Below are 57,671 nucleotides of genomic sequence, written 5' to 3'. Positions count from 1 at the left end.
CACCGCGGACCAGATCTCCGCAGTCGCCTGGCTGGCAACCGTGATGAACGCCTTCAACCGCGTCGCGATCACCAGCCGGTACCCCGTCGGCAGCTGACCTCGACGACGCAACCGGCGGGAATGGAGGCTGCCGAAGCTTCCACCGTCGTGAAGGTGCTGACGGAATCAGCCGGGGCGGCTTGTGCGAGCTGCCCCGGCTCACACACACGCGGAGAGGTCCGACGACGTACGTGCACCGGGAACGGCCAGGGAACCAGGTCGAATCCCGGCTTGCAGGGACGGCACCGACGATTCGGCTTGCTCCTTGTACGCCGCTGATCGGCCGGAAGCTCCACCTCTCATACAGCGTCTCCGGCGCCACGCGGCTTGTTGCACCGCGTGGCCCACAGCGTGCAGACGCCCGCCCGGCCCGCAGTTGAACGCGATGAGGCCGCAATCACCGCATGGCGGGAGGTGCCTGGCAGGAGGAGACCCTCCCGGGCGGCGACCGGTGCCTTCATTTGCCTCGAGGACGAATCGGGTACCAGCGGCCGTCCGCTCAAGGGCCGAACCTGGGGCTGACCCGGCAACCACCCCGACCGTGAAGATGCCCGGCCGCAGCCGGCTGTCGGCGGCCGGGCTGCTTTGCGTCAAACCGGGCCTGCCCGCCCGTCGCCCGCCCGTGCTGCCGGCTGCGCCGGCAGACAGGCCGCAAGGGCGAGCGCCGCTCTCGCGGCGAGAGCGACTACATCCACCGCATCCGCCTGCTGGACGGCGCCCACCATCCGCTGAAGGCCCCGCCGATCGTAGTGTGGGACCGACGCAGCACCCACCTGTCCAAGACGATGAAGGCCCCGCTGGCCGAGCGAGAGTGACTGACGGGTGGTCCTCCTTCGGCGTTACGCGCCCGGACTGAATCCGGTGAAGGGACTTGTGGAGAGGGCATATCAAGTGGAATCCGGCCACCCTGGCCACCCGCACCCTCACCGAGCTGAAGGCGCTGCTGCACCGACGACTCAAGGCGCTGCCATACCGTCACAGCGTCCTCGGTGGCGTCCTCACAGACCGGCCTTACCCTCGACAGACCTGGCTGATCCCGCGATACCCGGAGGGAGGCAGTGATGAAGGTGCTGGCCGTGGGCGTTCAGGGCGTGGTCCACCGGCTCGCTGAGGGCTTGCTCGCCAAGGTGTTTCACCGGGTTCCTCCGAGGATGCCCCCGGCCTGGCCGGGGAGGAATCGGACTCCTGCGGAGGAGGGCAGGGATAGCCGGATCGCCGTCAGGGCGATCCGGCGTCCACTCCGCACGGCGGTGATGCCGCCCACGATGATCGAGGGCTCTCAACTGCCAGTCGGCTCGGGTGGGTTCGGATGCATGACGACAGAGGCGACCACGAAGGACACCGGGCATGCCCGGTACACCTTCCGTGTGCGCGTGTCGAACGCGGCCAGACGCCAGCTCGAAGCCGAGTGGGATCACGAGATCGCCGCAGCCGTCGCGTGATTGCTGGGGCGTGATGCCCGGGCGGATCAACGGAAGGCGTATTCAGACGAGTTCGAGGCCTCCGTCGATCGTGAGGATCTGGCCCGTCAGCCAGGTTGCGGTGGGATCTGCGAAGCGGACGATCCAGGCCGCGACTTCCTCCGGTTCTCCCCTCCTCCCCAGAGGGATCCGGGATGCCTGCTCCTGCTTGACCTTCATCACCTCCTCCTCCGTGAGCCCGCTGACGTACAGAGCCTCACTCTCGGTCGGACCGGGGGCGACGGCATTCACTCTGATCCCGTCCTTGGCCAGTTCGACCGCCCAGGTACGCGTCAGCTGTTCCAGGGCGGCCTTGGTGGCCCCGTAGTGGGCACCGCCCGGGTGGGGGCGATGGCCGTAGGTGCTGGAGACGTTGATGATCGAGCCCTTGCTGCGGCGCAGGTGAGGCAGCGCTGCCTGGGCGAGCATGGTGGGTGCTGTGACGTTGAGGTCGAACAGGTCGGTGATGCGCGAGCGGGTCACCTCGTCCAACGAGACACGTGCGGTGGCGCCGGCGTTGTTCACGAGCACGTCAAGCTGCTTCCACCGGTCGATGGCTGTACTGATGATCAGCTCAGGGGCATGCTCCGAGCGCACGTCCGTGGCGAGAGTCGCGATGCCGGGGTGCACGGCGGCGGTCTCCTCCAGGGCCTTCTGACGCCGTCCGACACCGAGGACGTGCGCCCCCGCCTCGGCCATCGCGACCGCCGTTGCCCGGCCGATCCCTGAACCGGCTCCGGTGACAATGACGACGCGGTCATGAAGGGGTCGGGCGTGCTGGTGTTCCATGATGAGTCTTCCTCTTACTCTACGGCTGCCGTTCGGACACGACCGGCCGGCGAACATCAGCACAGTCGGGCGTCCATGAAAGGCACGCTATCGAATATCGTCGATTATCGATGTACAGTATCGTGCGTGCCCAAGGAAGTACGCCACCCCGACCTCGAAGAGGTCACCCTCGCCGCGGTGCTCTCGGCTCTGGGTGATCCCGTCCGCCTGCACATCATGGGCGTCCTCGCGGACGGCAACGAGCATGTGCGCACAGACTTCACCGTTCGCATTGCTCAGTCCACTTTCAGCCACCACATGAAGACGCTTCGTGAGGCGGGACTCGCTTGGCAACGGATGGAGGGCACACGCTGCTACGTGCGCCTGAGAGAAGAGGCACTGCAACGGTTTCCCGGCGTACTGGAAAGCGTCCTCGCTGCGGAACGAGCCGAGCGCATGAGCGCCCTTCCCTAGAGTTCCTGCGCGTGGCCGCGGAGCGTGGCGGCATCCCGGGATCCACTGGCGCACCGGTGCCGGATCCGACGCGAAGGTTCTGATCATCGCTGTCACCTGCGAGGCCACGGCCTGGATGGACTTGCGGCGACCGTTTGGCCAGGCGACGGTCCGCTACGTTGCCGGCACGCTCAAGCGACCCTGCCAAGAGCTGCGCGAGCGCATAGAGCGCGAGGTGAAGCGGCGGTGGCAGCCGCAGGTGCGGGCGAGAGCGAAGAAGAAGGCCGCGACCACCGACAGCCGGTGACGGCGCCGATCATGGCCTCGGTGGTGACCCGCACTTGTACTTCCGCCACGATCGAGCGCCCTCGACGTAGTGCTTATCCAGCCGCTTCAGGCACAGGCCTTCCACCCTGGCCGCCGTCCACTCCAGCCACCCTCGCGCCACAGGCGGGTCGGTGTCGAGGGGCACAGCGTCAACGGCGCCTCCAGGCCGTGGTCCGTGAACAGCGCCTCAAGCGCTGCCCGCCGCCGCCCATACGGCCAGCCGGTCAGGTCCGCCCCCACCGTGGACCAAGTCGTGGACACGTGCCCGCGCCCGGTACGGGAACCCTGCTACCGACGGGTACGAGTCCGGCGGCCGAGCGCAGGATAGCTGGCGCCACCAGCACCGGTACGCGCTCGTGGGTGTGGATATCGCTGCAAGCCCGGCGGAGTGGTCTCAGTCGGTGGCGGTTGGTGCAGGCGCGGTCGGCTGCGCCGTGAGGGCGACGAGGAGCGGGCGGGAGCAGGACGTTGTTGGTAAGACGGCGCCGTGGATCGACGCAAAGGAGACGGACGACGACGCGACAAGGGAAAGGCGCGGATCGATGCAAGACGTAGCACCAGTGATGACGGTGGCTCGTGGGAGTAGAACCCTCCGGCTGGCATTCTCATCTGCGGTGGTGTCCCTGGTGGCCTCGTTCGCCGCGTTGGTCACGCCGATTCCCCTGTTCAACACCTATCGGGCCGAGGACGGGTTCACCAACGCCGACATCGCGCTGGCCGTCGTCGCCAACTCCGTCGGCACTATCGCCGCACTGTTGGTGCTGGGACGGCTGTCCAATCATCTGGGCCGACGGCTCACCGCGATCGCCAGCCTCGGCCTGCTCGTGCTGGGCTGTCTGCTGCTGCTCAACGTGCGGGGCATCGGCATTCTGCTGGCCGCTCGGCTGCTGATGGGCGTCGGTACGGGGTTGGCCAGCAGCAGCCTTACCTCCTACATCGTCGACGCCGCGCCCAGCAGGCCGACCTGGTTGGCCTCTGTCGCGTCGAGCCAGGGACCGATGCTCGGCCTCTCTCTCGGCGCGATCGCCTCAGGCGCTCTGGTCCAGTTCGGCCCTTGGCCACGCCACCTCGTCTACCTGGTTTCCGCGGGTCTCCTCGTGCTGTCCGCCGTACTCATCGTCATCAGCCCCGAGACCGCGAAGCCGACGCCCGGCGCTTGGCGATCACTGGTGCCCCGGGTTCGCGTACCGGCCCGGGTCAGGCATCTGCTTCCCGTCGCGACCGCGGTGTTCGTGGCTACCTGGACGACCGGGGCTTTCTACCAGGCCTTCATGCCTGCGCTCGTCGAAGAACAACTCCATACCCGCAGCTCGCTCATCCTCGGTCTGGTGTTCGCCGCCTATATGGCCCCCAGTGTTCTCGGTGCCCCCCTCGGCGGCGGGTTCACATCCGCGGCGGCTCAACGCGTCGGCATGCTCATCTTCCTGGCCGGATGGATCGGCATCGTCGCAGCAACCGACGTAGGCACACTGGCGTTGTTCATCACCGCAACCATCGTGGCAGGCGCCGGGCAAGGCATCGCCATCAGTGCCGCCACCCGCGGCCTGCTGTACGGCAGCACGCTCGCCGACCGGGCACCGATCTTCAGCGCGATCTACCTCCTCTGCTACGTCGGCGCCGCCCTCCTCAGCTTCATCTCCGGGCAACTGTCCAACAGCCTCTCGCTACCGCAGATCGCCCTCGGGTACGGGTCACTCGCCCTCATTGCCACCATGATCACTGTCCTCGCAGCACACGACCCGCACACGGATCCGACCGGGAACACCCGGCATGATGGGTAATCATCACGCTCACCGTCAGATCCGCGGTGACGTGGCGTCCCACACGCGCACCCGCTCGGTGTCAGCCGGCCAGATCCGCCTCGAGTGCCGGTCGAACGGGAATCTCCTTCGGATGAGCGCGGCAACGCCTCCCGGCAGCGCCGACACGACTCGACGCCCACCAGCACCCCGACACGGCCCAGGTGTGCCCTGCCTCCCACCGTGCATGCTGCGGGCCGCCCTCGGCGTGGTCGCAGCATGGCGGTTGCGCCTGTTTGATCCGATGAGCAAGACCCCCGAGAGAGTGCCCTCCTGAAAGCAGCCAGATGCTCCAACCACCGGACGAGTCGCTCCACTGGCAGCCCGGCTTCCCCGTCGACGCACGACTGACGCTGGCCGCCCTGTGCCGCGGCCGGCACGATCCCACCCACCGCGTCACACCCGATGGCAACCTGTGGCGCACCGCGCTCACTTCCACAGGACCGGTCACCTATCGCATCCGGCAACGGCGGCTCGACGACCTGACCATCGACGCCTGGGGCCCCGGGGCCCGGGAACTGGTGGAGACCATCCCGACCGAACTCGGCGCTGGGGATCACCCCGAGCTGTTCCGGCCCGGCCACCCCTTTCTCCAGCGCGCGCTGCGCCGGATGCCCGGCCTGCGTGTGCCATGCACCGGGCGGCTGTTCGAAGCGCTGGTCCCGGCGATCATCGAGCAGCGCGTCGTCGGTCTGGACGCCCGCGCCGCCTTCACCCGCCTCGTGCGGGCGTACGGCAGCGAACCACCCGGCCCCGCCCCGGAGGGCATGCGCGTGCCACCAACCCCGAAAGCGTTGGCGTCCGTTCCCAGCTGGGAGTGGCGCCAGGCCGGCGTTGACTTGCACCGCTCCCGTACGGTGATCCAGGCCGCCCGCCACGCCGCTCGCATCGACCAGACCGCGGGCGATCCTGAGCGTGCGTACGCGCTCCTGACACAGCTACCGGGCATCGGGCCTTGGACCGCCGCCCAGGTAGGCCACCGCGCCCTCGGCGACGCCGACGCTCTCCCTCTCGGCGATTACCACCTAGGCCGGATGACGGGTGACGCGCTGCTCGGCCGTCACTTGGACGACAGCGAGATCGAGGCGTTCTACGAGCCGTTCCGCCCGCACCGCTACCGGGTCCTTCGCCTGATCGAACTCAGTCCCGGATCGGCCCCCCGCCGCACGCCCCGGGCACCGCGCGCGGGGCCCCTGCACTGAACGCACATCCCAGCCGCAGTGGGTCTCAGCTGGTGAGCTGACGGAGCTGGGATCTTCGGGCCGGAGGGGGCGGTCTGGACCAGGTAGGGCCGGGAGGTGAGGGGGTGGCCGTCGTCGGTGATGCCGTTCATGTCGCCGAGGAGGGCCACGCCTGCTCGTGTCGCCGTGGCGTCAGCCCGAAGCGATGAGATGTCCGCCGGCTATCAGCTGAGCTCGCAGTTTCTTGCGGACGTCGAACATCGTCTTGTAGAGCGCGTTGCGGTTCGTCTCCAGCTCCCTGGCGAGCGTGTCGAGGGCGATTCCGTTGACGACGGCGGTGAAGACCCGCCGCTGGCGGGCGCTCAGTGCTGTCTCCACTGCGTCGCACGCGGCTTCGACCAGTTCTCGCGCCTGGTAGTGGCTGACGGGGTCGCTACCGGAGCGGTCGGGCACTTGCATCCCTTCGCCCAGGTCCAACCGGGCATGTGGAACACGCCAGAAATGGCGGCTGAGTTTGCTGGACACTTCAAGTACCACAAATCGGAACGCCCAGGTGGTGAACCTGGCGTCACCTCGAAATTCCTGGATCTTACGCGTGATCCTCATCAGCGCGTCGGCGGCCGCCTGGTGAGCGAGATCGCTCAGCTCGGGCCCGGCAATTCCGTAACGAGGACCCCGGCGGAACACTTCACCCACGGCGATCCGCACCAGTAGTTCGTACAGCTGTGTGCAGGCCTGTTCGTACCGCGGTCCACGACCGCCGTCGAGCGCGTCCACCCAGGCGGCGGACTCCGGGTCGAGCTTCCCTCGGTCCCAGGCGGCTCCTGCTGCCGGGGCGTTGCCGCTGATTTCGGCATGTCCCTCCGGAGCCGGGCGACACGTTCTTCTAACATCCGCAGAGTGCATGGTTCTCAATCCCCAGGCCAATTCGTGCGGACCAGCCAATCACCAGACCATCTACACGACGTCTACGCGAAGTCGCTGCCCTTCTTCGGCGTGCGCGCATCCGAGTTTTCACGGACGGAATTTCCGGCGTATTGCGACGAGGGGCTCGAGCGCGGCGCGGGGCACGCGCCGATCGTGTGGGCCAGCCCGTCACGCTCGGCTGATGCATTGACTTCCGGCGCCCCTTGGCTGAGCCGATGCGCGAAGTCCTCGTGAGAGGTTCCCTGGCCCAAGTCGACGAGCAACTGCGTTGGTAATTGCCGTCTGCCATGAGCCCGCCGTCGACGCTGAGGACGGCACCGGCGGTCCGACTCAAGGCCGACGCGAGGAGGAAGGAAGACGACCGCGGAGGCCGGGTCCAGCGGGGCGCCGCCTTCTCTGCCCAGCAGTGCAGGCCGCTCACCTGCTCCGCCGCGCCGTCTGTGGCACACACACCGTCAAGGCAGTGTGGGTGCTGAGCGGGGAACGCTGCCGTCCGCAGGCTGCGATGGTCGCCGGGCGGATGCCGCAGCGACCCTGGCCGTGTACGGCGATGCCATCGTGGTCCGTCGGTGGTCACACGATGGCAAGAGGACCGCAAGGAGCAATGGAGCCGATCCACCGCCAGTGGACAAGCGAGTGTTCAACCCTTGAGCTCCCGGCAGGACGCTGCGCCCCCGAGCCGGCGGAGACCGGCGAGCTCGTCGGCGGCGTCGCGATCCTTCCGCTGTCCCGGACAGGGTGCCGATGGCAACGCCATGGATGCCGGCCCCGACTCGCTCTACCAACGGCCTGGTTCGCCCTGGTCGGGGACCCCCTGCCCCGCCTGCTCCACTGCGTAGGCGGCCACAAGCCGGTTCCAGCTGTATCGCCCTGGGCCGATCTCCGACACGAGGTGGGTTCGAGTGAGGCGCGACAGGACCTGGCGGACCTGGTGCTCGGGCCGTCCTGCCAGCTCCGCAACCTGCTGTGCCGCGAACATGGGGGCTGGGCAGGCGCTCAGGGCGCGGAAGAGTGCGGCTGCTTCCGAGTCGAGGAGGCGGTAGGAGCGGGTGATGGACTCGCGGACGTCGAGCGCCTGGTCATCATCGCTGGCGAAGGCGTCCAGAGTGCTGCGCTGCGGCGCCTCGTACTCGTCGGCCACGCTTGCCAGGCGCAGCTGCGGTCGATAAGCCGCACGGGCGGCGACATTGGCCAGGGCCAAGGGGAGCTGCCCGGTCAGACGGATGATGCGGTCGACGGCCTCTGGTTCAGCTGCTGTCCTTGCTGCACCGAGTCGGCGTGCGAGGAGGCTGCGTGCGTCCGTCTGGCTCAGGGGCATGAGTGTCAGCGGAAGCGCCTGGTAGGCAGCGACGAGTGAGGGCAGTTGCATGCGGCTGGTGACCAGGGCCATGGAGCCGGGGCCTCCGGGGAGGAGATGCCTTAGCTGGTCCGTGTTCCATGCGTTGTCGAGCACGACGAGCACTCGGCGGTTGGCCAGCAAGCCGCGGAACATGAGCCCTCGTGCCTGCGCGGTCTCCGGCATGTCCTCGCAGCGAGTCCCCAGGGACTGCAGGAAGTCCTCAAGCACGTGCACGGGGTCCCGCGGCTCGGCCTCCGGTCCGGCTCCCTGCAGATCCGCAAAGAGCTGGCCGTCCGGAAATCGGTCAGCCAGGCGGTGGGCGACGCTGGTGGCGAAAGCCGACTTGCCGACGCCGGCCAGTCCACCGACCATGCAGATGGCCACAGAGGACGTCGCCTCAGCATCGGCGACCAAGCGCTCGACCTGCTCCTGCTCTCTCTCGCGGCCGACGAGGCTCGGCAGGGCGGCTGGGAGCTGAGCGGGAACGTGGGGCGGGGCCGTGCGTGGCGCGCCCTTCGGGCGGTCGGCGCCGCGCGGGAGCCGGAGTCGTCCGGAGAGGATGCACTCATGGACGTGCTGGAGTTCGGGCGACGGGCTGACGCCAAGGCGTTGACGCAGCAGATGACTGGTCGTGTGATAGATCGTCAGGGCCTCGGACTGCCGCCCGGCACCGTAGAGCGCGGTGATGAGGAGGCTGCATGTGCGCTCCCGAAGCGGATGCTCGGCAAGCAGAGCAGACAGTTCTGCAGCGGCTTCGGTGTAGCGCCCTCTCTCGACTTCACAGGTGAGCTGCTCCTCCGCACAGGCCAGGCGCAGTTCACCGAGCACATGGCGCTGCTGCTCCGCGAACGGCCCCGGGACCCCGGCGAGGGCCACTCCTTTCCACATGTCGAGGCCCTCGCGCAGCAGTCTCGCCGCGGACGCCAGGTCGCCGGAGCCGCGGGCTTCCCTCGCCCTTGCCGTCGTCTCCTTGAATCTGTTCAGGTCCAGAGCGTCCGGTTGCATGCGCAGCCGGTAGCCCCCGTCGACCAGGCTCACGGAACTGTCACTCTGCTCTCCCAGTGCCTGCCTGAGCCTGTAGACGTACGTGCGCACCGAGCCTACGGCCGATGGTGGGGCCTCATCGCCCCACACGTCCTCCACCAGTTTCGAGAGGCTTACAGGCCGGCCTGCCCTGAGCAACAGCGAAGCGAGCACGGCGCACTGCCTCGGCTGACCGGCTCCAGCCCCGCCCCCCTGCCTGTGCAGCTTGACTGGGCCGAGCACGGAGAATCGGACACGCCCATCCATGGTGCCCACCGCCTTGCGGATCCTCGTGACGCTTGCTTGATTGGCTGTCCGCAACGGACCGCTTTCCTCAAACGTACCGCAAACCGGCCCAACTTTCAGGACTAAATAGTCCCCTTTTTGTGTGGCCAAGCACTGGTGCCTCGCGTTGCGCGGCCGCCATGACGCTCCGCTGGCACGCCACGACGGCGACATCCCGGCCGCGGTCGAGCAACTTGGCGCAACCGGCCGGCACACACCGCCGAGAATCCGGCGGGCGGCTGTGCGCGCTTGCGCAGCCGTGACTGTGGACGTCGCCGAACCGCTCGCTGACCTCCCGCATGGAGGAAGGTAGGTGTGGCGGTGAGTGGACGTCCTGACCCGCCTATCGGTCGGGCGGAGAACTCGGCGGAAAGTGCCTCCGCCCGTACGCAGGGCCGCCGGATTTCGGTGGGTCAGGCGCCGCGCGCGGGCAGGGGAACCTGCAGACGAGCGTGTCGTCCCACTGTGACAGTCAACTCGTCCGCCTGGTGGACGGTGAAGTCCAACTGGCAGGAAGGCCACGCAGCCGCCTGTGGCACCGCGCCGGGACTTGGCCGTGCCGCCTCGTCCGGGGGGGATCAGCTCCCGGCGGTGCCGCCTTCGAGCGACTTGCCGTCCTCGGGCGGAACGGCATGGGCCTTGACGTGGTCGATCGCCATGTCGAGAGCGATCCTCATGGGTTTGACGTCCCGGGCCGTCTGGGCAAGGAGGTAGCCGCCTTGAAGGGCGGCCATGAGGCCAGTGGCGAGCGCTCCGGCGTCCGCGTCGGCGCGAAGGACCCCCGAGTCCTTCATCCGCGCGAGCCCGGCCTCGAGAAGTCCTTCCCAGGTCTCAAAGTGCCGGGCGATCGCCTGGCGCGCCTCTTCGTCCTGATCCGCCAGTTCGCCTGCAAGGGAGCCGAGCCTGCAGCCATATGCTCCATTTCGGAGGGCATTGTTTTCGATCACCGCGTCCCGCCAGCGCTCCAGCCCGCGGATGGAGTTCAGTCGCCGCAATAGCTGGTGCTGGCGTTCGAGCACTTCTACAGCCTGCAGCGCGACAACGTCCCGCACCAACGCATCCTTGTCGGGGTAGTGGCGGTAGAGCTGGGATTTACTCGTGCCGCTGGCCGCCCTGACGTCATCGAGGGTCGTGGCATTCACGCCCTTGACGTACATCATGTCGGCGGCGGCCCTCAATATGCGCTCTCGAGTCGCCCGCCCGCGCTCAGTCAACCGGGAGCCGTTTTCGTCGCTCGCCTGTTCCGCCATATTGACCAGATTACCGGTGCGAACGTTAGCAGGATTCTGAATGGACCTCAAGGTCCTTTTTCCTCGGCTCTCGGTCCGCCAACCGTGGAGCCGTCGCCCGGGCCTCGCCGCCCCGACGAGACCGCGACCGGAGAGCAGAAACCCGGCATCCAGTCGACGCGACAGACGGGCCGCGGCCATGCCGGGTACCCGACCAAGCAGGGAAACGGCCCATTGGACGACCCGACGGGCACCCACGTGAACCAGGGAAAAGCCACAGGGGATCCCGCCCGACATCGCAGGTCAGCGACCCTGTGGGCCAGGTGCCGACGACGCGATCTTCCAAACGCGGTGAGGCCAGGGGCGCCGTCACGTGCGTCGGATGATCAGCACGGCCACATCGTCGAGGTGGTCCCCTTCGACCGCGGCGTCGAGGATGCGGTCGGCGGTCTCCTCGGCGGTCAGTCCGTCGTGGACGGCTTGGGCGGCCAGCGTTCCAGCTCGTTCCAGTCCGTCGTCCAGTGGCAGGGCCGGCCCTTCGACCAGGCCGTCGGTGACCATGACCAGCGCGGCGTCCTTGTCCAGTGTGAAGGTCTCTTCGAGGTAGTCGGCCTCGGGCAGGACTCCCAGCACCGGGCCGCCCGGCATTTCACGGATGCTGTGGCTGCCGTCGCCGCGTGCGTACAGCAACGGCACATGGCCGGCGCTGGCACCGGTGACCCGTCCGTCGACCGGGTCGATGCGCAGCATGGCGCAGCTGGCGAATCGTGCCGAGCCCATCGTGACGAGCAGCTCGTTGGTGCGCGTCAGCACGGTTGCGGGATCCGGTTCGCGGGCAGCGATGGCGCGCATGGAGGCGCGCACCTGTCCCATGGCCGCGGCAGCGTTCACGTCATGCCCTTGGGCGTCGCCGATCTCCACGGCAATGGCGCCGTCGGGCATGACGAAGGCGTCGTACCAGTCTCCGCCGATGTCGAGCCCGTCGCGGCTCGGTTGGTAGCGGGCGGCGACCTCCAGACCCGGCAGGTGCTCGGGCAGCGTGGGGAGCATAGTCTGCTGGAGCACCGTGGCCAGCTCGACCCGTGCCTCTTGCAACCTGACGCGTTTTAGCGCCTGACCTGCGAGGTCGGCAAGAGTCCCCATGAGGGCCCGCTCATCCGGGGACGAGTGGTGTTCGCTGTCGTAGGTCACCAACCAGGCACCGAGCGACTGATCGCCGGCCGGGCTGAGGGAGGTGATCGAGATGGCATAGCCGGAGTCGAGCTGGTCGAAGTACGGCACCATGATCCCGTGCGGCCAGCGGCGGACGTACTCCTCTCGGGAGCAGATGAACTGCGGCTCGCCAGTGCGGATCGCAGAGGGCAGCGCGCTGGGTGCGTCCAGCGGCATGCCGTGCAGGGCGGCCACCGGTATCGGGATCCCGGCATCGGAGGAAACGCGCAGGCGGCCTTTTGTGACGAGCGCCAGCGCGGCGCCGGTACCACCGAAGGTGGCGGCGAGCCGGGTCAGGACGACCTGCTGTACTTCTTGCTCCGTGACTGCGGTCATCAGGGCGGAGGAGAAGGCCGCGATCTCGGCGGCTCGCTGCCGCTCAGCACTCAGCGCGACCAACGCCCTGCGACGGCGCGCTTCCCCCTTGGTGTCATCGCAGATCACTCCGATGCCCCACTCAGCGCCGCCATAGCCCAGCACGATCCGGCGGGCCTGGCAGATCAGATGGTGGCAGCCATCACGCTCGGTGAGGAACCGCAACCTGATCCAGGGGGACCGGGCAGCTGGCGAATTCACGAGCCGCCGCAGAGCCCCGCGGTCATCGGGGTGGACTCGCCGAACCACCTCGGACAAGGCCATGGAGGCCCGCGGAAACAGCGCTGCCAAGGTGGGAGCGCCACCCAACCACTCCAGCTCGCGCGACGGGGGCGAATACATGCACAGACCGAGGCTGGCAGCCTCGGCCGCCAACCGGAACGGGATCACCAGACCGCCCAGGTCGTTTCCCGCGTCCAACGAGTGCATCCACACCAGCCGCCCGCCGCCTAAGGGATCGTTCACTGGCCGCGCCTCGATGAGGCAGACGACAGGCGCTGCACCCGGCCCGGGGAACTCCAGCACCCGCATCGCAACCGTCTTCGTCGTAGCTGCGTGGGTCACGAGGCTCTCGACCGCAGTCGACTGGCTTGCGGGCAACAGCTCACCGAAGCGACGACCCAGGCACTGTTCGATTGAGCTGCCCAGTGTCCTGGCCATCGCCGTGTTCAGGCTGCGGATAGCTCCGTCCAGAGTCAAGAGAGCCGACGCTTTCGGCACCTGAAGAAGTTCGTCCGAGGCATCCATTCGCCGCTCACTACCCATCGTCGAGCGATGTGACCTCGTCGTCCTTCAGTATCTGCCGCAGAACAGGTCGCGTCCACCAGCAGTGGCACAACAGCGGATTCTCGGTAAGACGGTGCGAAGGAACGACGCTCATCAGATAGGCGAAGAGGAAGTCGGGGAGGCCATCTCACTCATCGAAGTCGCGTGGTGTTCCACGGGGGCGAGGGAGGGCCCATCCCACACACCGCGTTGAAAGGAACACTGATGCATGACAGCTGGGCTCGTTGGCGAGACCGTACTGATTCACTGCCTCTGATCACGGCATTGGCACTGCGATCACGACTGGACTTGCCCAGGCCGGAGCCGATGTCATCCTTCTCGCCCGAGCCGCCGACCAACTCGCCGAAACCGCCAACGTCGGCTGAGCAAGTGCGTCGAGTGCTGAGGTTCGCATCGTGACTTCTGATCTGATCAACGACAACCAACGCACCACTGCCATCGACGACCTGCTGTCCGGCGGCCCGGTCGATGTTCCTGTCAACACTGCGGCCTCTGCTGAGCCTCTCGGCGCCTGTGCCGTGATCAGTCCAGCGCAGCTACGGCATGCCTTGGGGAATGATCTGCCACAAGCTGGACGTGGTGTGCGCCGTGCGCTGGCCGAAGCTTTGCGCGAAGCTGTCCGCAGCGGCCACCTGGCCCCGGGAACACGGCTGCCTTCGTCCCGCCGGCTCGCCGCCGAGCTCCGCCTTGCCCGCAACACCGTGGCTGACGCCTATGCCGACCTCGTTGCCGAGGGATGGCTGACCGGCCGCAGAGGCTCGGGCACCCTCGTGACAGACAGGATGATCACTCAGCCGGTTTTGGTGCGCCGGGCCGCCGAGCCGTCCGCTGGCCCTTGCTACGACCTGATCCCAGGCAACCCCGACCTCACCACCTTTCCCCGTGCAGCTTGGCTGAAAGCCGCCCGCCGTGCCCTGGCCACCGCCTCCGATGACGCGCTCGGCTACGGCGACCCCCGCGGTCGGCCGGAGCTACGGGCCGCACTCGCAGACCATCTCGCTCGAGCCCGGGGCGTGCACGTGAGTCCGGAGCACATACTGATCTGTGCTGGCGTCTTCCACGGCCTGCAGATCCTGAGCGGAGTCCTGGCCGGGCGGGGGGCGAGGAACGTCGCCGTCGAGTCCTACGGCCTGAACAGCTACTGGGGCCTACTGGAGGCTGCTGGGCTCCAGACCCTCCCGCTTCCGTTGGATGCCCACGGGACCGTGCCGGTGCCGCCCGTCGGCACCGATGCGGTCCTACTCACACCGGCTCACCAGTTCCCTGTGGGCACGGCGCTGCAGCGTGATCGCCGGACGGCCGTCGTGGACTGGGCCAGACGGACCGGCGGGCTGATCCTGGAGGATGACTACGACGGTGAGTTCCGGTTCGACCGCCAGTCTGTCGGGGCGCTCCAAGGACTCGACCCCGACTGCGTGGTCTACCTGGGTTCCGCCAGCCAGACCCTTGCTCCCGGCCTGCGGCTCGCCTGGATGGCGCTGCCTCCCCGGCTGGCTGAGGAGGCCATGGCGGCCAAGGGGCAGATCGACTCGTGCGAGGCGTTCAGCCAGCTGACGATGGCGGAATTCATCACCTCCGGTGCCTACGACCGTCACGTACGTGCCGTCCGTCGGCGCTACCGCGATCGACGAGACGCTCTGGTCACAGCCCTGGCCCAGCACGCCCCGAAGGTGTGCGCCGTCGGGACAGCGGCGGGCCTGCACACCGTGCTCGGTTTGCCGCCCGGGACCGAGCAGCGGGTCCTTCAGTCGGCCACCCTGGAGGGCCTCAAAGTGGCCAGCCTGTCTCGATACCGCCATGCACGGTCCCTGAGCGCCGTGGCCGATGCCCTCGTCGTTGGATACGGGGTGCCCTCCGACACTGCATGGCCCGAGGCGCTCTCGGCACTCGTGCGGATCCTTTCCTGACGCAGCCCGAGTAGCCGGGGACCCGGACTGATCTCTTTGCGGGTACGGCGTCACCTCACGGCGCAGAGGGTGTGCTACGGGCGGTTGCGGACCAACATCGGTGACGTGCGAGCCACGACAACGTGGTCGCAGCCCTCAACTGAACCGAGCGACACAACGGGAAGACGGTCATCGAAAAAGGAATGGCTGGAAGCACGACGCGACACCAGTGATCAACGTGGTTCGCCGAGACAGAACCATCCTTCTGGCAGTGTCATCCGCGGTGATCTACCTGGTGGCTTCGATTGCTGCGTCGGCTGCATCGACCCTCATCTGGCCAGCCCACAGCGATCTCGCTGTGCACGACGTCAAGGTCCGCATCCTCAGTGACGTTGCTCTGATCCACGGCCGTGCCATTTACACCGTGCTCTCCAACGGAGCGGATCAGGAGGCTCTGCACACGGTCGCGTACCAGAAGCGCAAGGCCACCTGGGTCTGCGTCTCGCCTTGCGTGATCGCTCCGGGCGCCTGACCGATCACGCGCGCGAAGCTGCGGTCCGCGACGCAAACCCTGCGCCCAGGCAGGAGACCATCCCGAAGCGCAAGTCGGACACGGCAACAAGCCGAGACCGGCCCGCGGCCGCGCTCCAGCCCTCACCCCAGACGAGAAGGGCCTCGCCTGGCCGTCGGAAGACGGGCACGAGGTGCTGGCGGTTCTGGCCGCACCTTCGTGGTTCGGGCCCAAGGGCCGGTCAGTGTTCTGCACGATCTCGACCTGGGAGCCGAGGGTGTCGGCGAAACACACCGCCTCAACGCCGCGCTCGCCGGTGATGCTGGCCGGCTCGCGGCGGCATCCCGAGGAGTTCAGCCCAGGGCGGGATAGTCGCCGGCGGCGAGGTCGTCGATCAGGCTGGGGTGGGTGGGCTGCCAGCCGAACCGTTCCTGGGTCAGTGCACTCGACGATGGCATGTCGAGGGCGAACACGCGGCCGATGACGCCGAAGCGCTCAGGCGGCACTGACTCGACCGGCACCGCGAGAACGCCGCCGATGGCCTCGGCCAGCGTCTTCATGGTGTCGCCCTCGTCGGCTACCGCGTGCAGGACCGTGCCCGGCGCGGCGTCCTCGAATGCGGTGCGGAACAGCCGGGCGGCGTCAAGCCGGTTGACCGCCGGCCATCGCTGTGTGCCGTCGCCGACGTACGCTGACACGCCGGTTTTCTGCGCGGCGGCGATGAGGACGGAGCAGAAGCCGTACTGCGACCCGCGCTGGTGCACGGAGCGCGGCAGCCGCACGACCGAGGAGCGGATGCCCTGGTCGGCCAGGTCCAGCACCATCTGGGAAGTGCGGCCGCGGCCGCCGACCGGACCGTCGGTGGTGTCGGGGTCGTCCTCGGTGGAGGTGTGCCCTGGCATCATCGGCGTGAGGCCGGCGTGCACGAACGGCTTTCCGCTGCCTGAGAGTGCATCGGCGAGGGTCTGCACAGCGCGCGCTTCCTCGTCGATGCCTGCTTCCAGGTTGTTCCAGTCGTTGCTGAAGGCGAGGTTGATGACGCCGTCGGCCTGTGTGGCGCCGGTGCGGAGGCTGTCGAGGTCGCTGAGGTCGCCGCGGAGCGGCGTCCCGCCGGCGGCGGTGACGGCCGTCGCCGCGGCATCGGAGCGGACGAGGCCGAGGACCTCGTGGCCGGCGGCGATGAGCTCGGGAACGACAACTGAGCCGATGCTGCCGCTGGCGCCGGTGACGAACACGCGCATGGGGGCTCCGGATGAGGGCTGCGACGCTGCGTCGCAGGGTGGGCATGGGAGGGTCAGGCGTGGCGGTTGTGGGTGTCTGGATCCACGGGTTGCTTGGACTTGGGAAGCCCGCCGACGACGAGACGGTAGGAGTCGGTCACGAGCTCCTTCACCAGCTTGTCGTCGATGGTGTCTCCGCCTTCCATTGTGATCCAGTGTCTTTTGTTCATGTGGTAGCCGGGCGTGATGTCTGCGTACTTCTGACGCAGGGCTGTGGCGTCGTCCGGGGCGGCTTTGAGGATCACGACGGGGCGTCCCGGCATGTCGGTCATGAGCATGAAGACCTTGCCGCCCACCTTGTGGAGCTCCCAGTCGGGGTCGAAACGATGCTCCTGGTCGGTGCCGGGAAGTTCCGCGGTGTGGTCGCGCGCGATCTTCTGCAGTTCCTGTCCGTCCAAGGTGATCAACTCCTGGGTGGGTTCGAGGGCCTGGCGTGTGCCGTTTCGGGCCCTTGGCGCCGGTCGGTGGCCGGCACTGGACGGCCACCGACCGACGGGCAGGTCATGGTCCTGCTCTCCGGCACGGCCGTCTACGGCAGGACTCGGATGATCGTCTTGCCGCGGCGTCGCGTGGTCGGGTTGAGGGCGCCGATGGCGTCGTCGAGGCTGGCGATGTCACCGATGTTGGGCCGCAGCCGTCCGTCGCGCACCCGCTGGACGATCTCACCCAGTTGGGCGCGGTCGGTTTCGACGACGAAGTCGACGGCCAGGCCGTCGGCGGGCCGTGCTTCGACCGGGCCGACGACGGACACCAGGGTTCCTCCGGCCTTGATCAGGGCGGCGGACTGCTTTTGCACGTCGCCGCCGATGACATCGAAGACCAGATCGACACTCCCGACGTCTTTGAGCGTGTCGTTCTCGAGGTCGACGAACTCGTGCGCGCCGAAGTCGAGTGCCTTCTCGCGGTCGGCTGCGCGTCCGGTGCCGATGACGTAGGCGCCGGCTTCCCGTGCGAGCTGGGTGACCATCGTGCCGACTGCCCCGGCTGCGCCGTGGGCGAGGACGGTCTGGCCGGTCTGGAGGCGGCCGTGCTGGAACAGCCCCTGCCACGCGGTCAGGCCTGAGATGGGCAGGGACGCGCCTACGGTGAAGTCGACGTCGCCGGGCAGGGGTGCGAGGTTGCGTGCTTCGATCGCCACGTACTGGGCGAGGGTGCCGTCGCGGTGCCAGTCGGCGAGGCCGAACACCCGCTGCCCGACCGAGAGCCCCGTCGTGCCGTAGCCGAGGGCGGTGACCACTCCGGCCAGCTCGTGGCCGGGGATCGATGGTGTCTTGTCACGGCCGGCGCGATCGGTCCAGGTCGACGGCCACTCCATCTCTGTGGGGACGAAGCCCGATGCATGGATCTGCACGATGACGTCGTTGATCGCTGCGAGTGGCTCGGGCCGTTCCGTCAGCTTCATCCCGGCCATTCCCGCGGCCTGGTCGGTGACCACAATGGCTTTCATCGAAATGCCTCTTCCTCGTATGAATGGTGGGTTTCCGGTGTGTCTTAGACGAAGGTGAACAGCTGGTCGGTGTCGAAACGGGAGATCGGGGTGGTGTACACCCTCTCCGGGTCGGGGTAGCCGAGGGCCAGCAGCACCGTCGTGGTGTGTCCGCTCTCGCGGATCTTGAAGGCCTTGTCGACACTGGTCGGGTCGAACCCCTCCAGCGGCGTGGCCTCGACACCGAGCTCGGCGGCCGCCATCATGGTCAGACCCATCGCCAGGTAGGTCTGCTTCTCCATCCAGTGGCCGAGGTCCTTGTAGCCGTAGGTGCGCAGGCTGAGGAAGTCCCGGGTCATGGATTCCCACAGCTCCTGCTTCGCCGGGTCGGGGAACCGGCCGTCGGCCCTCTCCTTCGCGAACACCGCCTCCAGGTGGGTGTCGGGCAGATCGGCCCGGGTGGTGAGGATGATGGTGTGCGAGGCATTCAGGATCTTCTCGGCGTTGTCCCGGAATCGTTCGCCCAGGTTGTTGGCCAGCCGCTCCTTGCCTTCGGGCGTGGCGAGAACGTAGAAGTGGTTCGGCTGGACGTTCACCGATGACGGCGTGGAGCGCAGGAACTTCAGCAGTTGCTGAAGGGTTTCCTCCGGAATGGTCTTGCTGGGGTCGAAGTACCTGGTCAGGTGCTTGTTCATGAGCTGGTCGAGGTTCATGTCGATCTGCCTTCTTCTTGTGATGAGCGGGTGAGAAGCGGTGGTTCGGGTTCGGGCTAGTTCGCGCCGCGGGCGAGCAGGTCGTTGATGCGCTCGAAGCTGATTCCTGTCGTCGCGGTGGTGAGGTCGCCGGCGACGAGAGCCTTGGTGGCCTGCTGCAGTGCCCCCATCGCGTGCGTGTAGAGCGCTGGACCCAAGCTGATGCGCTTGACGCCGGCCTGCTGCAGCTCAGCGACGGTCAGCACCTTGTCCGCCGGCGAGATGAGGACGTTGACCGGCGTCGGCGCAACGGCCGTGACGATCGCGACGAGTGCGTCGAGGTCGGGTGGGTAGGGGGCGTAGAGCACGTCCGCGCCGGCCTCGGCGAAGGCCGTCAGACGCCGGATGGTGTCGTCGAGATCGGGCCGGCCCTGGAGGAAGTTGTCGGTGCGGCCGGTGACGACGATGCGCCCCTTGGCCGCCTCGACGGCGGCGCGTATGCGGTTGACTGCCTCGTCGAAGCCGCGGATCGGTTGATCGGGATCGCCTGAGGTGTCTTCGATCCCGATACCGGCCAGGCCGGCCTCGACGGCGGCTTCCACGGTCGCCGCGACGTCTTCGGGCGTGTCGCCGTAGCCGTCCTCGAAGTCTCCGTTGACGGGCAGCCCGGTGAGCCGGCCGAGCAGCCGTGCATGCGCGAGGTGCTCGTCGCGGGTGACTTCGTGACGCCCGTCGGCCCGGCCGAGTGTGGCGGCGAGTGCCGCCGACGACGTGGCGATCGCCTCGAAACCGGCATCGGCCAGCAGCAGCGCCGAGAGGCCGTCCCAGGCGTTCGGCATGACGAGGCCGCCGTCGCGGGTGTGCAGTGCCATGAACGTCTCATAGAGTTCGGAGCTCGGCATGGCGAACCTTCCCGAATGGTCGTTGTGGTGCGGTGAGAGATGTGACGGCCGTGAGCGCGGCCTCGACGGGGGTTGCAGCGATCAGCCGGACGTGCCGGCCGCGCTCACGGCGGGGATGTCGACGTCGGTCTGGTTGACGTTGTTGATGAAGTTGGTCAGCAGGACCTGCACCGCCACCGTGACGATCGCCAGGATCTGCGGGTCGGTGAACCCGGCGCCTCGTACGGCCGCGAGGTCGGCGTCGCTCACCCGACCGCGGCTCTCCACCACCTGCTGAGCGAAACGAGCGGCCGCCGCGCGCTTGGGATCGACCGAGCTCCCGGCCCGGGCCAGGTCGATGTCGTCGCTCGACATGCCGCCGAGCTTGGATGACACGTAGGTGTGCATCGCCAGGCAGTAGTCGCAGCCGTTGGCCTGCGAGACGGCGAGCGCGATGGTGTGCCGCGTCTTCGCGTCCAGAACCCGGCTCAAGCTGCCCTGCAGCGTCATGACGACGTCGAGCACGGTCGGGTTCGACGCCAGAGTGCCGAACATGTTCGGGACGAACCCGAACTGCGCGCCGATGGTGTCGAGGACGCCCTTCGCGCCGTCGGTGACGTCGTCGGGCGAGGGAACGCTCAGGCGTGACATTGCGGATCAACCTCCGGTGAGTGTGTGAACAGTCAGCGTCGAAGCCCAGGCCGGTTCTTACTGCTTCAGGGGTTCAGTCCCTGTTCGGAATGTGAACCCTGGCAATTCTGGGCTGCCCGGCCCATTTCTCAGAGTGAACACCCTCGGTTCTGGGCTGTCAAGCCCAATCCGGGGTATCCTTGAGGCATGACCACCACTACGGCAGCTCCGGCGCCTCACAAGCTCACGTCAAAGGGGCAGGCCACGCGGGCCCGCATCCTTGAGCACGCCGCGGAACTGATCTACACAAACGGAGTCCACGCGACGAACAACGAGCAGCTCCGTCGCGCCGCCGGCGTCAGCGGATCGCAGCTGAACCACTACTTCCCGAGCAAGGAGAGTCTCGTTCTGGCCGTGATCGCCTGGCAGGCCGAACGCGTCCTGACCTTCCACCGCGATGAGCGATTCGCCGGCTTCGAAACTCTCGACGCGCTCCGGGCGTGGGCGGACTTCTACATCGGCTATGAGCGCGCCTACCAGGAGGGCTGCACCCTCGGCTCCCTGGCGAGCGAGATCATCAAGACGGACCTCGACGTGCACGACGAGCTCGCCAGTGCGTTCGATCAGTGGAGGGGGATCTTCCGCGAGGGAATCGAGCGCATGCAGCAACTCGGCCGCATCAGCGCCGAGGCAGATCCCACGCAACTGGCAAATCTGCTCCTTGCCGCCTTCCAGGGCGGCATGCTCCTCGCCCAGGTCGCGCGGGACATCGCTCCGCTGAAAGACGCGTTGCATGCGGCCATCGACCACCTGCAGACCTTCGCCACGTCTCCCGACGCCGGCGTACGCCAAGCTCGAGGCGCATGACGTACGGCGCATGCGGGGTCGTGTGCTCCAGGCCTGGACCCCGCCGACGCGGCCCCCGTGAACCTGGCCGATGCCGCTGCCATGCCCGCGAGCCCGTCAGCCTGTCAAACGACCCACGGCCGACGCACCGGCGTTCCGTCCGCACGCTGGTCAGCCAGGCCTCGAACGAGAATCTGACCCATGTCCCCTGAAGCAGAGGCCTACACCGGCCAGACGCTGTGCGGCAGCGGATCGCGTTCCCCGCTGCGTGCCTTCCTGCGCACCGAGACCGGCGGTGCCGCCGTCCTGGTCGCCGCCGCGCTCGCCGCGCTCCTCTGGGCGAACGCGGCGCCCTCGGCCTACACGTCGTTCTGGCACACCCGCCTGTCTGTCCGCTTCGGCACCTACGGGGTCTCGCTCGGCCTGCGGGAGTGGGTCAACAGCGGCCTGATGACGTTCTTCTTCTTCGTCGTCGGTCTGGAGGCACGCCGGGAGTTCGACATGGGGGAACTGCGCGAGCGCAAGCGGCTCACGCTGCCGCTCGTCGCAGGGCTCAGCGGCATGATCGTGCCCATCGCCCTGTACCTCGCCGTCAACGCCGGCCACGGCAGCGAGCAGGGCTGGGGTGCGGCGATGTCCACCGACACCGCGTTCGCCCTGGGTGTGCTGGCCGTCGCGGGCCGCGGCATGCCGCCCGGACTGCGGGTCTTCATTCTCCTGCTGAGCGTGGTCGACGACTTCCTCTCCCTCGGCGTCATCGCCTTCGCCTACAGCGACCGCATCGCCGTGCCCGCACTCGCCGTGGCCATCGCAACCTTCGCGCTCGTCCTGCTCAGCCTGAGACTCGGCGTACGCCACGGCAGCGTGTACGCGCTGCTGGGCGTCGTCGCCTGGGTCGCCCTGCTCGAGTCGGGTGTGGACCCGGTCGTGACCGGTCTCGCCCTGGGGCTGCTCACCTATGCCTACCCTGCCTCGCGCGCCGACCTGGAACACGCCAGCGGCCTGTTCCGGCTGTTCCGCGAGCAGCCCACCCCGGAACTGGAACGGTCCGTCCGCGCCGGCATCGCCTCGGCGATCTCCCCCAACGACCGCCTGCAACGCATCTACCACCCCTGGACCAGCTACACGGTGGTCCCGCTGTTCGCCCTCGCCAACACCGGCATCGAAATCAGCGGCGGCCAACTGGCACGAGCCTTCACCTCGCCCGTCACCCTGGGCATCCTCATCGCCTACGTCCTGGGCAAGCCGCTGGGCATCGTCGGAGCCTGCGCGCTCACCACGCTCGCCTCCCGCGGGCGGCTGCGCCTCCCGGTCGGCTGGGGCGCTGCAACCGCCGGCGGAGCGCTGTGCGGGGTCGGGTTCACCGTTTCCCTGCTCATCGCGACCCTCGCTTTCCAAGGTGCACGCCTCGACGAGGCCAAGCTCGGCATCCTCGCCACACTCGTCTGCTCCTTCCTGACCGCCCGGCTCGTCACCGCGGCGATCGGACTCCTGCCGCCTGCGCTGCGGCTCAGGGCCCTGCTCGGGAAGGCGGAGACGATCGTCGACCTGGCCGTGCCCGTCGACCCCGACCACGATCACATCCGAGGACCACACCACGCCGCTGTCACCGTCGTGGAGTACGGCGACTACGAATGCCCCTACTGCGGGCAGGCCGAGCCCGTCGTCCGTGAACTCCTCGCCGACTTCGGAGACCTGCGTTACGTATGGCGCCACCTCCCCCTCACCGACGTGCACATCCACGCCCAACTCGCCGCCGAAGCCTCCGAAGCAGCAGCGCGCCAGGGCCGCTTCTGGGACATGCACGACCTGCTGCTCAGCCATCAACAAGCCCTCCGCATCGAAGACCTGCACGCCCACGCTGCCGCCATCGGCCTGGACACCGAGCGCTTCGCACGCGACATGCGCGCCCACACCGGCGCAGCCCGCATCGCCGAGCACGTCGAGTCGGCCGACCTCAGCAGCGTGGCCGGCACCCCCACCTTCTTCATCAACGGCCGCAGACACCACGGCGCCTACGACCTCACCAGCCTCACCGCCGCCGTCCGCGCAGCCCGCGAACGCGCCGCCGTCGCCACGTGACGGAACCAAGGCGCTCGTCGCGGTCAGTGAGGTTTGACCTCGTCGACGTCCAGACCGCGGTCGACACCGTGCGAGATGACGTTCTGGCCGGGTTCGGGATGCAGACGCTCGCCGTCCAGATAGACCTCGACCTTGTCCGCCTCGAATGACACCAGATTGTTGATCCGGTCGGCCTCTTGGTAGGCGTTGCGGTAGGACCAGGCGGCGCGGCGTGCTTCCCCGATGTCGTAGTAGTCGCACAGGCCCTTATAGGGGCAGAAGGTCTGGCCTTCGACCGGATCCAGTCGGGTCTCATCGATGTCGGCGCGGGGGACGTACCAGCGCGGGGCGAAACCGGACTCGAACAGCACGACGGGGTGCTCGGAGCGGGCGATCACGTGGTCGTCGAGCCGGACTTCCAGCCTGCGGGAGGTGTTGCGGATGTCGATGCGGTGATACGGGTCCGCAGCGTGTCCCAGGATGCGTTCGTCCTCCTCGTAGAAGGCGTCCATGGCCCGCCAGGCGAAGGCGATGCGGCCCTGGAGGTCGACGGCATGCTCGGGCAGCGCAGTGAACTCCCAGGCGGCGCGTTCGGTGGTGCGGTCGCCGGCATGCACCGCGTACCAGGCGGTGTCGCCCAGGTCCTTGTGGTGGGTGACTTTGCCGCTCGGGACCAGGGCCTGAGCGTCGATGTCCTCGCTGGGGAAGTAGGCGACGGGGTAGCGGCCCGGCTCGTGGAGAAGGATCACGTTCTCGCTGTCGGCGATGAAGGTGTCGTTGAACTTCACACGCATACGGCGGCGTAGTCGCTCGGCGTACAAGAGGCGCTCGGGCAGGGATTCCGGGGTGAGGAAGTGTCCGATGGCTCCGGTGGAGAGGGGGCCTTGCTGCCAGGACAGTCCCATGGTGGCTTCCTTCCAGGTGCGGGGGAGGGGCGACCGCGTTCGGGGTGGTGGGTGGTTTCTGCCGATGGTCAGGTCGTGCACGAGCTGCGGGAGGTACTCGCCTCGGGCCGACGGAAGCAGGTCCAAACGGCTTTGCCTTCGCCGGGCTGGAGCGGGAGGGGAGAGGGTCCGCAACCGCCGCAGGTGCTCCGAGCCTCCGCGTCAGGCGATGACGCGGGCGAGGAAGGCGCGGATGTGGGTGGTGATGGTCTCGAGGTGGCTTTCGAGGGCGAAGTGCCCAGACTCGAGCAGGTGGATCTCGGCATCGGGCAGATCCTGGCGGAATGCTCCCGCGCCCGCTGGGCCGAAGATCTCGTCGCCTGCTCCCCAGACAGCGAGCAGCGGGACCTGGGAGTCGCGGAAGTACTGGTGAACCTGCGGGTAGAGGTCCACGTTGCTGGGGTAGTCACGGAAGAGCTGGAGTTGGATCTCGTCGTTTCCTGGACGGTCCAGCAACGCCTGGTCGTGGACCCAGTTGTCGGGGCTGACGAGGCTGGGGTCGGCCACGCCGTTGACGTACTGCCAACGTGTGATCTCTGGGGTCAGGGCGGCGCGCATCGGGGCTTCGGTGTCCGGGTTCGGGGTCTTGGCATAGGCGAAGACGCCGTCCCAGAAAGGCTTGACGAAGCCCTCTTCATAGGCGTTGCCGTTCTGGGTGATGATCGCGGTGATGCGGTCGGGGTCCTGGAGGGCTAGCCGCCAGCCGATGGGGGCGCCGTAATCCTGCACATACATGGCGAACCGGTCGATGCCTAGCTGTTGGAGCAGGCCTGAGGTGACCTTGGTCAGGGCGTCGAAGGTGTAGGCGAACTCCTGCAGGGTTGGCATAGCCGACTGGCCGAACCCGACGTGGTCGGGGGCGATGACGTGGTACTGGTCGGCGAGGGCCGGGACCAGGTGGCGGAACATGTGCGAGCTGGTCGGGAAGCCGTGCAGGAGGAGCACAGCGGGTGCCTTGGGGTCGCCTGCTTCTCGGTAGAAGACCCGGAGCCCGTCGACGGTAGCGGTGCGGTGGTGGACTGCGGAAGCCATCCTTCTAACCTCCCTTTCGGTTTTCATTGGTTACAGCTTCAGTCGAACACAACTCGGCTAACCTTTCAAGTTATTGTTAGGGGTTAGGTGCGGATGGGGTCTGCCGCGCCCCAGTCTCAAACATGGGTCTGTTTCAAGCCTGCGTCCCTGCACAGTCCTCAGCGAGCTCGCCATCGCCTCTCGTGGCGCCAGGGTCTGCCTGTCTCGTGGCTGCTCACCGGGGTGCGGCGGCTCTGCGTGCTGCGGTAGCCGCCCGACCCGGGGCGCATGGATCTAGGTCTGGTAGCAGCGCGATCAGTACTCTGGCAGACGGGGGGCTAGGGCCAGTGAGCCCGTGCGGTGTGCGGACGGGGTGCGGCGCACCACCAGACCCAGCATGCAGAACCGCTTGTCCGGAGCGGGCGTGCTCGGCCCCCGTGCGGACAGCGGCGAGGGCCTGCTGGCGGGGCAGGAATGCAAGGCGCCGCAACCAACGCACCCGCAACGCCACTGCCGAGTAGCCTCTCCGGCGGTCGTCTGCGAGGGTGATCAGACGGATTATCCCCCACTGGGCTCGTAGTCCATTCAGGCACCGGACGCTCACAGGGCGAAGATCCGTCGACGACGTCCGCGACACGGATAATCCGCCAGGTGGAGCATCCGTGACCCCTCTGGTCGAAAATTCTCCGCGGACACCACGGCTTAGACGGGAGAGCCGCCAGCGGCATCAGCACAAGAACTACGATCGACCTAGCGCAACAGATCACAGCGCATTGAGGGACTGCCCGGCGAGCCACCCGCAGGAGGTCTGCAATGGCGAGGCTGCTGTCCGTTAATGTCGGAATGCCCATGGACGTCTTCTGGCGGGGAAGGACCGTCCACACCGGAGCATGGAAATCTCCCGTCGCGGGCCGTCGCATGGTGCGGCGGCTGAACGTCGAAGGAGACGGCCAAGGCGACCTCGCCGGGCACGGCGGCGAGATTCGAGCCGTTCTGGTCTACCAACTGCAGTCCTACCAGTACTGGCAAAAGCAGCTCGGTCGCGACGACCTGACCTTCGGGATCTTCGGGGAGAACTTCACCGTCGACGGCCTGCCCGACGACGAAGTATGCATCGGCGACCGGTACCGCATCGGCGAAGCCGAATTCGAGGTCACCCAGCCACGCGTCACCTGCTACCGCGTCGGCATGCGCCTGAGCGAACCCACCATGGCCGCACTCCTGGTTGCCCACCACCGCCCCGGCTTCTACCTCCGCGTGATCACCGAGGGACTTGTCCAGGCCGGCGACGAGATCACGCTCACCCGCAGAGGCCCCGAACAACTCAGCGTCGCCGACACCGACGCCTTGCTCTACCTCCCCGACCGCGACCCCGAAAAGCTACGCAAAGCACTCGACATTCCCGCCCTTAGCCCCGGATGGCAGCAGTCCTTCCGCGAGCTCGCCACTGCCCAACAACCCCAACAGGAACCGGGATGGCCAGGCGAACGCGCCAGCACCCGGCAGCCCAGAGAAGAACCCGGATGGCAGGGCTTCAAGGCTATGCGCGTTGCCCGCATCGTTCCGGAGACCCCCACCGTCTCCTCGATCTACCTCGAATCCACGGACGATACACCCCTGCCCCCGGCCCGCCCGGGCCAGTACCTCTCGCTCCGCCTCGCCGTCGGCGGCGCCCCACCCGCAGTGCGCAGCTACTCCCTGTCAGCCGTGCCAACCGCCGGCACCTACCGCATCAGCGTCAAACACGAGCCCCATGGACAAGTGAGCAGTTACATCCACGCCAGACTTCACCCCGGTGCCCTCGTGGACATCGCCAGCCCCCGCGGAACATTCGTACTCGAAAAAAGCACCCGCCCCGTCGTCCTCATCTCCGCGGGGATCGGCGCCACCCCCGTGCTGGCCATGCTCCACCAACTCGCCGCCACACGAGACCCGCGCCCGGTCTGGTGGATCCACACTGCCCACGACCGCGCCCACCACGCGTTCGCGGAGGAGTCCCACGCCCTACTGGCGCACCTCCCTCACGCTCACGAGTACGTCTACTACACCGCCGAAGCCCCACCTCCCGACGAGGGCCACATCATCCAGGGCCGCCCGACCTCCCAGACGCTCGCGGCCACGCATATCCCAACCGACGCCGAGGCCTACCTCTGCGGACCGACCGCCTTCATGAACGACCTCGGCGACTTCCTGCGCCATCACGGCCTCCGCACCGAGCGGATTCACACCGAACAGTTCAGCGCCCTGCCCGCCATCAATCCCGGCGTGGCCCCTGCCGCGGTCCTCCGGCCACACCAACCGCCCGGCCCCCCTGGCACCGGCCCACTCATCACCTTCGCCCGCAGCGGCGTCACCACGCCATGGTCATCCGCCCACGCATCCCTCCTCGACCTCGCCGAATCATGCGATGTCCCGACCCGCTGGTCCTGCCGCACCGGCGTCTGCCACACCTGCATCACCCACCTCGTGGCAGGCGACGTCACCTACACCACCCCACCGCTCGAATTTCCCGAGCCCGGCACCGTCCTTGTGTGCTGCAGTACACCGGACACCGACGTCGTCCTCGATCTCTAATCACCTGGCACCAGTCGATATCACACGGCTCTAACGCGCAGGAGGGAACCGACCTTGCACGTCGCCGACGTGGGCGTACGGGGATTCGACGCAGCCGGCTGAGACCTCGGCGCTCACGCTCCATCCATCGCGCCGACGCCTCACCTCGCCGATCTCGCCCGCGATGGGAAGCCAGTAATAGAGGATGAAGGCAGAGATCACGGCCACACCGAGGACGGGCAGCAGGGCACCGAGCAGGGTCCCCATGCCAAGCCAGACAAGGGCGAGCTGGAAGCGCCGGCTGACGGCCGTCACACCGGCCGCATCGATGGTGGACGCGAGCAGTCGACGTTCATGACGGGCATGCCACCAGATGACGTTGAACAAAACGGCCGCGAATTCGAACGCAAGGCCGTGCAGGACGACGGCGGTGCGCTGCCCACGTCCGTCGCGGAACGCCTCGGCCAGCACAGAGGCGGCGAAGGGCAGGAACGCGATATCCATCAGTAGCACGGTGTTGAGGAACAGCATCAACCGGTCGGCGCTGCGGATGTGGTCGAACATGACGTGATGGTTGGCCCACACCTGCCCGATCAGCATGAATGTGACGGCGTAGGCGAGGTAGGACGGCCAGAGCATGACGAGGCCGTGCAGCAGCTGGCGAGTGTCATGCGGCGGGCGGATCTCCAGCACGAGCAACGTAATCGCGATGGCGATCACGGCATCGCTGAACGCCATCACCCGGGCAGGGTCGCGCTCCTCGCCGAACGGCGTTGGCTCTCCTGGTTCCTGAACAGGCTCTGTCATCGCCCTAGCCTCCGGGACTGGTTTGCGAGCACCCGTGCGGCCCTTGTTCAGCAGACGGAAGCACAGCCCAAGCCTCGGCATCACAACAGTCCAGGTCCGGACACTACATACATGGTCGGAAGCGGGCTGTGCGGCAGGTTCATGCGTCGGTCGAGAGCTGGTCCCTTCCTTCACGGCCGGACACCAGGTCGCTCCTGCGCTTCTGCCTCCTGGCGGGAGGTGTGGCGAACGGAGCCGACGTTTGGCGAGGCCCCCGCCATACCAAGAAGTCAGTGGCCAAGGCATTCTCTTATGACCGGCGAAAGCCGCGCTCCTGCAGTGTCCACACGTTACCGTCAGGGTCGGTGAAATCGGCGAAACTCGCGTAGTCCCGGCGCTCCTGGTCGACACCGGTCTCGAAGCCGCCCTGCCATGCGTCCAAAGGTGTCTTGTGCCGGATCTCCCCAACGCCGACACCACGCTGCGCCAGCTCTGCCCGCGCCGCTTTAAGGTCGGAGACCACCAGGTACAGGCCCCGCAGTGAGCCGGGCTCGGCATCGGTCAGGCCGACTCCGATCTGCACCGAACACGCGGAGCCAGGCGGTGTCATCTGCACGACCCGGAAGCTGGGACTGGGGCCGTAGTCCACGTCCAGGTTGAATCCCAGACGCTCGGTGTAGAACGCCAAAGAGCGGTCTACGTCGCTCACGGGCAGGATGACGACCTCGAGCGTGCACTCCATTCGATCAGTCTGGTGTACGGCGGCACACCCCGCCACCTCTGGACACAGGAGCGTGCTGTCAGAGCCGAGGAAGCACAAAAGCACCTGGCCTTCCGTTCCGTGCTTCCGATTCGAGGACCGAATGCGTCGTTCGCAGGCCCTGCCCTGTGAGTGATCTTCGCGGAGCTTTTCCGCCGCTCAGGCGGGCGTCGATGCCTCCCTCGCGCTGTGCGACCATCATGGCCATGTCGTCGTTGAGCAGGCCGCCCGCGTACTCCCGGACGTCGGCAGCGATCTCCCGCAGGAGCAGCTGGGCGGCGGCCAGGAGCGGCCGGTGCCGCCCGGCGACCCGGCAGCAGGCGCTCGATGGTCTGCGTCGGCAGGTGCCTGCGTGGTTCACTGCCGCCCGGATGCAGCCCTGGACCTGCTGGACTGAAGTTCCCTGGCCACGGCGGCTGCGGCTGGAAGCTGAAGGAAGCCTCATCCCGAGCGGCGGTGCGCCCACCCCTTGGTCCAGAGGCGGGCGCGGTCACGGGTGTGGCTCAGCTGGCCTTCTGCCGTTCACGCAGTTCGTGGATGTTGCCGGCGGTGAGGGTGCCGTCCTGCTGCTCGTAGTGGGACAGAGCCAGGCCGAGGCCGAAGAAGGTAGGTGCCCATTCGCCGACGAAGATGCCCCATCGGTCGGCCCGGTCCAGGCCCACTCCGGGTTCGGCTTTGAGGCTGCCGAACCAGGCGGCGATGCTGAAGCCGATGGAGGCCATGCCGGCGAGGTAGGCGTGCTCGCTGCGGATGCCCATTTCGTGCATCGTCTTGATGATCATTCGATGGGTCTCCGTTCTGTGTGGGGGGTGGTGAGCGAGTCCCCTACCGGCATGCCGTTATGCACCTATTTGCTCCGTTCTGTCTGGCGCGTGTCGTCAGTGCCGCTCATAGTCTGGTGATGCTCGGGGCTACTACGGAGGTCTACCGATGCCCCGAACGATCTGGAGCGGTGCCATCTCGTTTGGCCTGGTCACAGTGCCGATCAACGTGGTCAGCGCGACCGAGGACCACTCGATCCGTTTCCACCAGTACCACCTTCAGGACATGGGCCGGGTGCGCTACCGCAAGGTGTGCGAGCTGGAGGACCGCGAGGTCGACCAGTCCGAGATCGGCAAGGGATATGAGCTGACCAAGACCCAGGTCATCCCGATCACGGATGAGGACTTGAGCGGCCTGCCGCTGCCGACGGCGAAGGCGATCGAGATCGACGCCTTCGTGCCGCTGGAGTCGATCGACCCGATCCGGATCGCCGAGGGCTACTACCTCCAGCCGGCCGGCCAGGTCGCGGCCAAGCCGTACAAGCTCCTCGTCCAGGCCCTCGGCCGCTCAGCCAAGGTGGCCGTGGCCAAGTACGCATGGTCGGGCCGGGAGCGCCTCGGCCTGCTCCGGGTCCGCGACGACGTCCTGGTCCTGCATGCCATGCGCTGGCCAGACGAGATCCGCGACCCCACCGAGCTGCTCCCGCCGCCTGTCGAAGTGTCCGAGGGCGAGATCGAGAGCGCGCTCGCCCTCATGGACACCATGACCGTGGACAAGTTGGAAGGCCCCGACTTCCAGGACCGCTACACCCAGGCCATCGCCCGGATCATCGAGGCCAAACGCGAGGAAAAGCCCCTCCCCGCAGCCCCGGAGCCCGAGCAGCCGGCCGCAGTGCTCGACTTGATGGCCGCGTTGCAGGAGTCGGTGTCCAAGGTGAAGGCCTCCCGCGGCGAGGAGGCCGGACCGGCCGAGGTGCACGAGCTGCCGAAGCCGAAGCAGAAGACGGCCGCGAAGAAGACCACGGCGAAGAAGACAGCCGCAAAGAAGACGACAAGCCGCCGGCCACGCACCGCATAGGGGAAGCCGCTCGCCAGGTGGCAGTCGGCCCGCAGACCGCTGCGGTCATCGCTGTCACCGCGGCGGTGACCGGGGGCCGGTCCATGCGGCGTGCGCCGTACTGCACGGCTTGTCCCGCTCGCGCCCTCCACCGTCAAGCTCCGCACCAAGGTCACCCGCGGCGCAGGCAGCCCCGCCGCCGCGCTGGCGATGGTGTTCGGGTTGGCCGAGCCCGTCCAGGCCCGTCCGTGCGCGATCACCGGCGCCCACCTGGTGCCGCTGGTCCGCGCGGGGGCCAGCTTCGAAAACGGCCGACTGGTCGAATGCACCGAGACGCAAGCGGCCTGAGTAGACTGCGCGAGCATGATCGGCATGGATGCTCGTTTCGTTGGTATCGCTGAGCTGGCCGAGGTTCCGTCCGTGGCGGTCGTGGTCGATGTCATGCGTGCTTTCACCGTGGCTGCCTGGGCCTTTGCCCGGGGGGCGAAAAAGATCGTTCTTTCCGAGTCGCTGGACGACGCTCTGGCGCTGAAGACCCGCCACCCGGACTGGGCGGCACTCAAAGACGGTCCGCCCGCGGCTGGGTTCGACATGGTCAACTCTCCAGGCATGCTGCGGGCAGCTGACCTTCGCGGACGGACCGTTGTGCAGAAGACCACCGCAGGAACGGTCGGCGCCCTTGCCGTCAAGGATGCACCGCTCGTGCTGTGCGCCAGCTTCGTGGTGGCGGAGGCAACCTCTCGGCTCTTGCGGACACGCGAGAGTGACAACGTCACGTTCGTGGTCACCGGCGAAGGCGGACAGGCCGATGAAGACTTGGCGTGCGCTGAATACATCGCTTGCAGGTCGACCGCCGCCCAGGCGGATGCTTCTGTGTTCCTGCACCGAGCTGCCGAGTCGCGCGCCGCCGCCGAGCTTGCGCAGGGGCTGCGTCAGGGAGTGCATCCTGACGACGTTGCACTCTGCCTTGAGCTCGACCGGTTTCCCTTTGCCATGGTGGCAGCCCTGGAAGACTCGCTCATGGTCCTGCGTCCGCACGCCGTACCTGCGCAGGTCGACGACGCCGCGCTCTGATCGGCGAAAGCCAAGATCCGGTCGGGCAGGCGGCGTCGGGCATGCCTCGATGGCGGTGCCCTGGCGGCGACAGGCGCCCCCCTGATCACGATCCACACCGCCGTGTCTTGTCGTGCGGTGGAGCTGACGCGCGCCGATGCAGGGAATGATCAACACACCTTCTCCCGGAGCCTCATGCGGCTAGCGCGTCGCCACTGTGGCTCAGGCGTTCGTGCGGTGTGGTGCGGGTGGCCGTGCGTTCGACGGTCTTCTTTCAGCTCCGTCTCCAGCAGGTGGTCACGGCCCTGAGCGAGTTCCTTCACGGCGCTCGCCTCCAGCTCGTGGAAGGGCCGGTAGTAGGTGGCGTTGTAGGCCCTCGATGATCTGGAACGTCCAGTGCCCGGGGATGACGTTGCGGCCCAGGATCTGGGTGCAGATCGTTTCGGCCCACTCGGGGTGGCCCGCTTTGTGCAGGAGTTCCACGGCACGGTCGAGTTGGAAGTCGGCGGTGCCGGTGAGCTGGTGGAAGTCGTACAGGCGGCCTCTGGCCCGCTCGGTGGTCTCCAGTGCCTTGGACAGCGCGCCGGGCGCCTCGACCGTGATGTCGCTCACCGGTTCTTGCCGCCCCGCACGTGAAGTCGAACAGTGACGGGGCTGGGCGCCGTCCGAAGTGCGGTTCTGGCTCAATTTCTGTGGTGTTGCTCTCCAGCGAGGTACTCGGCAAGCCTCGTGCCGGGGTCGCCTGCCAGTTGATGCTCGGATCGCCCTGCCGGCCACGTCGAGATCCCGTCGTCCGCCCACCGCGGAACGACATGGAAGTGAAGGTGCGGCACCGACTGTTCGGACGCCGGGCCGCTGGCGTTCAGGACATTCACGCCTGAGGCGTCCAGGGCAGCCCGCATAGCGCCGGACACACGCTGGACCAGCGTCATCGTCGCGGCGAGGACGTCACGTGGCGTGTCGAAGACATCCGCGTAGTGCTGGGTGGGAACAACCAGGGTATGGCCGGGCGCCAACGGATCCAGCGGCAGGAACGCGCAGGCCCCGGTTTCATACGCCACCCAGCGCGCAGCGCCTTCTTCGATGAGCCGGCAGAAAGTGCACTCCACGTGGCACGAGCTTGCCACAGGCGCGACGGCATTACTCTGCGCCCTTCCTCTCCCGGACCACCACGGTCCTCGCAACCCACTCCAACATCTGTCACAGGAGTTGAGCCAGAGCCCGAGAACGGGCAGCAGATGTTCACCACTTCGGGGGGCACCTGGCGCGTCGACGATTCGAACAGTGATGCTTCACGCCGTGGCCGTGTCCGGCCCCGCAGCGGATGAAACAAGTTGGCCGGTCCGTGGCGGAGCTGCGAAGATGCTCTCCGCTTCTTCGGCGGAGGATGTTTGTTCATTTTCGTATGTGCTGGGTGCGGCGCCAGGCTGACGGTTCCGCTGCCCCAGGTCGTGCTGCCGGCTCACGCCCATCAGAAGTACGGGAACGGGGTTCAGCTCCCGGTGCTCATGGAGTCGGGCACGTTTGCCGTGGACCCAAACCGCTTGGGGCCGCCATGGCGGAGACGGGATGAGACCGATCCGGAGGAGGCGGCGGCCCGCGACATCCACGCGCCGGGCTTCTCCTGGTCCGACGGCACCCCCGGCACGGTCGTCATCGCACCCGGAGACACCCGCGGCGCTGTGCTCATCCCGGAGAAGGCCGGCGGCTACTGCTGCGGCCTCGACTGGGGTGAGGGCCCGAACATGGCCTGTGAGGCGTGCGGCCTGCCCGTGGCGAGCCGGATCGACGACTGCTCACTCTGGCAAGCGGTCTGGCTTGCGCCGGATGCCGTGCGCCGCCTCCCCGTCGACAATGCCGCCCCCACAACGCTTTCCTGGGCGGAACTGTTGGTGGAGGGCAAGCGGACGCCCCCGTACGAGCCGATCAGCAGATGGGGTTCGCTGCTCGGGTCGGGCCACCGGTGGTCATGGAGCCCGCAGTGGGAGGCGGCCGCCGGCCGGGCGCTCGCCCATCTGCTGGCAGCCTCCAACGGTCAGCCGGTGACCGTCCCGCACGGGCTGACCGCGGAAGTGTTCCAGCGTGCCCTCGACGCCCTCCTGCCTGGGGGCCGGTCGGCGCGGCACGCTGTGCTGGCCGGACCAGGACTGTCCGGTCCTGACGCGGACGCCGACATACTGCTCGTGCCGATCCATCCGCAGACAGGGGAGGCCTGGAGGCCGGCCGGCCTGCCCGCATCGGCCTATCCGGTGCCGCTGCCGTTCGGGGTGTGGATGTGGCTGGCCTTCCCTGAGCCGCACCTGCGCCTCCCCGCGTCGGGCACCATGCCCGACGGCGTTCTCCGCGACGACCCGCCCGCGCCGCGCCCCCACCAACTGTTCCAGGTCGACCAGGGCATCTTCCAGCACACCCTGACCCAGCTGCCGGCCGCACGCAGCCCGCGGCTGCGCGAGATCCTCAGGCAACACATGCGCTCCGGCCTCTTCTAGCCGACTGGCAGAGGACGCCGGTACTCGCTCTCCGGAACTGCCCCGATCGAACAGTGCCGGACAGCGGTGCCTCCCGAGTTCGTGAACGCCTTGGTCGCGCTCGGGCACAGCACGGCGGCGAGAATGGCGCGGGTGGCGACGTCGACGGCGATGGTGAGTTCGGGCCGGGCCAGGCGCCCGTCGTCGAAGAGGGCGAGGATGTCCAGGCGGGTGGTGTCGACCTGGACCTGTTCACCGGGCCGCAGCGCTGTGGCGGGGGCGAAGGCCCGCCCGTCGACGTTAGCCGGCACCTGCCTCACGGGCCCGGTGGGCAGTCCACCGGGCCTGGCCAGAGCGGTGACCAGACGGTACAGCGTGGCTTGTGACGGTGCGGGCACCGTGCCGGGGCCGTGCCGGTCCTGAAGGATCTGGTTGATGAGGGGGAACAGGCCGTTGATGGTGCCGCGGGAGCGGCCGCGGCGGCGGCGCAGCGCTGCGCGGACGGCGGCGACGACCCGTTCGTCGGAACGCCCGGTGGGGCTGGAGACACGGGTGGTGCGGTGGTCGAGGAGCCCCCACAGGCCTTGTTTGCGGTAGGCCGCCAGGCGCATGCGCTGCACCGTGGTGCGCGACACCCGGCCGAAGTCCAGCGCGGTCAGCTCCTGGGCCTTGGCCTGCTCCCGCTCGGCCAGCGTGTGCCGCTGGGGGTCGTACTGTGGCCGCACCGTTCCTTCGCTGCAGGGCCCGCCCGGCACGCCGCATTCGACTTCCCTGACGTGCCGCTGCTACGCCAGCGCTTTCTCACGCGCCGCCGTGGGGGCGGTCTCGAACAGCCCCCGTTGCGGGGCCGTCCGCGGGACTTCGGCGCCGATGACGGTGAAGCCGGGGTCGGCGAACTGGTGCCCGGCGAGCACGGCCACACCACCGCCGTCCGGGCCGACCAAATGAATGCTCTGCCCGGAGAGGGCGACCACTTGCCACTTCACGCCACGGAACCGGACGCGAGCACCGACCTTCACAGCCGGCCGGGCATTGCGCCGCGCGGTCACCCGGCATCCCTCCCCTCGGGGTTGCTCCAGCCCTGCGGGCCGACGGGGACGCGTTCGTGCAGCGGCGTGTCCAGGCAGGCGGTCAGCTGGCCGTGCCACAGGGCGTGGAAGACGCAGGGGAGGACCTCGACCGGGTCGCCGACCGCTTCGGGTGCCCTCGATCAGCGGCCGCGGCCGTGTGAACGCCTGCCGTACCGGCGGGAAATGGGGCGGGAGCGGCGGATGGCGCCGCATGGGCTGGCGGGGCAGTTGCTGCTGCAGGGGTGGTTGGAGGAGCGGTGCGGTTGGCCGCCGGCTCGAAGATCGAGCCGCCCAAGCGCAAGGCCGACGTAGCGAAGAAGACCAGTTGGTCGCCCCCAACTTCCTTGCGACTACTTGATAGACGAACGGTAGGCATCGTTGTTGACCTGTCACGGCGAGGAGCCGGTCGACGAGATCTCGGTCCAGCTGGATCGGCTTCGAAGGCTGTGCTGGTGTGGTCCAAGCCGGCAGCCGTACGGCGTGGTCGTCGTACAGGCGTTGGAGGTGATGTTCCGCCCGGTCGAAGGCTTTCGGTGGCTGGTCCGGGCTGACCGTACCGACCATGCGGGGCGTGTCCGCCAACCTGGTGCACGCCGGTGTCCTGGCTGCGCCCGAGGGCCAGTCGGCTGCCGGGTACGTCACCGGTGTCCAGCGCCTGCTGGCTCCCAACTACGACTCCCGCGCCGTGCGGCGGCTGATGTACGAGCCGGCCGATGAACGCGAAGACCTGGTCGGCCGGCTGCACTGATCCTGCCGGTCAGGCCGCCTCAGCCTCCGGATACTCCCCGAGGGCCACGCCTTGGGGTGCGTAGCCCTTCTGGAAGCGTCGGCCGATCACGGTCTCGACCCGCGCCAGCGTCCGCCGCTGATCCGGCCAGCCGTGTCGGCCGTTCCTTGGCCAACTCCTCTCCAGCACGAACAACTGGGCCTCAGTCAGCCGGGGAAGCGAGGCCGGACCAGCCGACCGCAGAGCTCCCAGACCGCCCCTGTCCCAGGCTCGTCGCCATCGCTGGACCAAGCGGACACTGACCCGTAACTCCTTCGCGATCGCCAAACTTGGCTCGCCCACGGCGAACCGCTCGGCGACCATCATCCGGAATCCCTCGTGGAACTGGCGGCGTTCAGCGGCCACGACAACCCGAGTTCAAACTCAGTAGACGCTAGCCCCTGTCCATTTGCTGGCGAACATCCATGGCTTCTCGGGATGCGCAGTACCTCCAACTGAAAGGAACGTAAGAAGTGGGTGATAGGGGAGCGGCCGTTCGGCAATGCCTTGGAGGGCGGCTCCTTCCGAAGAAGTCGGCAAAAAACGGTGGTTACCCTGGGGGCCGTTTGAGCTGACACCTTCAAAACCGATGGCACTCCGACTCGTGACCGTACAAGGTAAGAGTCCTTGACATTTGACGATCACTGGCGGGTTCTATTCACTGCCGCTCAGCCGCCCCCCCGCAACTGTCGTCGGAGGTCCTTGAGTTGATAGCTAGAGGTGGCCAGAGCCGTCGCTTCCGCCTTTGCGTTGCCGTGGGAGCAGCCACGTCCGTCATGGCTCTGATTCTGACAAGTGCGCCATCGGCGAGTGCGAAGGGCGGAACCCAGGCCACCGCAACGAGTCCAGCACTGCTTGCCCAGGCGAAACGGCTCAAGCCTCTCAACGCGATTGCGAACGCAGTGGGCGCCCAAGGCAGGGCCGCCTACGCGGACACGTACAGCAACATGTACGTGGACGAAGCCCACGGTCGCGTCATCGTATACGTCACCGACGTAAGCCGCGCACAGCGAATGTTGGCCGCCGCCAAACACGCCCACCGTGACATCGACTTGGGACGCGTGCGGGTGGTCAAGGCCAAGTACACGAAGAAGGCGCTGGATGCGACTATCGCGCAGGTCATGACCGCATCGAAGGTCAAGAGGGCCGCCGACCTGACGGTCTACAGTGCGGCCGCAGCCCCAGATGGTTCCGGTGTCCAAGTGACGGCAAAAACGAGCGCCATCCCTGAATTGAGGGCATCACTGGTCCCGCACGTCCACGCCATGGCTGCCCGCTCTGTCGCTCCCAGCGTTCCCATCACGATCACGCCAGGAACGCCGGTCAAGGCTGCAACGTGGCGCTGGAACGACAACTATCCCTGGATCGGCGGCGACGTCATCCTCGGGCCATCTTGGAAGTCTGGCTATCTTGCCCAATGTACGACGGGCATATCCGCCGAACTCAACGGTGATGACGTATTGATCACCGCTGGCCACTGCTTCCCTCAAAATGCACACACCTACGGTGAAGGGGATGCCGTCGGAACGTGGGGCTACAACTACGGCAACTACTTCGCCGATGTCATCGCAACGAGCGACCAATGGGACGCTGAAGTAGTGGATACCGGAATGCTGAGCGGCAGCGGCACCAACTCCGACGAAGCCGACCAGCCTCAGGGCAAGTGGTATCCAGTGGACTCCGATGCCTACTCGTACAACGGGCAGTCGGTGTGCCAGGACGGTGCCCGCTCGTACTACGACGGTCACGGCGTTCCCTGTGGCATCAAGGTGGTCAACGAGGACATCACCTACAACACGACATGGGAGGACGGTTCTGTACACACGACCCGCGGAGTCAAAGGACAGTCCTCCGGCTGGGCCGTGGAGCAAGGTGACTCGGGCGGTCTTGTCTTCAGCGTCGAGAACTCGACCTACCGGCAGGCTCGCGGCGAGGTTTCGGCCATGGACAACAACTCAACGCTGTACTGGACGGAAGCACCTGACATCCTCAGCTACTTCCGTCTGCAGCTAAATCCGCACCAGTAGAAGAAGAGCGTGCGCGGGGTGCCCGAGTGCAACCTCGGGTGCTCCGCGCACGTCTAACCGAGGCCCGCAGCCAGGAAGGGACATGCCATGAAGAAACCCCCCCTGCTCTTCGTTCCCGTGCTCGCGCTGGCCTCAGCTGCCTTGGGTGGCTGTGGCACGCAGAACGCAACGGTAGGAGAGGCTCCGACTACCTCGGCACCACAGCACGAGCAACACCGGGTCTACGCTTGTGGAACCGGCATCGAACCTCCTGCGTCAGCTGGCACGTCAGGCCCTATTCAGCTGAGGGTCACGAAGGCTTCGTTGATGGGGAATTCACTCAAGGTCGACTACGCCATCACCTCGCCCAGTGGCGCGGCGCTGAGTGTGCCCATCGCGCCGACAGCCCCCACTGCACTCCTCCTTCATGCTGGGAAGATCGTGGGGTATCAGCACACAGGTGCATCGAACACCGTCGACGGAAGGGCTCCTGAGGGGTATCGACTGACCAAGCCCTACACCGGCAAACTACCGGTCAATGTCCTGTGTGCCGGAACCACCTGGGCTCGGATTCGACAGCAGCCGCAGAGCTACACGGCAGTCATCGTGATGTCCAAACAGCCGGAGAGTGGCCCCCAGACAGCCAAAGCACCCTCCTACCACGCTGATCCGCTGTCGGTGTCGCAGATACGGCTGTAGCCGGTGGAAGCTGCGGCTATCGGGGGAGTGTAAATCTAACGGCGGACCCGACGATCTTGGGAGAGACGTTTGACTGAGGTCTTTCAGCGCTGCCGCTCCAGAGTGAGGACGGCCGCGGAGATTGACGACATTCGATTCGGGCTGCACCGGGATCGGCGGAAGATGCGCCAGGACTTCAAGCGCGCGACGCCTCGCTCGACCGGTGCCCGTGCCGCGGACAGCGCGCGGTTGACGGTTTGCTGGGTCGGCGTGAGGTCACGGCCCGGGGGGCGTCTGAGGGGTGTCGTCACCCAGGAGCCGGCCGTTCGCAGATCCGGATGATCCGGTGGGCGCGGGCCGCAGTGAGATCGTGGGCGCGGCCGGGCAGCGTCGGCGAGATCCACAGCAGCCGCCCGGCCGGGTCGGTCACCACCTGCACGTTCACCCCGTGCCGGCGGTGTTTGTGGGAGAAGTCGGCCCGGCTGTCGCCGACCCGGTCGCACTCCGCCAGCGTGCCGTCGAGCAGGACGTATTCCGGTTCCGCCTCGCGCAGGGCGCGCAGCAGGCCGGGGGCGCGGTCGGCGAGCAGGTCGACGACGGCTGTCGTGTAGGCGTGGGCGGTGCCGACGGAGATGCCGAAGCCGGCGGCGAGCTGGGCGAGGGTGTCGTGCCGGCGCAGGTACACCAGGCCGACCAGGGCACGCTGGTGCGGTGGGAGCTTGCAGCGGCGGTCACCCTCGCGGGTGACGATGAGCATGGTTACCCACTCGACCAGGGCGTGGGGTAGGTCGAGTGCGGCAGAATACGGAACCAACGCGGCTCCTGTGCCTGTGGGTTGAGATTTCGAACACCTCCCCCAACGGCACAGGAGCCTCGTGCGTTGCGGGCATCGACTCCGTCCGTTACGCGGCACGCCAGGACTGGGACAAACTCGCCAAGGCCCTCGGGCCCGTCTACACCGCGCCTACGGCCGAGGCGGCCGAGGAACGGTTCTTGGAGTTCACCGAGGTCTGGGCAAAGAAGTACCCGGCAATCGTGAAGCTGTGGTCGGACGCCTGGGCGGAGTTCGTCCCCTTCCTCGCCTACGACGTGGAGATCCGCAAAGTCATCTGCTCGACGAATGCCATCGAGTCGGTCAACGCCCGCATCCGCAAGGCCGTGCGGGCTCGCGGCCACTTCCCGACCGAAGCCGGCGCCCTCAAATGCGTCTACCTCGCGCTGATGAGCCTCGACCCGACCGGCAAGGGACGGCGCAGGTGGACCATGCGCTGGAAGGCGCCGCTGAACGCCTTCCAGATCGCCTTCGACGGCCGACTGAACCCAAGCAACCGCTGACCAGCTCAACAACCAAGATCGCGTTAAGTTGACACTCCCACAACCGGCCCTCCGGGGCCACACACCAACTTACGGAGATCGTGATGGCGGTGTGCCGCAGTTTCGAGATGCACGGGGAGCCGGTGGGCAAGCGGATCGTGGCCGCCGTGGCGCTGGCCGACGACCCGGTCGGGGACGAGGCCAGTGACCAGGTCTGCTGATCACGGCGACGGCGCAGAAGATCCCTGACATGCGATGAGCGGCCCGCCGACGGGGGGACAGCGGGCCGCTCACCAATCGCAATTATGTATTGGTGATCAGGTCGTGGGTGCACTCGACGGAGCTCGGTTAGGCAACGATGTTCTCGGTTGGCTTGTCGCTGGGTGGGCTGCGGCGCGTGGATCCATTCCTGCATCCACGCGACCCGCGTTGAGCCGCCCGTACGCCGCAGGCACCGAGGGGCGTCAGGCCCATCTGCGTCGTCCAGACCCCATGAGGAGAGCGACGCGGCTATGGCTGGAGAGGGGGTTCAATCAGCCAGGTGCGCGTCGGCCGGGGCCGCCTGCCGGTCGTCGCCGTCAGCGCGGCGACGTTAGGAGGGGAACGTCGGCGGGGGAGAGGTCGGGGCGAGCGCGATGCCACGGCGCAGGATGACGCCATCGGCCGGAGGCGTCGCGGGGGACGTCGATGCCGACTTCCACCACCAACTCCGGTTGTACGAGGGTGAGGTCCAGTGTCTCCCGGCTGCTCCAGCCGACGGAGAACGACCGGCCCGTCCATGGATGCTCGCGCCGCGGCGTAGTGAGCAGGCCGGCGTCCGTGATACCCGGCGCCCGGGCCAGGGTGGTGCGGCCGACGTACTGAAGGCGGCCTTCGATGTCGTACCGTCCGAGCAGCAGCGTGCGGGCAGCGGTGAGGGAGCCGGTGACCGCGCCGACGATCGCCTCGGTCGTCTCGCGCACTTTGTACTTCCCCCACGATCGAGCGCCGCCGACGTAGGGCTCACGCAGCCGCTTGAAGCACAGCCCTTCCACCCCGACCGCCGTCCACTCCAGCAACCCTCGCGCCACAGCCGGGTCAGTGGTCGAGGGGCACAGCGTCAACGGCGTCTGCAGGCCGTGGTCCGTGAACAGCGCCTCAAGCGCCGCGCGCCGCCGTTCATACGGCCAGCCGGTCAGGTCCTTGCCCAGGTGCACCAGATCGAAGGCCACATAGTGCGCAGGCCACCGGCGCGCTGCTTCGGCTGCGCCGGACCCGCGACGAGCGAGACGCTGTTGAAGCCGCTCAAACGCCAGCCGGTCCCGCTCCCACACCACCAGCTCGCCGTCCAGCCCGGTGTCCGCCGGCAACTGGGCGAGGGCTGCCGCCCGAATCTCGGGGAACGAGCCGGTCATGTCCGTGCCTTGCCGGGAGCGCAGCAGCACTTGCCCGCCCACGTGCACGGCGAGCTGGACGCGGTAGCCGTCCCACTTCGGGTATGCGCTGTTTAGCTGTCCACGATGAAGTCCAGCGCCATGTTGATCACGGATCGCGAGGGCATTTCACTCGCCGGGAACTGGCGTCGCCCTCTCTTCGCTCCGTGGAGCCGCCAGCTGGGGAGAGCAGGGCAATGTCGTCGCTGGTGTCGGAGCCCATCAGGAGGATGTCGTCCTTGCCGAACGGGTCCTCGTCCTGCCTGTCCGTGGTCGGTGATCGCCTGCCGGATGCAGCGCTGGCATGACCGAGGAAGCCGACCGCTATCACCTGCTGCTGTCCCTCGCCGGCCGGCCGGCGGGCGGCCAGCTCCAGATGTTCGACATGGGGCAGCTCGGGCAGCAGGGCACGCTGGAGCTGCTCGGCGTTGAAGCGGGCGCTCTGGTGCAGCCGCGCGTTGTCGACCCCGTGCTTCTTCGGGCGGGTGGGGCTGGTGCGGTGGTCGGTCAGCTTCTCCAGCGCGCCGCCGTCTCTGGCCTGGCGCCACTCGAGTTGCCTGAAGCAGGCAGGGCTCTCGGGCATACCGGGAGACCGGCACCTGGTCCCAACGGCGCACAGCACACCCCACTAGATCTCCCTGGGGAAGTAACACCACCTCCCCTCCACTGCCCCGGCCGGACGACTCCCCGGTCCGGGGCGCAGCCGGGTGGGGCGGCTGCCCGTAGGGTGCGGGCATGACCGAACCCGCCCCGCTCACCAGCCGACAGGCAGGCGGGCTCATCACCGCGCTCCGTCACGGCCGGGGCCTGGACGATGCGGCCGCGGGTCTGGGTGTTGACCTGCGCGCGGTGTGGGCCAGGGGTACGCACGGACACCCGACTGGCCATCGCGCTGGCCGGCCGGGATCCGGACGCCCTCGACGAACGCGGCCGCGCCCTGCGCGCTGAGTATCTCCGCCTCCTGGCCCTCGGTGTCTCCCCGAGCCGGGCCGGGCTGATCCTGAGTATCAGCGGCGCGGGCGGGTGGCGCGGGGACGACCCCGCGTTCGCCGCCGCCTGCGAGGCCGTCAGCTCCCTGGCGGCCCCCTACGACCGCAGTCGGCTCATCCGGCTGACTCCGCAGCGTGTGGCCTGGTTCCTGGAGGAGCTGGGCAAGCCGGGCACCACCGTGATCGCGGCCGCCGCCGCGATCGGTGTGAGCAGTGCGGCGATTTACCAGCGGCGCGTCCGTGACCGCGCATTCGCCCAGGCCATGGACGCCGTGCGGAAAGCCGCCCGGAAGGCCGGCCAGTAACCCGGCGAGGATCCCTCGACGAAGCGCTCGCTGAGCACCGCACCGGCTGGCCCGGGCCTGGGGTGAGGTGACGTGATGCGGCCAGAGCTGCGAATTCGCGTCGCGTCACCTGACCGCCACCATCTCGGCCATCCACGGGCCGATCAGCTCGGCGCCGTCCTCCAACAGGCCGAGCAAGCCGGCACAGACACCAGCGCCGACGAGCATCTCCCGCACGGTGGAGTGCCCCGGGCAGAACGGGTGCGCACCATGCATTTCGCCGGGCCCGGCAACCCGTCGCGGACCGGTCCCGGCCCGGTGATCGCAGGGGTGAGGGGCGGCTCCGCGTGTCCAGGCCGGTCAGACAGCGCATGGTGCACTGTCTGACCACCGATGTCCGCTGGGCGCGTACGTGCTCAGCAGATGGTGACGGACACCCCGCACAGGCCGCGTGCGTGCGCCGCGGCATGCCGCCACATCCGCAGCGGACCGTCCAGGACGCTCTCCTCTTCGTCGCCGTAGCCCAGCCAGTCCTGGTCCTCCGCCTTCGCGCGTTCTTCCGCCGTGAAGTCCAGTGCCTGCTCGATCGCAGGAAGCCTCTGGCGCACCTGGGCGGAGGTGAGGAGCAAGTTCCCGCACCAGCCCGGCAGGAGGACGGCCCGGTCGGGCCCGATGGCGTGGAGAAAAGATCTCAGCGCGTACTCCTTGCTCTGCACCGAAACGAAGATGTCCTCCGCGTCGGCGACCAGGTCCCACACGTCAGTGAGCAGGCAGAAGTCGTCGGGCGGCAGGCCGTCGTACATCTTCTGCACGTGCTTGCCGGAAGCAGTCAGCTCCAGGAAGGCCTCCAGCGCGTCCGCCTCCTTTGGGCAGGACTGACCGAAGGGGTCCCACCAGGTGCGGAAGTCCGGCAGAGGTTCCCGGCGCCAGCGCTCCCAGCGTTCTCGTGCGAACGGCTCGTCGCGCTCCGCAGCAATCAGTGGGAGCAGCCGCGGCGCCAGAGCTCTGATGAAGTCGTCGTCGTGGGCGCTGATGGACCAGGCCGAGGTGAAACCCATGGAAGCAACCGTAGGAGGTGCCACTGACAACCCGGCCCGGGCCGGGCAGGACCGGCCGAACCTGCACAGGGAATCGGCCTACGACGCCGCGGTGTTCGCTCCAGCAGCGCCGACACGGCACGTCCTCCGGCGCCCCGCGCCAAGGTGGCCCGCGGTGCGCCGTGTGCGTAGTTGCCCCGTCGTCCCCGCCGACGCGACTGCTGCCCACTTCAGGTGCGTGGTGAAGCCAACGACACGCGTCGGCACACCCGGGCTGCAGTTACAGGCTGACCGGGTCCGCTCGTATGCTGCCGCCACCCGACAGGTGGCTCTCTGTAGCAATCATTCGGCGCATCCGCGGCTGGGGGGCCGGTTGGCCGTCGCGTCAGCTGTCAGCTGGCTTGCTGCCGGCACGTGAGGTAGAGCGGCAGGAAGACGATCCACAGGCACAGGCAGCCAAGGGCCCAGGTGGCGGGCTTGCTCAGCTCTATCGATCCCGCCGAGAAGTAGATGGATGTTCCGCGCCTGGCGTGGGCCGACGCGTCCTGGTAGACCCAGCCCACGCTCCCGAGCAGGACTGCAAGGGGAATCAGTGTGCTGACGTACGACCCCATCGTCCCTGCCCGTGTTCGGTGAGGATGCGGGCTACGGCAGCCGCGTCGTCCGGTGTGATGGTGGGGCGGACCCTGCGGCCGACGTCGAGCACGAAGGCCGTGTCCTTCTTGGGCCGGTGCGGATCGAGGTTCCACCAGTGGACGAAGTCACCTGAGCCCCAGATGCGCCACCGGCGCACCTGGTTGGCGCCGGTCAGCGCGAGCGTCTCGATGCCCGTGATCGAGGCGTACGGGATCGTCTTGGCGCCCCACGGATAGTAGCGGCGGATGGTGATCCCATGGTCGTCGCAGCGGATCGTGCCGTCGTCGTAGTCGGCTGTGGCCATGCTCATTTGCCTTTCCTGACGTTCCGCCCTGTGGGCCGGGGAGCGGTGCGGGGTGTCACGGGGTCTCGGGTGCGACGATGAAGATGCCGGCGACCTTCTCCTCAGCGTCGAAGGCGACGCGGGCCTTCATCTCGCCGGCCTCATAGCGCAGCGGGATGTCGACGACCGTGTGGTCGCCGATGCGGCGAACGAACGGCTCGCCCTCGCCGAAGCCCTCGAAGGCGCCGACGAGGCCGGTGACCGTGGCCAGTCCGTTGAGGCGGACCTCGTCGGTGAAGGCCGCCAGCACTTCGGCGTTGAACGACTGACGCGCTTCGTCCATGCGGCCGTCGAGGACGGCGGTGGCGATCTCAATGGCGCGGGCGGCGGCGTCGGTCATGCGCACGGTCTTGTCCATGGGTTTTCCCGTTCTCGGGTCGATGGGCTTGCCGAACCGCTGGAATGCGGCCTGGCGGGTGACTCCGAGCAGTTCCCCGATCTCCTGCCAGGTGTGTCCGGCGTCCCGGGACTGCTGCACGCACAGCTTCAGCACCTGATCTGCCAAGCCGTCGACATCCTGGGCGAGCCGGACCAGGTCGAGATAGGCCGGCTGAGCCACTGGGCTGCCGAGCGACTCGGCCAGGGCTGAGGCCTGCTCGGCAAGGCGGCCGGCCAGGCCGGCGAGAGACATCGGTGAATCAATCACGTGTCAAGAATGCCTTTACGCGCGCCACTGCGTCAAGGGAGCCTTTACACTTCCGCCATCCCCGCTCGCACATCACCGCCCGGCCCCGCGCGTCACAGCCGCGCCACCCGCAAAGCACGATCACGTCAATGCTCTTGCCCGCGCATGAGCAACGGCCAGAGTCGCACCCGGAGTCACTCTCACAAATGATCCTTTGTCAGAGCAAGATCGGCAGATGCACGCATCCCGGCTCCTGTCCCGATGTCTGGCCCGCCTGCCCGAGGGACTGCTCACCACCCGGCTGACATCTGTCTACCGCCCCTGGGCACCGCCGCGCACGTCATCCGCTGCACCCGCCGGACCTGCGGGAAGCCGGTCGCCGGTCAGCCGTTACTGAGGTTTTCGGGTTGTCGTCGGATGGTGACGGTTCATGATCCCTGCGGTATGCCGGTGGTGTGCGTTATCCGGAGGGTGGGGGCCTGACCGCCATGCGGGCTTCAGCGGCGGCTGTCGCCAGGTGGTTGAGGGCCTGGCCGAGGACGGTGACGACCTGGTCGATGGAGGAAACGAGCACAGGGCCACAAACACATACCCGCCGTCATTGCCCGCGCCCGTCGACGGGTCGATGTCCTGTGCACCCTGCTCCGCGACAACCGGCCCTTCACAATCCCACCACCGGCGAGGGCGATCGCCTCCACGGGAGGCTGAGCCCGCCAGCTGCGCCTTCACTCGCGCGTTGAGGGTCATGAACGCGCGCCGCTCGATGAAGTGTTTGCAGGTCGGTTCGGGCTGCCCGTCCACGAGGTCCGCTCCGCACATGTGACTGAGTCATTAGGTCTCCGCCGACCGCGTGACCCCTTGACTGTCCGTCGCCTGCAGGGAAAGCGCCTGCCACAGGATGTATGGTCACGCGGGTGAACACAGCTCACTGGTTGTCCCAAGGCGGTTCATGGCTCGCCGCTTGGGCAGGGACCTCGTTGGCGCTCTGGCTGGTGGGAAAGATGATCGGTGATCCTATGAGCTGGATGACATCCTCGATCTTCGCCTTGGTCGCGCTGGCGTCCAACGCGGGCTCCCAACGGTGGCATCGAAACCGTCGATCGAGGAAGCTGGCCCGGGCCGGATCAGCACCCCTCGACGCGTAACCGTGCCCGTAGCGTGCTCGATCGGAAGGCATGCCAGGGGTAACCATGGGGAAGAGCGGTGAGCCGCCTGCAAACGTGCAGGTCACCATCCTGCCAAGTGAGCCGTCAGACGCATACGCGATCTTCCGAACTGGCTACGCGATCGGTCAACCGCGCCTCCGGCCGCGCTGTACCCTCCGGTTCTTCGACGGACTGCTTGAAGCACGCGGGGATGGTCGCTGTCCGCGGCCCTCGTTCCTGGTCTGCTACGAGTGCTCCCCGCACCCGCGGGGATGGTCCCTGTCCCAACGGCAGGACCGTGGTGCCCTCCCAGTGCTCCCCGCACTCGCGGGGATGGTCCGTTACCTTTTTTGTCTACCGACCGGCTGGCAGGCGGGCGAGGTCCGGCGGTTCGGTTTCCCAGGAGGTAGCAAGGTCCGTACCCTCGGGGTGTCTACGGCGTCAGATAGCGGGCGCCAAACACTGGAGGCAATACCTAGTGCTGATTGCTCAGCGTCCTTCGTTGACCGAAGAGGTCGTCGACGAGTTCCGCTCCCGGTTCGTGATCGAGCCGCTGGAGCCGGGCTTCGGCTACACCCTCGGCAACTCCCTGCGCCGCACCCTCCTGTCGTCGATCCCGGGTGCCGCGGTCACCTCGATCCGGATCGACGGTGTCCTGCACGAGTTCACCACCGTGCCGGGCGTCAAGGAGGACGTCACCGACCTGATCCTCAACATCAAGCAGCTGGTCGTCTCCTCGGAGCACGACGAGCCGGTCGTGATGTACCTGCGCAAGCAGGGCCCGGGTCTGGTCACCGCCGCCGACATCGCGCCCCCGGCCGGTGTCGAGGTGCACAACCTCGACCTCGTCCTCGCCACGCTCAACGGCAAGGGCAAGCTGGAGATGGAGCTGACGGTCGAGCGCGGCCGCGGTTACGTCTCCGCCGTGCAGAACAAGCAGGTGGGCCAGGAGATCGGCCGTATCCCGGTCGACTCCATCTACTCGCCGGTGCTGAAGGTCACGTACAAGGTCGAGGCCACGCGTGTCGAGCAGCGCACCGACTTCGACAAGCTGATCGTCGACGTCGAGACCAAGCAGGCCATGCGTCCCCGTGACGCCATGGCCTCCGCCGGCAAGACCCTGGTCGAGCTGTTCGGTCTGGCGCGCGAGCTGAACATTGAGGCCGAGGGCATCGACATGGGCCCGTCCCCGACAGACTCTGCGTTGGCGGCCGACCTGGCGCTGCCGATCGAGGAGCTGGAGCTCACGGTCCGCTCGTACAACTGCCTCAAGCGTGAGGGCGTTCACTCGGTGGGTGAGCTCGTGGGTCGCTCGGAGGCCGACCTGCTGGACATCCGCAACTTCGGTGCGAAATCGATTGACGAGGTCAAGGCGAAGCTGGCCGGCCTGGGCCTGGCCTTGAAGGACAGCCCGCCCGGATTCGACCCCACGGCCGCTGCCGCGGGCGCCTTCGGCGCGGACGATGACGCGGACGCGGGTTTCATCGAGACTGAGCAGTACTGAACGCTGTGCCTGCTTGCTGGGAGCCAGGAAGGCGGAGGAGCCGGCGATGTATACCGGCCGTTGGTGGCGATGCAGACGCCGAAGCCTTTTGAGCCTTGTCAAGAGGGCGAGGGCAGTCGGCACCTCTGCATTTCCTTTCCTTCGGTCCCCTGGGTGGGGTCGAGGACGCCGCCGTGCCCTGCGGTCGAGCGGCCTCTGGCGTTTCCGGTGGCATCCCCTGCTCCCGACGGGATGAGCGTGGGCCGCCAGCCCCGCGTCTTCACACATCGCAACGGGGCCACGGGCGGGTCCTTCAGGGGTGAGGGTCGATTGGGCCACGTCACCTTTGCGATACCCAGCCCTGGATTTCCTCGGCGACCAGCCGTACGTCCAGTCCGTCGTGATCCACACGCCGGAGGAAGGCAGTGTTCCTCCCGACGTCGGAACCGCCTGGATCACCTCGTCCGGGAACTGCTACGCCGCCTCATCGGACAGTTCGTTCATCCAGGCGAAGGCGCTGCTGTGCACGAGCACTCCTCACGAGCCCTGTGGCGTGTCGCTCGAAGCTGACTCCTGGGAGTCGCTGGGGAGGCCCGGTTCGGCCAGCAGGTCGTCCCACTCGAAGTGCTGGGAGTTCCACAGGATGGTCACACCGTGCTCCTCGCAGTAGGCACCGGTGGAGTCCTCGACCGGGAACCCGTGGTCCCCGTGGATGCACTTGGTCATCGTTGCAGCCCGGATCGACGGCCCGTCCGGCCTGCCGTACTCCAGCTCCTTGAAGCCGCCGGCAAAGGGGGACCTGTCGAAGACCACGGGGCTGAGCCCAGAGCACCCTCCGAGGGGCCACAGACCCAGATCTCAATCGCGGTCTCAGTTGAGGTGGATCACACGGCGGTCTACAAATCAGCCTCGGCAATTGCGGTCTTGATCGCTGCCACAAGGACAACCCAATGTTCGCGAGGAGGAAGGCAGACCATGCTGTCGATGTCTTCCTTCAGGTCCGGGAGGGAAGAGAAAGAGCGGCCACGACGAAGGATCCTAAAGGTGCCCTTGAACCAGCGGTGCTGGTACAGCACCTCGGCGATTTCGGCAAGCGGGATCGTGTTGCTCTTGCCCTTCTTCGCCGGAGGAGCGGCGATGTTGAAGGAGAGCCTGACGTTGTCCCCATCAAACGCCGCCCAGCCATGGCTTCCTTCGGCGACGTACGGCTTCGAACCTGAGTGGACAAACGTGTGGGTGCGGGCGCTTGACTCTACGATGCGCCCGCCGATTTGTTCGGACACAGCCGCAGCCTGTTTCAGGGCGTCCGGCCTGATCAGCAGGCTGTTCAGGTCATCCCAGGTAGGAACGTGATCTACCAAAGACTTGAGAAGGTCAGCGCCCTCTCGCACCGTGAGACGCAGCGATTGTTGTCCGACGGGAGACGTGTGATCCAGCTGAACTCCTGTCAGGGAGGAATACGGGTAGCTGCGACTACCCAGAACTGCTTTGAGGTTTCCTTCTTCCTGCCTGCTGTACGCGATCTCCACGTGGTCTTCGTAGGCGGTGACCTTGCCGTCGAAGCCCCGTACCGTGGCAGGTCTGTGAGTGGCAGCGCCGTTTGGTGGGTTCTGCGTTCGGACCCCGAGGGGTACCTGGGAACCGTCGGCAATTTCCTTACGGCATGGCCAGGTGCTGCCGGAAGGCCTTGTCAGTCCATCTGCGAGCTCTGATCGCCAACGGTCGATGACCCGCTTGCGTAGCGACGTTTCCAGAGTCGGCGTACGGGATGACCAGCCAGTGTTGTAAACGAGGGGTTCCAGGCTCGGTGTTCCGTCCGTGTCGAAGCGGACCGCCGCCCTGATAGTCCTGCCGTCGTACAGCGACAGCATAGTGGGCCATTCCGGCAGCTCGCTGTGATGGAAATAGCCTCGCGCACGTGCCCGCTGTCGGAATCTCTCATAGTGGTGGCCGTCCCCGCACACGATGATCAAAAGCCGCTCCAGCGGCAGGTCCGCCTGCACGTGCTCGTACTCCCAGTCCAGCCCGCCGGAGTCGCCGGTGCTGATGACCACGAGCGACGCCTTGTGGATGAGTTCACTGGCGACCTTCTTCCACCCACTGCCACGCTCACGGTAGTAGATGCGCTTCGCTCCGAGTTGCGGCAGCGCGTCTGCGGGGTCCCCGATCGCGACCACAGGCGCGACCTCGGACAGTGCCCGGACCAGGAGTTCTTCCTCGCTGAGCTTCGGAGTGTTGAGAACAGTCAACTGACCGTGCGGCAGCATGCCACGCGTGCGACTATCCACCTCGAAACCGCGCAGGTAGAGGATAAACGGCACCTCGGTAACCACCAGGCCGGCAGACTCAGCCAGCTCCGTCATTTCCTGAGCTGTCCTGAGCCGCCACCGTCGGCCGTGTTGATGTAGACGGAACCCCACACCCACCAGCGCCATACATGGATACGTCATCCAAGCATGGTCGTGGGAGAACCCGTAGACGATGCCCAGCGACGACATCAGCATCACGGTCCGCCCCGTGGCGACGAGCACTCTTGCTCTCATCGGGCATCCTCCGAGCGGGACACCTCTCCCTCAGCCTCCTCGGACCACTTCGCCATCCAGCCTTCGTTCTGCACGGAGATGACGTGCTCGCACTGGGTCACGAATGCATCGTCGCTCTCCGGCGTGCGCTCACGCATAGCTGCCCATTGAGCATGCAGAAACTCCAATTCCGCGGCCGTGCGGGAGAACTCGAGCTGCTGGTAGTCATACCGTGAGGCTGCCGCATGCGTCACCACAGCAGCGCTCACGGTGACGGTGACGGCCACCCACCTTTCCGTGCCTGTCATTCCCAGCGAAGCCGAGGCCGCGCCAAGGATGACCCCCGCTGCGCCCAATGCCAGCTCGACACCGCGCACCATGGCGTTGCGCCGTCTCATCTCTTCGGCCCTGGGCCGGTAGTACCGGTCGATCTGGTTCCGCAAACGGAACTCGCTGTACGACGCCGTGTCGGTCACCTGCGGAATTGCACGGTCGACGGGAACGATGCCCACTGTGTAGCGAATCAGGTCGTCCGCGCTGCCTGTGATCTGCCGGACTTGCTCCAACAGCAGACGGCCCGCATCCCCCGCGCGGTAGGCTCCCACCCCCGCGAGGACCCGGTACACCTCACTCTTCAAGGCTTCGCTGACCGAGCGTAGCCGTACCCAGTCACGCGTGAGGCCGGGACCAGCCCGTAACCTCGCCACCGGCGCCAAGCCGGCCGCCACAGCACAGGAGAAGGTCAGCCCTCTGGCGGAGCTCCCAGCCACTTGGGACGCCGCTGTCGCACAGACAGCGGCCACGATGCCTGACAGCAAGGACATCGTGCGTGCGCGGAAGATGCTGCGTTTCATCCGATTGGCGGCCTGAGACCACACACTCTGTTGCCTCCAGACCGCTGACACCACCGACTCGTCGTCTTCCACCACTTCCTGATTGTGCCGGATCTCCGCCCGAAGGGACCAGTCGTGCAGGGCATCCGGCGGGACGCGGTCTGCATCGCCTACAGGGCCGAGACGGACACGAGGTGGAATAATTGCCAAGGCCTGCAGATCAGTTGAGGTGGCTCACGCTGCCGAGGCGCCTTCGGGGCGCTCGGCGAGGTGACCGTTTTCGAGGCGTGCGCCGTTGCGGACGAGGGCGACGAAATGCGGTGCGGTGATCGCGCGCCCCCGTTCCTGGGCGGACTCCACGAGTTTGAAGACCATCGCAAGGGCGGCGGTGGGACTACCGGCGCCGCGGGTGCCCTTGGTCCGGAGTTTGACGATGGAGAAGGTTGACTCGATCGGGTTCGTGGTGCGCAGGTGAACCAAGTGCTGAGCGGGGAAGTCGTAGAACGCCAGCAGTTCGTCGGCATCGTCGGCCGGGGATCTGGTGACCGCTCAGCCGGTTGAGCGTCGGCCGTCGCCTCCACGCCGTGCCGCCGTCCGCCGTCAGTGCGGGGCAACGTTATGCGTGGGATGTTGGCGGGGGAGAGGTCGGGTTCGGTGCGGTGCCAGCGGGCGGGGTGGCGCCGCCGCTCGGAGGTGTCACCGGCGACATCGACGCCGACCCTCACCACCTGCTCGGGACCACGATGCGCGCCTCCTGTCCTGGCTGCGCCATTTCGCTCGAGGAGCGGCCGATGTTGGAGTTACCGAAGCCATCCGCAGGCTGGCTGATTACTTTGTCGGGTTCGGTGCGGTTTTGTCGGTCACCCAGTGGGCGAGACCAATGGTCACAGAGCGCTCGACCATGCCGTGGGCCCGGCGGGCCATCGCGGCGTTGCTGAGGCATGAAGGGCACAGCGCGAGCCGTTCCACCATGCCCTCGCGCGTGGCCACGTAGAGCTGCGCCGGGCTGCCCGAATGCAGGGCGGGAGCGACCAGCATGCCACTGACCGGCCCCTGGAGGTCGGTGACGACCTCGCGCGGCGTCAGGTTCTGCGGATGCAGGGTCAAGGTGCCGTCGGAGTAGCCGATCACGAACTCGGCACCCGTCGGATCGTAGGCCGCCGCGCGGGCAAGCACCGAGTCGGGCATCGCGTCGATCACCGGGTTCCACTGCGTGTGTCCGCCGTGGGGGACCATCTCCTGCGTACAGCCGATGCTGCCGGCGCCGTCTCCCACGGGCAGCAGGGCGCGGCCGTCCGGCGTCATGGCGATGCGGTCGACGATCGGACCGCACTTCAGGGTGTGGAGCAATTGGGCACGGTTCTGGTCGTCGTACGTGTAGATGTCGCCGCTGTACCCGCCGACCAGAACCCGGCCCGTGGCTGGCACCACGGTGACCGAAGCAGCTTCGTGCTCGGGCACGGCCAGGACGCGGGTCACCTGGGCCGAAGCTGTCGACACCACTTCCACATCGCCGAGCAGGCACGGTACGTAGGCGGTGGTTGCGTCCGCGTTGAGCGCTGCCTCCCCGGCGGTGCAGGGTACTTTCAATGTTCGTATGCGGCCGGTAGTCAGGTCCACCACCCGCAGGTCGCCCCCGTTTCCGGTCAGGACCGCGACGCGGCCGTGAGCGTCGGCCGCGGCGAACAGGATTGTGCCGCCCAGGCGCAGAGTCCGTACGACCGCGCCGTCCGCGAGCCGGGTAAGGCTGAGCGTGCCGCTGCGGTCGGTCAGCCAGGCGAAATCCGGGTTCGCAGCAGGAAGCAGCGCCTGGTATGACGTCCCTGGATGGTTCACCAGCAGGGTGCCGTGCCGCACCAGCCAGGACACGACGTGCGTGCCCGCAGTCCCCCACAGCCGGCTGCCGTCCACGGACCAGGCCACGTCCCCGACCGCCTCGACGCTGGTCAGCCGGGTGCGCACGGTGCCGCGATCCACGTCGATGATGTCGACGCCCGTTGCTCCGGCGACCGCGAGCCACCGCTGATCAGGGGACAGGCGGTAGGCCGTCGGGCGTTCCGTGGCCGTCAGGATCCGAAGGAGGCGGCCGTGTCGGCGGACGGTGAGCTGGGCCGGGCTGGGGCCTGCGGTCACGGACAGGATGCCGTCGTCGGGGTGCGTCGCGGGGCCGGGTTGGTCCAGTCGGCGAGCGGTGCGGACCGATCGTTGCGTCGACTGCCGAGCCCAGCTGGTGCCGTCCGCGGCCGTCACGACGACCGTCCCCGTAACGGGTGAGCGGCGGAAGCGCAGCGAGTGCGCCGGCACACTGAACGCGTCGTCGGGCACCGGGTGTTCCAGTGCCGCCTCGATGGCGAACGCGCGGACGGCTGCCTCGTCCTCCCCCAGTGTGGCGGCGGTCACCAATGCGTTGTAGGGGTCGGTCGCAGCGCTTCGGATCCGCCAGCTGGACGCCTGGTAGTTGGCGGCCTCTTCAGCGTTGGACCGGGCCCAGTTCGACTGAATGGTCGAGGTCACAAGGTAGGACACGAGCGCGATCACCGCGATGAACACGCTGCCCGCCGAGATGAACCGCTTACGGACGGTCCTGCGTCGGCTGGCCGCCAGGTAGGCCACGGCCTCGGGCCGGCCCACCGGCCCGACCGGAAGCCGGCGGCGCATGAGCCGCTGCTCCCGAGCTCCGGCGAGCGCCTGCCGCGGACGGCCTGCTCTGTCCCAGTTGCGGGAGCGCACGCGCAGTTCCGTACACCACTCCTCTTCCCGCCGGGTCTGCCCGTAGACGTCCGCGAGGCGGGGCGCCAGACTGGGAAGGTCGGCACCGACCTCGATCTCCAGGATTTGCTTCCCCTGGTTCTCCGCAACGGAGCGTTCCCAGGCGCATGCGCCGGAGGCTCGAGAGAAGTCGGAGGCGCACACGAGGAACAGCTCCGCTGCGTCGATGCCCTCCTCCGCCTCACGACGCCAGGGGGCGGACGCCAGCATGTCGCTGCGGTCGATCCAGACCGGCACCCCACGGTCGGTGAGGAGGGCAACGAGCTCGTCAACCCAGGTCTCGTCGCGGCGGCTGTAGGAGATGAAGAGGTGCGCCACGTCATCTCTCCAGAGCCGGAGGAATGGGGCGGCACAACTGTGCGTGTAGCGTGCGCCGCGTCGCGGCATCAATGCTGTGCAGTTGGGCGGGCGTGTTCCAGCACCCCTTCATCCGGCTGGCCAGACGGTTGATCATGCCCTGGTCGGTGGAACAGCCGGGGCAGCCGCTGACGCGCCACGCGTGGCCGTCCGCCGCCTGCACCACCGGGTCCGCGTCCTGCCAGCCGAGAGCCCGCACGGGGCTTGAGTTGGGAACCTTCCATTTCACCAGTTGCAGTGCGATGGGGGTCTGCGTCGTGACCACCGCGATGTCTCCCGCCACCGAGCCGATCACGGTCTGTCGGCCGTCCGGGGAGACCGCGACCGCGGAGACGTCGCCCCCGAACAGGGCCATCCAGCCGCTCTGGTACAACTTGCCGCCGTGGTGGTACCGGATCCGTGTCCGGTGGCCCCTGGACTCCACGAGGACGCCGGCGGCCTCGGCCTTCGCGGCGGACGAGAGTGGGACGCGGACCGGGCCGGCGATCGGACCGTTCGGGACCTGCCACACGGCGTTAGCCTTCAATCCGAGGCAGTTGGCCGTATTCCCGTCGCTGCTGACCTGCAAATTCGTCACCTGCGGGACGTCGCGGCAGATGATTCCCAGGTCGCTGTGCGTAGGCAGGTGAAATACCCGCATCGGCTGATCCTGCCCACCGATCGCCACGCGTTCGCCCGGCAGCACAACGGTGAGATAGGTGCGGTCCGACACGGCCACGCCGGTCGGTTGGGGGGCGTGTCCCGGCATCAGGCGCCACAGTTGCCGGTCGGCTCCGGTCACCACGCCGTAGACCGCGTCCGGGGCGACCCCGCCTGTGGGCACGAGAGGGTCGGTGATCGTGCCCTGCGCAAGCACCCGGCCGTGGACTGCGTCCACCAGCGCGTAGACATTCCGCCGACGCCGCACCAGGGCTGTGGCGCCACCGCCCGCGGCAGGTTTCAGGGACAGAACCTCGCCGAACGCACCGAGCCGGTGCACGGTGCCGTCTCGCAGCGACACCGTCTCCAAGACGCCGGCGTCGTTCGCGACGGCGACCCGGCCGTCCCGCAACAGGCTCACCACCACCGACTCGCGGGCAAGTCGCACAGAAAGAGTCCGTACGCGCCTGGCCGCCGTGTCCATCACCGCGAGTCCGGCGGGTCCGACGGCAACCACCGTACGGCCGTCGGGACTTGTGTCCATGCCCGTCAACTCGCCGACCCCTTCGATCACCACGTGGTACATCAGTGCGCCCGACCGCACGTCATACACGCCGAGATGGGGTACGCCGTTGTGGGTACGCAGCCGCACCACGGACCGGCCGCCACGGCCGAGCGGCTGTATGCCTTCCAGCGAATACCCGACACCGGGGTCAAAGGTGCCCTGGGACCACGGCACAGACAATGTGTCGCCGAGTGCGAGCCGGGCGAGCTTCTTCTGGCCCGAATCGCCGTTCAGCAGCATCGCGCCGGCCAGCAGCGACGACCACTCCGGCTCCTGCTGCTCCATCCTGCGGTCCCCGGTGGTGGCCACGGCGTCGAAGTTGATCTGCTTGGCCTTGACGATCAGCGGGACCGCTGCAGCGATGGCCAGGGCCACCAGGGACGCCACGGCTACCGCTCCCCAGCCGCGGATCAACGTCCACCGGCGCGAACGGCCAGCCTGGGCCCGGGAGAGGCGGACGTAGCGGGCGACCGTTTCGTTGCCCGGTACGTTCTCGTCGATCGCGAGCTCAGCCAGAAACCGCTCAGCGTCCCGTGCCCTGCGGGGGTCGCCCATCAGATGCTCGACGTGGTATCCCGTGCGTGCCCAGACATCGGCCTGCGCGCGTAAGTCCCGCAGCCGCCACAGCTTTTCCGGTTCGGTCGCCACTGCAGCGAGGATCTTGCCGAACGTGGTAACCGGGGCGTCATGCTTCCATGGGATCCAGTTGAGCGAGGTGAGTTCCGGCACCTTGGAGCTGCTTACCTTGTCCACCCGGACCGGGACCAGGCGCACGAAGCGGTGATCGGTCAACCTCGCTCGCCACGCAGGGTTCTCCGCAGATGCCTGTGAAATGACTACCACGGCCACCTCACCTGTGTCGGTGACCTCTATCCCGTTGTCGTGTAGAAACCGCCGCACCGCCCGCACATAGGCCGCGTCCTCGTCCACGGCGACCAGGCTGGCTGTGGGCGCGGACTCGCTGTCCTGCACCTCTTCCCCCCTCACACCCCGGAGCATCGACGGCCACAACATCCCGTTCAGCCCGGTTGGAGGACTATTACAGCTCTCCGTCCCTCTTCGCGCCACCAGTTGGCCACAACTAGGCTGTACGCGTGCGCCGTTGACGGGCAATCCGTGCGTTTTCCGGCGGCCCGACACTTTCCGACAGCACACTCACGGCATGACCCAGACAACGCATCCCGACCGAGCGAAATCGTGGACGGATCGGACACGGCTGCGGCGAGTCGCGCCAGCGCACCGCCCCCCTCCCACCGCTCCTCGGTGAGGACACTTCTTCGTCCCAAAGCAACTTACTGATCGTTTCAGAATGCGGTGCGGAGCCGCCTCAAACAGATGAGAGCGCACGCGAGTTGGAGGAGTCCCTGGTGGAGGTCGGCGCGTATCTCG

The 57,671-nt window shown here is 67.5% G+C and carries 49 protein-coding genes and 5 pseudogenes (1 of these 54 running past the window's edge); 21 read left to right on the top strand and 33 right to left on the bottom strand.

The window, feature by feature from the left end; all coding sequences use genetic code 11:
* Both ACGFZN_RS31370 and ACGFZN_RS31365 read left to right on the top strand, forming a co-directional pair.
* Positions 1-97, top strand: partial view of a carboxymuconolactone decarboxylase family protein gene (locus ACGFZN_RS31370; protein ID WP_393861822.1) — the final stretch only. The gene continues 362 nt to the left of window position 1, outside the view; the window shows 97 of its 459 coding nt (coding positions 363-459); its start codon lies off the left edge, out of view; its stop codon occupies positions 95-97.
* 1,003 nt (positions 98-1,100) lie between these two features.
* Positions 1,101-1,481, top strand: coding sequence for a hypothetical protein (locus ACGFZN_RS31365; RefSeq protein WP_393861821.1), 381 nt, complete (start codon positions 1,101-1,103; stop codon positions 1,479-1,481).
* Between the two features lie 42 nt (positions 1,482-1,523).
* Here ACGFZN_RS31365 and ACGFZN_RS31360 read toward each other — a convergent pair whose 3' ends face one another.
* On the bottom strand, positions 1,524-2,345 hold the full coding sequence (locus ACGFZN_RS31360) for an SDR family NAD(P)-dependent oxidoreductase (RefSeq protein ID WP_393861935.1): 822 nt from the start codon (positions 2,343-2,345) through the stop codon (positions 1,524-1,526).
* Positions 2,346-2,414: 69 nt separating this feature from the next.
* On the opposite strand from ACGFZN_RS31360, the gene ACGFZN_RS31355 reads away from it, so the two are divergent.
* The 4 genes and pseudogenes from ACGFZN_RS31355 (at position 2,415) to ACGFZN_RS31340 (ending at position 6,048) form a co-directional block, all read left to right on the top strand.
* Positions 2,415-2,741: an ArsR/SmtB family transcription factor gene (locus tag ACGFZN_RS31355; RefSeq protein ID WP_393861820.1), complete on the top strand. Its 327-nt coding sequence runs from the start codon at positions 2,415-2,417 to the stop codon at positions 2,739-2,741.
* A gap of 139 nt (positions 2,742-2,880) precedes the next feature.
* Positions 2,881-3,015, top strand: a pseudogene (locus ACGFZN_RS31350) (XRE family transcriptional regulator); the annotation flags it as partial.
* A gap of 646 nt (positions 3,016-3,661) precedes the next feature.
* Positions 3,662-4,828, top strand: a complete 1,167-nt coding sequence (locus ACGFZN_RS31345) for an MFS transporter (RefSeq protein WP_393861819.1) — start codon at positions 3,662-3,664, stop codon at positions 4,826-4,828.
* A 305-nt stretch (positions 4,829-5,133) separates the two neighbouring features.
* Positions 5,134-6,048, top strand: a complete 915-nt coding sequence (locus ACGFZN_RS31340) for a DNA-3-methyladenine glycosylase family protein (protein WP_393861818.1) — start codon at positions 5,134-5,136, stop codon at positions 6,046-6,048.
* A gap of 171 nt (positions 6,049-6,219) precedes the next feature.
* On the opposite strand, the gene ACGFZN_RS31335 is transcribed toward ACGFZN_RS31340, so the two are convergent.
* From ACGFZN_RS31335 to ACGFZN_RS31320, 4 genes are all read right to left on the bottom strand, one after another.
* Positions 6,220-6,804, bottom strand: coding sequence for a sigma-70 family RNA polymerase sigma factor (locus ACGFZN_RS31335; RefSeq protein ID WP_393861817.1), 585 nt, complete (start codon positions 6,802-6,804; stop codon positions 6,220-6,222).
* Positions 6,805-7,732: 928 nt separating this feature from the next.
* A complete protein-coding gene (locus tag ACGFZN_RS31330; protein ID WP_393861934.1) occupies positions 7,733-9,583 on the bottom strand; it encodes a BTAD domain-containing putative transcriptional regulator in 1,851 nt (616 codons plus the stop codon).
* Between the two features lie 596 nt (positions 9,584-10,179).
* Positions 10,180-10,851 (bottom strand): TetR/AcrR family transcriptional regulator, encoded by a 672-nt coding sequence (locus ACGFZN_RS31325; protein WP_393861816.1) that lies wholly within the window; start codon positions 10,849-10,851, stop codon positions 10,180-10,182.
* 348 nt (positions 10,852-11,199) lie between these two features.
* Entirely contained in the window at positions 11,200-13,164 is a 1,965-nt protein-coding gene (locus ACGFZN_RS31320) for a SpoIIE family protein phosphatase (protein ID WP_393861815.1), read from the bottom strand.
* Between the two features lie 587 nt (positions 13,165-13,751).
* On the opposite strand from ACGFZN_RS31320, the gene ACGFZN_RS31315 reads away from it, so the two are divergent.
* On the top strand, positions 13,752-15,110 hold the full coding sequence (locus tag ACGFZN_RS31315) for a PLP-dependent aminotransferase family protein (protein WP_393861933.1): 1,359 nt from the start codon (positions 13,752-13,754) through the stop codon (positions 15,108-15,110).
* A gap of 262 nt (positions 15,111-15,372) precedes the next feature.
* Positions 15,373-15,621, top strand: a complete 249-nt coding sequence (locus ACGFZN_RS31310) for a hypothetical protein (protein ID WP_393861814.1) — start codon at positions 15,373-15,375, stop codon at positions 15,619-15,621.
* 332 nt (positions 15,622-15,953) lie between these two features.
* On the opposite strand, the gene ACGFZN_RS31305 is transcribed toward ACGFZN_RS31310, so the two are convergent.
* The 6 genes from ACGFZN_RS31305 to ACGFZN_RS31280 form a co-directional block, all read right to left on the bottom strand.
* The gene (locus ACGFZN_RS31305) at positions 15,954-16,841 is read right to left on the bottom strand and encodes an SDR family oxidoreductase (RefSeq protein ID WP_393861813.1); all 888 of its coding nucleotides are present in this window, start codon (positions 16,839-16,841) and stop codon (positions 15,954-15,956) included.
* Positions 16,842-16,894: 53 nt separating this feature from the next.
* A complete protein-coding gene (locus ACGFZN_RS31300; RefSeq protein ID WP_393861812.1) occupies positions 16,895-17,278 on the bottom strand; it encodes an MmcQ/YjbR family DNA-binding protein in 384 nt (127 codons plus the stop codon).
* Positions 17,279-17,409: 131 nt separating this feature from the next.
* The gene (locus tag ACGFZN_RS31295; RefSeq protein ID WP_393861811.1) at positions 17,410-18,327 is read right to left on the bottom strand and encodes an NADP-dependent oxidoreductase; all 918 of its coding nucleotides are present in this window, start codon (positions 18,325-18,327) and stop codon (positions 17,410-17,412) included.
* Between the two features lie 44 nt (positions 18,328-18,371).
* On the bottom strand, positions 18,372-19,019 hold the full coding sequence (locus tag ACGFZN_RS31290; protein ID WP_393861810.1) for a nitroreductase family protein: 648 nt from the start codon (positions 19,017-19,019) through the stop codon (positions 18,372-18,374).
* A gap of 56 nt (positions 19,020-19,075) precedes the next feature.
* Positions 19,076-19,870 carry an isocitrate lyase/phosphoenolpyruvate mutase family protein gene (locus ACGFZN_RS31285; RefSeq protein ID WP_393861809.1) on the bottom strand — a complete coding sequence of 265 codons (795 nt, stop codon included), beginning with the start codon at positions 19,868-19,870 and terminating at the stop codon, positions 19,076-19,078.
* Positions 19,871-19,981: 111 nt separating this feature from the next.
* Positions 19,982-20,530: a carboxymuconolactone decarboxylase family protein gene (locus tag ACGFZN_RS31280; protein ID WP_393861808.1), complete on the bottom strand. Its 549-nt coding sequence runs from the start codon at positions 20,528-20,530 to the stop codon at positions 19,982-19,984.
* Between the two features lie 186 nt (positions 20,531-20,716).
* Between ACGFZN_RS31280 and ACGFZN_RS31275 the strand changes: the two genes are divergently transcribed.
* Together ACGFZN_RS31275 and nhaA are read left to right on the top strand one after the other, a co-directional pair.
* Positions 20,717-21,376: a TetR/AcrR family transcriptional regulator gene (locus tag ACGFZN_RS31275; RefSeq protein WP_393861807.1), complete on the top strand. Its 660-nt coding sequence runs from the start codon at positions 20,717-20,719 to the stop codon at positions 21,374-21,376.
* 180 nt (positions 21,377-21,556) lie between these two features.
* Positions 21,557-23,437, top strand: a complete 1,881-nt coding sequence (nhaA, locus tag ACGFZN_RS31270) for a Na+/H+ antiporter NhaA (protein WP_393861806.1) — start codon at positions 21,557-21,559, stop codon at positions 23,435-23,437.
* A gap of 23 nt (positions 23,438-23,460) precedes the next feature.
* Here nhaA and ACGFZN_RS31265 read toward each other — a convergent pair whose 3' ends face one another.
* Both ACGFZN_RS31265 and ACGFZN_RS31260 read right to left on the bottom strand, forming a co-directional pair.
* Positions 23,461-24,321, bottom strand: a complete 861-nt coding sequence (locus tag ACGFZN_RS31265) for a DUF427 domain-containing protein (RefSeq protein WP_393861805.1) — start codon at positions 24,319-24,321, stop codon at positions 23,461-23,463.
* A 201-nt stretch (positions 24,322-24,522) separates the two neighbouring features.
* Positions 24,523-25,392, bottom strand: a complete 870-nt coding sequence (locus tag ACGFZN_RS31260; protein WP_393861804.1) for an alpha/beta fold hydrolase — start codon at positions 25,390-25,392, stop codon at positions 24,523-24,525.
* A gap of 792 nt (positions 25,393-26,184) precedes the next feature.
* On the opposite strand from ACGFZN_RS31260, the gene ACGFZN_RS31255 reads away from it, so the two are divergent.
* A complete protein-coding gene (locus ACGFZN_RS31255) occupies positions 26,185-27,945 on the top strand; it encodes an MOSC domain-containing protein (protein ID WP_393861803.1) in 1,761 nt (586 codons plus the stop codon).
* Positions 27,946-27,975: 30 nt separating this feature from the next.
* On the opposite strand, the gene ACGFZN_RS31250 is transcribed toward ACGFZN_RS31255, so the two are convergent.
* The 3 genes from ACGFZN_RS31250 to ACGFZN_RS31240 all read right to left on the bottom strand — a co-directional run bounded on the left by ACGFZN_RS31250 (position 27,976) and on the right by ACGFZN_RS31240 (position 30,252).
* On the bottom strand, positions 27,976-28,731 hold the full coding sequence (locus ACGFZN_RS31250; protein WP_393861802.1) for a TMEM175 family protein: 756 nt from the start codon (positions 28,729-28,731) through the stop codon (positions 27,976-27,978).
* Between the two features lie 289 nt (positions 28,732-29,020).
* Positions 29,021-29,452: a VOC family protein gene (locus tag ACGFZN_RS31245; protein WP_393861801.1), complete on the bottom strand. Its 432-nt coding sequence runs from the start codon at positions 29,450-29,452 to the stop codon at positions 29,021-29,023.
* A gap of 521 nt (positions 29,453-29,973) precedes the next feature.
* Positions 29,974-30,252 (bottom strand): hypothetical protein, encoded by a 279-nt coding sequence (locus ACGFZN_RS31240; RefSeq protein WP_393861800.1) that lies wholly within the window; start codon positions 30,250-30,252, stop codon positions 29,974-29,976.
* A 148-nt stretch (positions 30,253-30,400) separates the two neighbouring features.
* Here ACGFZN_RS31240 and ACGFZN_RS31235 point away from each other — a divergent pair, with 148 nt between their 5' ends.
* The 3 genes from ACGFZN_RS31235 (at position 30,401) to ACGFZN_RS31225 (ending at position 32,362) form a co-directional block, all read left to right on the top strand.
* Positions 30,401-31,309, top strand: coding sequence for a Ku protein (locus tag ACGFZN_RS31235; protein ID WP_393861799.1), 909 nt, complete (start codon positions 30,401-30,403; stop codon positions 31,307-31,309).
* A gap of 90 nt (positions 31,310-31,399) precedes the next feature.
* A complete protein-coding gene (locus ACGFZN_RS31230; protein WP_393861798.1) occupies positions 31,400-31,636 on the top strand; it encodes a hypothetical protein in 237 nt (78 codons plus the stop codon).
* Between the two features lie 24 nt (positions 31,637-31,660).
* Positions 31,661-32,362: a 2-phosphosulfolactate phosphatase gene (locus tag ACGFZN_RS31225; RefSeq protein WP_393861932.1), complete on the top strand. Its 702-nt coding sequence runs from the start codon at positions 31,661-31,663 to the stop codon at positions 32,360-32,362.
* A 149-nt stretch (positions 32,363-32,511) separates the two neighbouring features.
* On the opposite strand, the pseudogene ACGFZN_RS31220 reads toward ACGFZN_RS31225, so the two are convergent.
* Together ACGFZN_RS31220 and ACGFZN_RS31215 are read right to left on the bottom strand one after the other, a co-directional pair.
* Positions 32,512-32,953: pseudogene (locus ACGFZN_RS31220) on the bottom strand (hypothetical protein).
* Positions 32,954-33,024: 71 nt separating this feature from the next.
* Positions 33,025-33,450: an HIT family protein gene (locus ACGFZN_RS31215; protein ID WP_393861797.1), complete on the bottom strand. Its 426-nt coding sequence runs from the start codon at positions 33,448-33,450 to the stop codon at positions 33,025-33,027.
* A gap of 282 nt (positions 33,451-33,732) precedes the next feature.
* Between ACGFZN_RS31215 and ACGFZN_RS31210 the strand changes: the two genes are divergently transcribed.
* Positions 33,733-34,830 (top strand): hypothetical protein, encoded by a 1,098-nt coding sequence (locus tag ACGFZN_RS31210; RefSeq protein ID WP_393861931.1) that lies wholly within the window; start codon positions 33,733-33,735, stop codon positions 34,828-34,830.
* On the opposite strand, the gene ACGFZN_RS31205 is transcribed toward ACGFZN_RS31210, so the two are convergent.
* Positions 34,827-35,534: a hypothetical protein gene (locus ACGFZN_RS31205; RefSeq protein ID WP_393861796.1), complete on the bottom strand. Its 708-nt coding sequence runs from the start codon at positions 35,532-35,534 to the stop codon at positions 34,827-34,829. The genes ACGFZN_RS31210 and ACGFZN_RS31205 overlap by 4 nt on opposite strands.
* Positions 35,535-35,594: 60 nt before the next feature.
* A complete protein-coding gene (locus tag ACGFZN_RS31200; RefSeq protein WP_393861795.1) occupies positions 35,595-35,795 on the bottom strand; it encodes a hypothetical protein in 201 nt (66 codons plus the stop codon).
* 655 nt (positions 35,796-36,450) lie between these two features.
* Between ACGFZN_RS31200 and ACGFZN_RS31195 the strand changes: the two genes are divergently transcribed.
* Positions 36,451-36,627, top strand: coding sequence for a hypothetical protein (locus tag ACGFZN_RS31195; protein ID WP_393861794.1), 177 nt, complete (start codon positions 36,451-36,453; stop codon positions 36,625-36,627).
* Between the two features lie 9 nt (positions 36,628-36,636).
* Here the strand turns inward: ACGFZN_RS31195 and ACGFZN_RS31190 are convergent, their stop codons facing one another.
* Positions 36,637-36,969: a helix-turn-helix domain-containing protein gene (locus tag ACGFZN_RS31190; protein WP_393861930.1), complete on the bottom strand. Its 333-nt coding sequence runs from the start codon at positions 36,967-36,969 to the stop codon at positions 36,637-36,639.
* A gap of 452 nt (positions 36,970-37,421) precedes the next feature.
* Between ACGFZN_RS31190 and ACGFZN_RS31185 the strand changes: the two genes are divergently transcribed.
* Together ACGFZN_RS31185 and ACGFZN_RS31180 are read left to right on the top strand one after the other, a co-directional pair.
* Complete coding sequence (locus ACGFZN_RS31185; protein ID WP_393861941.1) at positions 37,422-38,672, top strand: hypothetical protein; 1,251 nt, start codon at positions 37,422-37,424, stop codon at positions 38,670-38,672.
* A 306-nt stretch (positions 38,673-38,978) separates the two neighbouring features.
* Entirely contained in the window at positions 38,979-39,350 is a 372-nt protein-coding gene (locus tag ACGFZN_RS31180) for a hypothetical protein (RefSeq protein ID WP_393861793.1), read from the top strand.
* Positions 39,351-39,433: 83 nt separating this feature from the next.
* Here the strand turns inward: ACGFZN_RS31180 and ACGFZN_RS31175 are convergent.
* Positions 39,434-40,143: pseudogene (locus ACGFZN_RS31175) on the bottom strand (transposase family protein).
* 80 nt (positions 40,144-40,223) lie between these two features.
* Here ACGFZN_RS31175 and ACGFZN_RS31170 point away from each other — a divergent pair.
* Positions 40,224-40,664 (top strand): annotated as a pseudogene (locus ACGFZN_RS31170) (transposase); the annotation flags it as partial.
* 557 nt (positions 40,665-41,221) lie between these two features.
* On the opposite strand, the gene ACGFZN_RS31165 reads toward ACGFZN_RS31170, so the two are convergent.
* Complete coding sequence (locus ACGFZN_RS31165; protein WP_393861929.1) at positions 41,222-42,172, bottom strand: ATP-dependent DNA ligase; 951 nt, start codon at positions 42,170-42,172, stop codon at positions 41,222-41,224.
* Positions 42,165-42,638, bottom strand: a complete 474-nt coding sequence (locus ACGFZN_RS31160; protein WP_393861792.1) for a hypothetical protein — start codon at positions 42,636-42,638, stop codon at positions 42,165-42,167. Before ACGFZN_RS31160 ends, ACGFZN_RS31165 begins: the two co-directional genes overlap by 8 nt.
* Before the next feature lie 252 nt (positions 42,639-42,890).
* On the opposite strand from ACGFZN_RS31160, the gene ACGFZN_RS31155 reads away from it, so the two are divergent.
* On the top strand, positions 42,891-43,349 hold the full coding sequence (locus tag ACGFZN_RS31155) for a hypothetical protein (RefSeq protein WP_393861791.1): 459 nt from the start codon (positions 42,891-42,893) through the stop codon (positions 43,347-43,349).
* Positions 43,350-43,744: 395 nt separating this feature from the next.
* Here ACGFZN_RS31155 and ACGFZN_RS31150 read toward each other — a convergent pair whose 3' ends face one another.
* From ACGFZN_RS31150 to ACGFZN_RS31140, 3 genes are all read right to left on the bottom strand, one after another.
* The gene (locus ACGFZN_RS31150) at positions 43,745-44,386 is read right to left on the bottom strand and encodes a hypothetical protein (RefSeq protein ID WP_393861790.1); all 642 of its coding nucleotides are present in this window, start codon (positions 44,384-44,386) and stop codon (positions 43,745-43,747) included.
* A 568-nt stretch (positions 44,387-44,954) separates the two neighbouring features.
* Positions 44,955-45,311, bottom strand: coding sequence for a hypothetical protein (locus ACGFZN_RS31145; protein ID WP_393861789.1), 357 nt, complete (start codon positions 45,309-45,311; stop codon positions 44,955-44,957).
* Between the two features lie 49 nt (positions 45,312-45,360).
* Entirely contained in the window at positions 45,361-45,990 is a 630-nt protein-coding gene (locus ACGFZN_RS31140; RefSeq protein WP_393861788.1) for a DUF3887 domain-containing protein, read from the bottom strand.
* 1,602 nt (positions 45,991-47,592) lie between these two features.
* Here ACGFZN_RS31140 and ACGFZN_RS31135 point away from each other — a divergent pair.
* A complete protein-coding gene (locus ACGFZN_RS31135; protein ID WP_393861787.1) occupies positions 47,593-48,618 on the top strand; it encodes a DNA-directed RNA polymerase subunit alpha in 1,026 nt (341 codons plus the stop codon).
* 516 nt (positions 48,619-49,134) lie between these two features.
* On the opposite strand, the gene ACGFZN_RS31130 is transcribed toward ACGFZN_RS31135, so the two are convergent.
* The 6 genes and pseudogenes from ACGFZN_RS31130 to ACGFZN_RS31105 form a co-directional block, all read right to left on the bottom strand.
* Positions 49,135-49,410: a hypothetical protein gene (locus ACGFZN_RS31130; RefSeq protein ID WP_393861786.1), complete on the bottom strand. Its 276-nt coding sequence runs from the start codon at positions 49,408-49,410 to the stop codon at positions 49,135-49,137.
* Between the two features lie 83 nt (positions 49,411-49,493).
* Positions 49,494-51,140, bottom strand: a complete 1,647-nt coding sequence (locus ACGFZN_RS31125) for a DUF4429 domain-containing protein (protein ID WP_393861785.1) — start codon at positions 51,138-51,140, stop codon at positions 49,494-49,496.
* A complete protein-coding gene (locus ACGFZN_RS31120) occupies positions 51,137-52,048 on the bottom strand; it encodes a DUF4231 domain-containing protein (protein WP_393861784.1) in 912 nt (303 codons plus the stop codon). Before ACGFZN_RS31120 ends, ACGFZN_RS31125 begins: the two co-directional genes overlap by 4 nt.
* Before the next feature lie 138 nt (positions 52,049-52,186).
* Positions 52,187-52,480, bottom strand: a pseudogene (locus ACGFZN_RS31115) (IS256 family transposase); the annotation flags it as partial.
* 300 nt (positions 52,481-52,780) lie between these two features.
* Entirely contained in the window at positions 52,781-55,039 is a 2,259-nt protein-coding gene (locus ACGFZN_RS31110; RefSeq protein ID WP_393861783.1) for a toll/interleukin-1 receptor domain-containing protein, read from the bottom strand.
* Between the two features lies 1 nt (position 55,040).
* A complete protein-coding gene (locus ACGFZN_RS31105; protein WP_393861782.1) occupies positions 55,041-57,212 on the bottom strand; it encodes a hypothetical protein in 2,172 nt (723 codons plus the stop codon).
* Positions 57,213-57,671: the final 459 nt, after the last annotated feature.

The organism is Streptomyces sp. NPDC048192 (assembly GCF_043202415.1).
Classification (GTDB): Bacteria; Actinomycetota; Actinomycetes; order Streptomycetales; family Streptomycetaceae; genus Streptomyces.
The sequence above is the reverse complement of the archived record's forward strand: the minus strand, read 5'-3'. Positions and strand labels throughout refer to the sequence as shown.

Bases quoted from the DNA above. Each gene is read 5' to 3' on its own strand.
- ACGFZN_RS31365 (WP_393861821.1), top strand. From the start codon at position 1,101: ATGAAGGTGCTGGCCGTGGGCGTTCAGGGCGTGGTCCACCGGCTCGCT.
- ACGFZN_RS31360 (WP_393861935.1), bottom strand. From the start codon at position 2,345: ATGTTCGCCGGCCGGTCGTGTCCGAACGGCAGCCGTAGAGTAAGAGGA.
- ACGFZN_RS31340 (WP_393861818.1), top strand. From the start codon at position 5,134: ATGCTCCAACCACCGGACGAGTCGCTCCACTGGCAGCCCGGCTTCCCC.
- ACGFZN_RS31330 (WP_393861934.1), bottom strand. From the start codon at position 9,583: ATGGATGGGCGTGTCCGATTCTCCGTGCTCGGCCCAGTCAAGCTGCAC.
- ACGFZN_RS31325 (WP_393861816.1), bottom strand. From the start codon at position 10,851: ATGGCGGAACAGGCGAGCGACGAAAACGGCTCCCGGTTGACTGAGCGC.
- ACGFZN_RS31320 (WP_393861815.1), bottom strand. From the start codon at position 13,164: ATGGATGCCTCGGACGAACTTCTTCAGGTGCCGAAAGCGTCGGCTCTC.
- ACGFZN_RS31305 (WP_393861813.1), bottom strand. From the start codon at position 16,841: ATGCGCGTGTTCGTCACCGGCGCCAGCGGCAGCATCGGCTCAGTTGTC.
- ACGFZN_RS31295 (WP_393861811.1), bottom strand. From the start codon at position 18,327: ATGAAAGCCATTGTGGTCACCGACCAGGCCGCGGGAATGGCCGGGATG.
- ACGFZN_RS31290 (WP_393861810.1), bottom strand. From the start codon at position 19,019: ATGAACCTCGACCAGCTCATGAACAAGCACCTGACCAGGTACTTCGAC.
- ACGFZN_RS31285 (WP_393861809.1), bottom strand. From the start codon at position 19,870: ATGGCACTGCACACCCGCGACGGCGGCCTCGTCATGCCGAACGCCTGG.
- ACGFZN_RS31280 (WP_393861808.1), bottom strand. From the start codon at position 20,530: ATGTCACGCCTGAGCGTTCCCTCGCCCGACGACGTCACCGACGGCGCG.
- ACGFZN_RS31275 (WP_393861807.1), top strand. From the start codon at position 20,717: ATGACCACCACTACGGCAGCTCCGGCGCCTCACAAGCTCACGTCAAAG.
- nhaA (WP_393861806.1), top strand. From the start codon at position 21,557: ATGTCCCCTGAAGCAGAGGCCTACACCGGCCAGACGCTGTGCGGCAGC.
- ACGFZN_RS31265 (WP_393861805.1), bottom strand. From the start codon at position 24,321: ATGGGACTGTCCTGGCAGCAAGGCCCCCTCTCCACCGGAGCCATCGGA.
- ACGFZN_RS31260 (WP_393861804.1), bottom strand. From the start codon at position 25,392: ATGGCTTCCGCAGTCCACCACCGCACCGCTACCGTCGACGGGCTCCGG.
- ACGFZN_RS31255 (WP_393861803.1), top strand. From the start codon at position 26,185: ATGGCGAGGCTGCTGTCCGTTAATGTCGGAATGCCCATGGACGTCTTC.
- ACGFZN_RS31250 (WP_393861802.1), bottom strand. From the start codon at position 28,731: ATGACAGAGCCTGTTCAGGAACCAGGAGAGCCAACGCCGTTCGGCGAG.
- ACGFZN_RS31245 (WP_393861801.1), bottom strand. From the start codon at position 29,452: ATGGAGTGCACGCTCGAGGTCGTCATCCTGCCCGTGAGCGACGTAGAC.
- ACGFZN_RS31240 (WP_393861800.1), bottom strand. From the start codon at position 30,252: ATGATCATCAAGACGATGCACGAAATGGGCATCCGCAGCGAGCACGCC.
- ACGFZN_RS31235 (WP_393861799.1), top strand. From the start codon at position 30,401: ATGCCCCGAACGATCTGGAGCGGTGCCATCTCGTTTGGCCTGGTCACA.
- ACGFZN_RS31225 (WP_393861932.1), top strand. From the start codon at position 31,661: ATGGATGCTCGTTTCGTTGGTATCGCTGAGCTGGCCGAGGTTCCGTCC.
- ACGFZN_RS31190 (WP_393861930.1), bottom strand. From the start codon at position 36,969: ATGGTCGCCGAGCGGTTCGCCGTGGGCGAGCCAAGTTTGGCGATCGCG.
- ACGFZN_RS31185 (WP_393861941.1), top strand. From the start codon at position 37,422: ATGGCTCTGATTCTGACAAGTGCGCCATCGGCGAGTGCGAAGGGCGGA.
- ACGFZN_RS31180 (WP_393861793.1), top strand. From the start codon at position 38,979: ATGGGGAATTCACTCAAGGTCGACTACGCCATCACCTCGCCCAGTGGC.
- ACGFZN_RS31160 (WP_393861792.1), bottom strand. From the start codon at position 42,638: ATGCCCGAGAGCCCTGCCTGCTTCAGGCAACTCGAGTGGCGCCAGGCC.
- ACGFZN_RS31150 (WP_393861790.1), bottom strand. From the start codon at position 44,386: ATGGGTTTCACCTCGGCCTGGTCCATCAGCGCCCACGACGACGACTTC.
- ACGFZN_RS31145 (WP_393861789.1), bottom strand. From the start codon at position 45,311: ATGAGCATGGCCACAGCCGACTACGACGACGGCACGATCCGCTGCGAC.
- ACGFZN_RS31125 (WP_393861785.1), bottom strand. From the start codon at position 51,140: ATGAGAGCAAGAGTGCTCGTCGCCACGGGGCGGACCGTGATGCTGATG.